The organism is Siminovitchia fordii DSM 16014 = CIP 108821 (assembly GCF_000374565.1).
GTDB classification, from domain to species: Bacteria; Bacillota; Bacilli; order Bacillales; family Bacillaceae_C; genus Siminovitchia; species Siminovitchia fordii.
Genome location: NZ_KB894702.1, coordinates 1 through 57,671 on the forward strand (window position 1 = coordinate 1; position 57,671 = coordinate 57,671).

The following is a 57,671-nucleotide window of genomic DNA, read 5'->3' on the forward strand; positions in this document are numbered from 1 at the left end:
AATCGAGCGTAAAAGTGCCCAATTTCACAGAAGTTCGCTGATAGGTCACCATGAATCTGTTTGCCATTAAGCCCTATTCACAACCAAGAATACTATTGGTTAATCCGATACACGGGACGATGACAACTGCCAACAACAAAATAAGTCAAAGAATTTGTACTAAAGAGAGGCGTACTCCTAGTTCAGACGGCTATTGGATTTAAAATTCTATGAAATATGGAGAATAGGTAAATATTCAAGGGATTGAAGGAGGATGATAGGGTATGAGTATTTTTCAAATGTGGGAAATGAAGACGAATGTGCTGCCTGAAAAATATCGCAATATGCCAACGGAGGAGTTGGAGGGGAGGGTGCGTGCTGTAAAGGCAGCGCTTGGAAGCAAGCTTTTTATTCCAGGTCACCACTATCAAAAGGACGAGATTATCCAGTTCGCCGATGCAACTGGCGATTCGCTCCAGCTTGCACAGCTTTGTGAAAAGAATAAGGAGGCAGAGCGTATCGTGTTTTGCGGGGTTCATTTTATGGCGGAAACCGCAGACATCCTGACCAGGAAAGAGCAAAAAGTATATCTGCCGGACATGCGGGCGGGTTGTTCAATGGCGGACATGGCTGATATTTATCAGACCGAACGGGCGTGGAAAAAGCTGACTGACAAATTCGGAGATACAATTTTGCCGCTCACTTACGTCAATTCGACCGCTGCCATCAAGTCGTTCGTCGGTGAAAATGGCGGTGCAACTGTCACATCATCCAACGCTGAAGAAATGGTTCGGTGGGCGTTCGAGCAAAAAGAAAGAATTTTGTTTTTGCCAGACCAGCATCTCGGGCGAAACACTGCGCATAACTTGGGCGTTGGCCTGGATGAAATGGCTGTCTGGAACCCGATCACGGATGAACTGGAGTTCGACGGGCCGGCTGAGAAAGTGAAAGTTCTGCTCTGGAAAGGACATTGCTCTGTACATGAAAATTTTACAGTGAAGAATATCGAGGACGTTCGGAGCAAGTATCCTGAAATGAAAATACTTGTCCACCCAGAATGTTCACGTGAAGTCGTGGCACTTTCGGATATGAATGGGTCGACAAGCTATATAATCAAAGTGATTGAAAATGCGGAACCGAGATCAGCCTGGGCAATTGGAACGGAGATGAATCTCGTGAATCGATTGGTTCAAAATCATCCTGACAAACACATAATTTCGTTAAACCCTCATATGTGCCCGTGTTTGACGATGAACCGGATCGACTTGCCGCATCTTGTTTGGTGTCTCGAAACGATCGCAGAAGGTGAGGAGCACAACGTAATCGAAGTAGATGATAAAACGGCAAAATTTGCAAAGCTGGCGCTGGGGCGTATGTTGGAACTTTCATAAGGTTAATTGAAAAAGCGCCGGGAGGCGTTTTTTATTAAGGGACGGCCCTTTCGGAATTAAGCAACTTGAGCCATGTATTTTTACTTTATGCGGCCATGCTGGAAATACGGAAGAAAGCAATTGGGGAAAGCCGTCTTAACGTTTGCTATCACAAGAATAATCGAACATATTTCGGTCATGATAATACCGGATGCTGTAAAACTAAAGTGACATCGGAGGTAATAATATGGTGAAAGACTCAGAAGCACACAGAGAACCAAGAAACGGAAACGGCAAGCGACCGGATGAACAGAAAAAAAAGAAAGGCAGATCAACCGCTCGCAGAACTAACAATTAAAAACGCAGATGGAAAAGCAAACCAGGTTTTCATCCAAAGGGCAGACGGAAATGCAAACTAGGTTTTTCATCCAAAGGGCAGCCGGAAAAGCAAACCAGGTTTTCATCCAAAGGGCAGCCGGAAAGGGAAACCAGGTTTTCATCCAAAGTGTAGATGGAAATGCAAACTAGGTTTTTCATCCAAAGGGCAGCCGGAAAAGCAAACCAGGTTTTCATCCAAAGGGCAGCCGAAGTGCAAACCAGGGTTTTATTTAAAACCCAAAATGAGGCAGGAATGCGAGTTCAAAAAGTTGCCAAATTAGAAGCAAAAAGGCAGTTCAATGTATGCTTTTAAAGAAACAAGCCATTGAAGAGATTCGCGCTTATCGATTGGTGACTTTTTGAACACCCTTTCTACATTCCAGCTGTATTACAATCTTGCCTTTAAAATCACAGATTTTACCATAAGGCGTCACACAATAGCTGGACCTAACCAGATTTATCCCTACTCACTCACCAACTCTCGAATCGCCTTCCCTTTCACAAAACTCGGCTGCTTGACGCCGATCAGTTCGTACAGCGTTGGAGCGATATCCAGTGTGGAAACGGGAGTTTCGATAGTACCTTCAGAAATTCCATTACCAGCCGCGATAAAAATCGGAAACAATTCCGGTCTCGATGGGTCGCCGCCATGGTTTCCAAGCTCATCAGGCTGCATGACTTCAGCCTCATCATTCTGGGTCATATAGTATCCTTTTTTTGCCACCAACAGGATATCTCCGGCGTTTTCGTGGTCGGCTTTATTTGTTCGTCTGCGGCCGGTAACGAGCACATCCTCATAGGGCTTGATCTTTTTCTCAGTGGCTAAGCGGAATGCCTCTTTAACAGCGCTGACTGCACCGGAAATATTTCCTTTTTCATGAACAAGCTTGTCCCACCATCTGGCGAATCCATAGTATGCATAATCCTGGCGGGGGAAATGCTTTTTGTTGACTTCCGCTTCTTCAAAAATCTTGACGATATCCCGCCGGACTGCTTCATATTCATCTTTTCTGACGATCCCATTTTTTTCCCGACCTCGCAGGTTGATATACACATGCGCAATGGAGCCGCTCGCAACGGCAAAAGCTTTTGATTTTTTTTCGTCAACTTTCCCGTTTTTTCCCAGTACGAGGAGGCCTGCCTTCTCTAACTCCTCATTGGGGGACAGCTTCGAATGTACTGGCTCCATACCGTGGTCGGAAATGAGGAAAATGCGATCTTTCGCCCCCAGCCTCGGAAGAACCTTTCCAAGCATGTTGTCGGCCAAATGGTATGACCAGCGGATATATTGCAGATATTCTTTCGATCGTTCCTCTGAATAGCCTGGCTGACGCGGATCTGTAAGCAAGTACTTGTGCGATTCATGATCGACTTGCGGATAGTAAAAAAAGAGTAAATCCGGCTTGTATTTCTTTTTGATATATAATGATACATCTGTTGTCCACTGTGCGAATCGCTCGCTGATTTCCTCGTATTCCTCGCGTGTGATCCAATTTTTAGCAAGCGCAATATCATCATCCTGCATTGGAAAAAAACCGAACTTTTCATTGATCTCTTTCTTAAAACCGGGAGGGCCGGCAATTTCGGCTGTTGTTACAGCTGTATGATAAAGCTTAACATCGGACAAATCCGTTTTAGAAGATGTCAGTTTAAAAGAAAAACCCGCCAAATCCCCGTCATCGCTAAGAAAGGAGAGAGATCCCCATTCATTCAAGCTAACCTCTTCCGCTTCCTTCATCTCCGGGTCAAGTGATAAATTAAAAGTGTTGGCACCGGCCGCCCGAATATAGACTTTTTGATTTTTGAATATAGTAAATTCTGCTTTATTATCAATTAAACGAAGTGGAACTAAATTGCTTTCCGCGAATGTTTTACCATAATAGACAGCGTAATCAGCCTGATGTCCGTACATGGGATTTGAGCCTGGAAAAAGAATGGTGGCCGTCGTCTTTCCATCTTTGCGTATTTCTGACCAGATCGGCTCTGAATCAAGCGCTGAATAGAACGCGTTGTCCCGAAACCATAATTTTTTGCCTCGCTTGTGGATTTCATTGCTGACCATGCCAGTTTCAGAAGGAGGTACTCCGGTTGCAATCGCTGCATGGGAGGAAGAAGTCAAAGAGGGAAAAACCGTTTCTATATTTTCGGCATACATTCCTTTCTCAGCCACTTTTTTAAAGTGAGGCATGAAGCCTTGTTTCATAAAATCTTCTAAAAAGTCATGACGCATTCCGTCAAAAGACACAACCACCTGAGTCTCGGCTGATGTAATGGAAGGAAAGATCATCATACATAAAATAAATATAAAAAGTGCCCGTTTGTTCATTTCATTCACCTGGCTCTCAGTTGCTTTTACAGTGTTATTCCCCTTTCAAATTCACATAAAACTAACAGAGAACTTTGACAAATACCTTTGTGTGTATTAAGATAGCGTATTATTTGTATCAATATTTTTCCAACAGTCATTTTTTGAAAAATTCATATAAGAGAGGAAGAAGACGGTGGGCAACCCTTTAATACTTCAATCGGATTTTGGCTTGGGTGACGGGGCGGTCAGTGCCATGTGCGGCGTGGCGAATTGCGTGGACCAGGATCTGAAAATTTATAATTTGACACATGAAATCCCCCCGTTTGATATATGGGAAGGTTCCTACCGGCTGCTGCAGACAATTGCCTATTGGCCGCAGAATTCGGTCTTTGTCTCTGTCGTTGATCCGGGAGTTGGCACCGACCGCCGCAGCGTTGTCGCTCGTACTGCGTCCAATCATTTCATCGTCACACCTGATAATGGGACGCTTACGCATGTAAATAAAGAAATCGGGATCACAGAGATGAGGCTGATCGATGAAACCGTCAACCGCCTGCCAAACTCAGGCGCCTCCCATACGTTTCATGGCCGCGATATTTATGCCTATACAGGCGCTCGCCTGGCAGCGGGACTTATCAATTTTGAACAGGTGGGACCGCTTCTTGATGTAGATCAGCTCATCAAGCTTCCTTCAATGGACGCTTTTATGGAGGATGATGTGTTGCATGGAATCATCGATGTGCTCGATGTGCGCTATGGAAATGTTTGGACTAACATCAGCCGCTTGCAGCTCGCTGATTTGCAGGTTCAGTATGGTAATTTAGTAAAAGTCACCATCAAACACGAATCCGCTATCGTGTTCGAGCAGGAGATGGTTTACGGGAGGTCATTCGCAGCCACTGAAAAAGGAGAGTCGCTTATTTATATCAACTCGCTAGACAACATCGCAGTTGCCATCAACCAGCAATCCTTCGCGAAAAAATATAAAATCGGCACAGGTGTCGATTGGAAAGTTTTTATTAAAAAATCTTAAAAAATCGCGGGGTCTGAGCCACAGCACATTCATTAAAGCAGTAACACATTAACGCAGTGGGGGTCAGACCCCTAAAAGAGGGCAGCCCTCCGGGGCTGCCCTCTTTCCTTGCTTATTTCTCAAATACCTTTTTCACTCTATCCACCGCCGGCTTCGAGCCGCCACGGCCCAGTACGTCCTCAACCATCATGGCCACGAGCATATCCGGTTTATCCTTATCGTATGCGACGAAAAAGCCATTCTCTTTTCCTTTTTCACCTTGTTTTACCTTCAGTTCTGCCGTACCGGTCTTTCCGGCAATCCGCCTGCCCTCTATCCGGGCTTCCCGTGCTGTTCCTTTTGGATCCTCCACCACTTTTAACAAAGCATTCTGGATGTCGGCAGCCGTTTTTTCGCTCATGACGCTTTCTTTCCAGACGGCACTGTCCTTATCATCCTTTACCAGAAAAGGCTTGATCATATTTCCTTTATTAACAAGCGGCGTATACGCAGTCGCCAAATGGAGGATGTTCATTTCAATCTGTCCCTGCCCGTAAGCCGAGTCCGCCAGCGCAATATCCGAATCAATGTCACCGATCTTTGATTTTTCCAGCGGGTAAGCATAATCTGGGATATCCTCTTCGAATCCGAACGCCTTCAATCCTGCTACGAACTTATCCTTCCCAAGGTCCAATGCTGCTCTAGCAAAGTAAATATTGTCCGAAAGCACAAGCGCCTTTTCCAGATCGACAGGTCCATTTGTATCGCTGACCCTTGTCACGGAATAGCCACCCCAAGAGGAATCCTTCTGCCAGGATAACCCCTTTATATCGTAGGTCTTCTTCCAATCCACCGCGCCCGCTTCCAGTGCAATCGCCGTCGTGATCGGCTTCATTACAGAACCTGGGGCATAGCCATTTTTGAATCTTGTCAGAAGTGGCTTCTTCTTGTCTTTATCGAGCCTTTCCCAATCTTTCGCCGTCGCACCTAAAGACAGGACGTTCGGATCAAAGCTTGGGCTGCTCACCAATGCGAGTGTTTCGCCGCTTACCGGATTAAGCGCAGCAGCTGTGCCCGCTTCACCTTTTAATTCGTTAAAAATTTCAATCTGAACAGCAGCGTCAATCGTCAACTTGACAACTTCCCCGTCTTTGACTTCTTTTTCTGCCAATACCTCTTCCGTACCATCTTTTTTATTGATGACAATTTTGACGCCATTTTCACCTTTTAATTTCTTTTCAAAAACCTGTTCCAATCCTCTTTTGCCAATCACATCCGAGGCTTGGTAGCCGCCACCCGCTTTTTTCAGTTCTTCAGCTGTAATCGGACCTACATATCCGATCAAATGGGCAGCCGCTTCACCGAGAGGGTATACTCTTGCTTCGACTGAGCGGTTGTTGACAGAGGGGATGGCTGTCGCTTTTTCCAATATTTTATTGTCATCACCCGGGATTTTCTTGAGCGGTACAAAATGTTCCGGCTGAACCCAAGATGCAGACAATTCATTTTTAATTTTCTCCTCGCTCAATTCGAGCAGGTCGGAAACCTTCTTAATAATTTCCTCCTCATCGTCGCCCATCTCTCCGGGGATAATGCCGATTTCGGTCACTTTCCCAGTCACAGCAAGCTCTGCTCCATTTTTATCCACGATATCGCCACGTTTGGCAGGAGTAGTAGGGAGGCTGATTTTATCGCCTTCTTCCAGCTCTGGAAAAATAAAGGTCGTATCCCAATTCACGAACCAGTTTTTAGTGTCGTCCCGTTCTTCTTTTTTCAGTACAGCGGTATGGTCAAATGCGATTTCACCCGCAAGGCTGTCCATTTTTACGTGGAATGGAAATTCGACCACGCCATCTTTTTCTTTGACTTCTTCAGGAGCTTTAAAATCGACTTTTACATCCTTGAGCTCCAGGTCGCTATAAATTTTTTCATATCTATCTGTGAAATCTTTCTTTGAAACTTTTTTCTGTGCCTCTTCCGAAAGATAATCGTACATCTTGTCAAAGTTCTGTTCGTTCCACTCTTTTACATAGCCAGTGAAACGATCTTCCGGCTTCGGCTCCTTGTTGCAGCCGGCAACCAACAATGCAATAAGCAGAAAAAACAAAATTCCAATCCATTTTTTCATATGTATGTCCTCCTCACTTTGTCATTTTACCACTAAGATACCTCGATATGTTAAAATAGTTATCATAAAAAACCATCAGAAAACAAGGAGTAGAGTCATGGAAAAAATTCTCATTTTTGGCCATAAAAATCCTGATACAGATTCCATTTGTTCAGCGCTTGTCTATGCTGATTTAAAAACTAAATTGGGTGAAAACGTGGAAGCGGTCCGTCTTGGAGAGATCAATGGCGAAACGGAATACGCACTCAAACACTTTAACGTGGCAGCTCCGCGTGAGGTGAGCACAGTGTCGAATGAAGTGGACAAAGTCATCCTGGTCGACCACAACGAACGCCAGCAGAGCGCGGATGATATTGAGAAAGTCCAAGTTATGGAAGTTATCGACCATCACCGGATCGCTAATTTCGAAACAAGCGACCCGCTCTACTTCCGTGCGGAGCCGGTCGGATGCACGGCAACCATTTTAAAAAGAATGTATGAAGAAAACGGCGTGGAAATTGAAAAAGACATTGCGGGACTTGCATTGTCTGCCATTATTTCAGACTCGCTTCTTTTCAAGTCTCCGACATGCACAGAACGTGACGTTCAGGCTGCCCGCGAGCTTGCTGAAATTGCCGGCGTAAATCCTGAAGAATATGGAATGGACATGCTGAAAGCGGGAGCAGACATCAGCGATAAAACTGCGGAGGAACTGCTGTCCTTGGATGCAAAGCCATTCCAAATGGGACAGGCAAAAGTGGAAATCGCCCAGGTGAATGCCATTGGAGTCGAAGACGTCCTTGCACGAAAAGCCGAAATCGAAGAAGCATTGGAGCGTGCAGTTGAAGATAGAGGATTGGACTTGTTCCTGTTCGTTGTCACTGATATTCTAACAAACGACTCAACGGCAATCGCCCACGGAAGAGCGGCAAAAAGCGTCGAGCAGGCATTCAATGTCTCATTGGATCAAAACCAATGCGTACTGAAAGGTGTCGTCTCCCGCAAGAAACAGATCGTCCCAACATTGACAGAAGCACTAAGCAAATAAGGAAAAGCGGAAAGTTCCGGCTGCATGCCGGAACTTCTTTCGGATAGGGAAGGTTTTATTTGATATGGGGCGGGAAATGCGAGCCCAATTCAGAAGGTTACAATCTCAATCACGGGGTATGAGTTCGGTTTGGTAGACTCATAGACTTAAGCTCAGTGGGGGATGATCCGGATTCATTGTGATAAGTTCTGAACTCACTGTGGGATACGATGTTTGGTGAGGATAGGAACCAACACGTGTGGAATCCGATCTGAGTTCGGATAGTAAGTGGAGATATGATCCACAAGAATAAGAATAAATCTGGACCTGGACCGAATGATCTGATCTCTATAATCCGACTTTTTCAAATTCAAACGATGACTTTTATAAAAGGCACAAGGAATAAATTTTGTAATTAAAGGAGCATATATTTTGAAAGTTGCGTATTTAGGTCCAAAGGGGACTTTTTCAGAGGAAGCCGCATTACGTTTTTTTCCGCCGAATGGTACTGAGCTAGTGATGTACGATGGGATTGTCGATGTGCTTGAAGCGGTGGCAGAACGTGAAGTCAATAAGGGGATTGTACCCATCGAAAATGCGATCGAAGGCACGATCACGATGACAACGGACGGATTGGTCAATTATGATGTATGGATCGAAGGGGAGGCGATTTTGCCGATTGCCCTTCATTTGCTGACAGTCGAAGGGGCGGATGTAGACGATATCCGTGAAATCTGGTCGATAGGCCCTGCTCTTGCACAATGCAGAGACTTTACAAGGAAGCTGCAGGCGAAGACAAAACATTTCAGTAGTACGGCGAACGCAGCGGAATCGCTCGTTAAAGCCAATGATAAAAACGTTGGTGCCATCGCATCGGAACTGGCAGCAAAAACATTTGGACTTGAAATGGCAAAAAGGAATATCCAGGATTTTGAGGGGAATTCAACAAGATTTCTCATCGTGACGAATGAAAAGCCCGAGATTCCGGAGGCGTCCAAATCGATGCTGCTCATTACACCCGGAGAAGATAGGCCTGGTTTGCTCGCGATCATTTTGAATGTCTTTTCATCACTCGATATCAACTTGTCATGGATTGAATCACGTCCGACCAAGAAAAAACTTGGAACATACCGCTTTTTTATTGAAGCGCGGATGGGTGTGCAAGAAGTCCACATGCAGAAGGCCATCACCATTTTAAGAACATATGGCCATGATGTACGCATACTTGGAAGCTTTGACGCGAAGAAATTGTAATTTTTTCAATTCGGATTTCATGTCAAAAGGGGTATTCTTTGGGGCATCCGGGCTTTCATGTCCGCCAAAGCAAAAAGATTGTGGCCCCGGTTTATTTGGTATAACCTTTTTGTAAGTTCCGCCAAGGAAATTTTATAAAATGGGGTGCTCGACATGAAAATTGAAGTTTGGTCGGATTATGTTTGTCCGTTTTGCTATATTGGGAAGCGACGTTTAGAGATGGCTTTGGAAAAGTTCGCACACAAAGATGAGGTGGAGGTTCTTTTTAATAGTTATGAATTGGATCCAAACACACCGCGCGATATTGGCCAAAGCATTCATGAAATCATTGCAGGTAAGTATGGAGTAAGCGTGGACGAGGCTAAAAGAATGAATGAGGGGATTCGTCAGCAGGCAGCGGAAGTTGGTCTTACATTCAATTTTGATACGATGATCCCGACAAACACATTTGATGCCCACCGCCTGACCCATTTTGCCAAAACACAAAACAAGGACAAAGAGTTGACCGAAAAACTGCTGCAAGCCTATTTTACGGAGTCAAAGCATCTTGGCGACCATAGGATTCTTGCCGATATAGCCGCGGAAGCAGGAATCGACCGTAACGAAGCATTGGCTTTTTTAGCCGATGAGGAAGCCTTGGCCGATGAAGTTCGCAGAGATGAACAGGCCGCTCAGCAAATGGGCGTGCGCGGCGTCCCTTTTTTCGTTATTAATCAAAAATATGGTATTTCCGGTGCCCAGCCGACCGAAACTTTTCTGAGCGCGCTTGAAAAAGTGTGGCAGGAGGAGCAGTCAGGAACCGTGCTTCAGGATCTTTCCGGAGATAATCCGCAAGGCGGTGCTTGCGCAGATGGGAGTTGCGACCTCCCTGATCAAAAATAAAATTTTTCTTTAAAAACATGTTGACATTATGGCAGAATTTTTATAATATCAAATACAATCAAAATGAACTTTCGTAAATCGAGCGTTGACGAAGAAGAGTACCCTCCGTGAAACCTTAGAGAACTGGTGGTTGGTGCAAACCAGTGTGGAGCGTCAGGGGAATGGGCTTCCGAGCTTTCAAACCGAACCTGATCAGACAGCAGTAGGCTTTGACGAACATCCCATCGTTAAAAGGGAACATGCATAGAAGTCTTGTGCGTGAAGAGAGAGCTTTTTAAAAGCTAAAAAAGGTGGCACCGCGGTCCCTCGTCCTTTCGGATGAGGGGCCTTTTTGTCTTTTGCAGTAAAAACATCATATAGCAATCGCGTTGAGCAAGAGGAGTATGGCCGAAATTTTTTGCAATCAGAGAGCCGGTGGTGGTGTGAATCCGGTGGCAAAGGTCGGCCAGAATGGGCTTGCGAGCTGTTTTCTGAATGACAGTAGGGAAACACGGAATTCCACCGTTATATGGATAGGACATCGGAAAAGTATGGGCAAATTTCCCGTGTCTGAATAAGATGGAGAGAATTCATTCTCCAATACGAGGTGGCACCGCGGTTATCATCGCCCTCGAGCAAGCAAACTTTGCTTGTTCGGGGGCTTTTTTCATTGGGGGGGTCTGTCCCCTCAATGCAGTAACGCGTTAATACACTGGGGGTCAGACCCCAAGTGAAATTAAAAAGAAAGGAAAGTGGATTATGACCTCAACTGTAAAAAATGTAAATATGAAAATGATAAAGTTAAATGCAGATGTGTTAACGCCGATCACCGTCTTTTTACGTCTGGAGGGGAAAAAGAAGTTTTTATTGGAAAGCTCGCTTAAACATAATGAGCAGGGGCGTTATTCGTTCATTGGGGTGAATCCGATTAAGGAAATCACGGGTGAAGGTGCAGTTGCGAAGGTCGTTACTGCAGACGGCAAGGTGTTGCTGGAAGAGAAGGGGCTGCCGCTCAAAACAATACAGAACGTCATGCCCAAAATAGAAACTGATCTGCCGTTTCCTTTTTATGGAGGAGCCGTCGGCTATGTTGGGTATGATGCCATCCGGCAATATGCTGACATTGGAGTAATTCTAGAAGATGAAATCGGGATGCCAGACATTCATTTTCTAATCTACGAAGATGTCATTGTGTTCGACCACTTGGCCCAGACCATCTACATCCTGGCCATCGACTTGGATGGAAAACGGAAGGAAGAGCAGCTTGAAAAACGTGTAACGGAAATCGAGGGGCAGATCTTTCAAGGGAAAGTGGATGAAACCTTGTCTGCGTGCGAAATCAAGTTTCAACCGCAGCTTGAAAAAAATGAATTTATGGCCAGAATCCAAAAAGCGAAGGATCACGTCGTGTCCGGCGAAGTAGAGCAAGTGGTTCTATCGCAGCGGATGAGCGGAGAAGTGAAGGCCGATCCGTTTCATTTTTATCGGGTACTCAGAAATTCCAACCCGTCGCCATATATGTTCTTTGTCGATTTTGGCGAATACGTTGTGTTAGGGGCATCGCCAGAAAGCTTCATCAAATCGAAAGGACAGCAGATGAGCACCAACCCGATTGCGGGGACACGCCGAAGGGGGCGGACGAAAGAAGAGGATAAGGCTCTTGCCGAGGAACTTTTATCCGATGAAAAAGAACTGTCCGAACACCGAATGCTTATCGATTTGAGCCGCGAGGACATGGAGAAAATCTGCGATCCTGAAACAATCCAGGTGACAAAGGAAATGAAAATCGAATACTATCGTCATGTGATGCACATTGTCTCCGAATTGGAAGGAAGCTTGGCTGAAGGAAAAACCGGTCTCGACGCATTGATCGCATGTCTTCCGGCAGGAACCGTGTCCGGTTCGCCAAAAGTGCGCGCCATGCAAATCATCAACGAACTGGAAGACGTGAAGCGCGGTGTCTACTCCGGTGCACTCGGGTACGTTAACGCAAATGGAGATGTCGATTTCGCTCTCGCCATCCGCTCGCTTGTAATCAAAAATAGCCGTGCATATTTGCAGGCCGGTGCTGGAATTGTCCATGATTCAAAAGTGGAACTCGAATATAAAGAAACGATCAACAAGGCGAATGGAGTCCTCAAGGTGAGGCAGTTGTAATAGGAGGGAGCGGTGGGAACCGCTCCTTTCCATTTTGGTGGGAAGGAGTATGCGGACTATTACATGATACTTTTTGGATTTTGGGAATATACTCTTCACTTTTACCGGGATACTCTTAGGAAATCGGAAATACTCTTAACTTTTACTAGGATACTCTTCGGAATTTAGAAATACTCTTCACTTTTACCGGGATACTCTTAGGAATTTAGAAATACTCTTCACTTTGTCGGGATACTCTTAGGAATTTAGAAATACTCTTCACTTTGTCGGGATACTCTTCGGAATTTAGAAATACTCTTCACTTTGTCAGGATACTCTTCGGAAATCGGAAATACTCTTCACTTTGTCAGGATACTCTTCAGAAAACAGAAATACTCTTCACTTTGTCAGGATACTCTTCAGAAAACAGAAATACTCTTAACTTTGTTCGGATACTCTTCAGAAAACAGAAATACTCTTAACTTTGTTCGGATACTCTTCAAAATTCAAAAATACTCTTCACTTTGTCGGGATACTCTTTGGAATTTAGAAATACTCTTCACTTTTACCGGGATACTCTTCAGAAATCGGAAATACTCTTCACTTTGTCAGGAAACTCTTCGGAATTTAGAAATACTCTTCACTTTTACCGGGATACTCTTCAAAAATCAGAAATACTCTTCACTTTGTCGGGATACTCTTCGGAATTTAGAAATACTCTTCACTTTGTCAGGATACTCTTCGGAAATCGGAAATACTCTTCACTTTGTCAGAAAACTCTTCGGAATTTAGAAATACTCTTATTTTTGTTCAGATACTCTTCAGAAATCGAAAATACTTTTCACTTTGTCGGGATACTCTTTGGAATTTAGAAATACTCTTCACTTTTACCGGGATACTATTCAGAAATCAGAAATACTCTTCACATTGTCAGGAAACTCTTCAAAAATCAAAAATACTCTTCACTTTGTCAGGATACTCTTCAAAAATCAAAAATACTCTTCACTTTGTCAGGAAACTCTTCAAAAATCAAAAATACTCTTCACTTTTACCGGGATACTCTTCAAAATTCAAAAATACTCTTCACTTTGTCAGGATACTCTTCAAAAATCAAAAATACTCTTCACTTTGTCAGGAAACTCTTCAAAATTCAAAAATACTCTTCACTTTTGCCGGGATACTCTTCAAAATTCAAAAATACTCTTCACTTTGTCAGGATACTCTTCAAAATTGCGAAAAATATTAAAGGGTTCAGCCCCGCTGAACCCTCTCCTTACACCATTACAAACGCCAACACTGACAATACAACCGACGCCACGCCCATGGCGATCAATGGCTTTAATGCTTTTTTCCGGACATCCCGCAAGTTGACATTCAAACCAAGCCCGACCATCGCAGCAGTCAGCAGCCACGTAGTCATGCTTCCGATAAACTCCATTACACCGTCGGGAACAACCACAACAGAGCCGATTACATATGTGCCGATCAAGCTCATCGCAATGAAACCAAGCAGAAACATGGGGAATCCTACTTTTGTTCCATCCGCTTCACCCGCTCCAGATTTCCGTTTCATCCAATACATTAAAACGAAGCAGAGGGGAACCAATAAGAAGACGCGTCCTAACTTTGCCAACAGCGCGACTCCAAGTGCTTCCTGTCCCCCGGGTGCTCCTGCAAGTACCACATGTGCGATTTCATGGAGGCTCATTCCTGTCCAAGCGCCGTACTCAGCAGGTGTCAATGGCAAAATTGGCCGTAGAATCGTATACGCTATTCCAAAAATGGTTCCCATCAAAGCGATGATTCCGACACTGATTGCTGTATCGTCGTCTTCCGCCTTGATTATAGGTGCCACAGCCGCGATGGCTGCCGCTCCACATACACCAGTTCCAACCCCAAGCAGCATTGAAATAGTCGGGTTTGCCTTTAATTTTTTTGCAAGCCATACAGTTAATAAAATCGCAACGATTATAATTCCGATATCACGGACGAGCAGCCCAATCCCGTCTTCCAACACTGTGTGGATATTCAATTTCAATCCGTATAAAACGATCGCAGCCCGAAGCAATATCTTGGACGAAAAATTGATTCCGGCTTTTAATGGTTCGGGATATCCGAACAACTGTCTGTATATGACCGCAATAATAATGGCTGATGCCATCTGTCCTACCAGACTGAAGCCTGGAACTTTCGCCAACAAAAAGCCCAGAAAGGCAATAAAAAAGGTAAAGGCTATTCCGCCGATCCACAATCCGGTTGAATGATTTTTAGGTGATGGAGCTGCCTTTTTCTCATACACTGCTGCCTGATCATCCCTTTTTTCTCTTAATATGCCCAAATGACTCACCCTTCCATTCTTCTCTTAATGTTAGAATAAGTGATTTGCATGTATAAGGAAAATAAATCATTATAATAGTAATGATAAGTAAAACACATAAAGGGGTCAGACCCCATAAGAGATGACCCATAAAAGAAGATCCCATAAGGGAGTGATTGAGGCATGGATCAGCAGCTGGAAGTGTTTATTGCGGTGGCAGAAAAGAAAAATTTCTCACGGGCTGCGCAAGAACTCCATATGACACAGCCTGCAGTAAGCCAGTACATTCAGGCGTTGGAACGGGAAGTAGGGACGCGGCTCCTGGAACGGACGAATAAATATGTCAAACTGAACAAGGCGGGGGAGATCGTTTACGATCATGCAAAAGAGATTCTCGGTCTTTACACCAAAATGCAACGGCTTGTCGACGACCTGACGAATAAGACGAGCGGTCCGCTTGCGATTGGAGCAAGTTATACCTTCGGGGAATACATCCTGCCTCACATCCTTGCGAACATGCTTGAGGAATATCCGTTGGTTAATCCCACAATTTCCATAGGAAACACTCGCGACATTGCTGAATTTGTTTTGAAGCATCAAATGGACGTCGGGATCGTGGAAGGGGATTTCCAGCATGATAAGCTGGTGATCGAGCCGCTCGCCGAAGACAAGATGTTTATAGTCGCATCTCCCGATCATCAACTCGTCAAAAAGAAAAAAGCAACACCGCAAGACCTTGTAAAAGAAAAATGGATTGTCCGGGAAATCGGGTCCGGGACAAGAAAAGCAGCGGACAATATGTTCAAATCCTTGAAAATTTCACCCCAGAACATGATGGAATTCGGAAGCATTCAGCTTATTAAAGAATCAGTCGAGGCAGGGCTTGGTATCAGCCTCTTGTCACAATGGGCCATAAGAAAAGAACTTGCCATGGGCACGTTAAAAATTATCGAGGTCGACGGGCTTCCTTTCATTAGGCTATTTTCTATCGTTACATCCAGTCCGTATCGTACAAAAGCATTGGATACCTTTTTGGAGTTTGTCCGCGAAGTCTCTTCAAATGGTGGATCATTATCTCAGTGATTGGGTATCACACCCTCTCATCACATTGAGAAGAACAGTATGAGTAGTTTTCGAAAAATCAGTGCAGAATGTAGTGGGAAGATGGTTCACGAATATTTCACAGGACCGAACATCCACGGAGATGGTGTTATCAAGGGTTCCGAACAATTTTACGGAGATGATGTCAACAAGGGACTCTAATATCTTTACGGAGATGATGTCAACAAGGGACTCTAATATCTTTACGGAGATGATGTCATCAAGGGCCCCGAACAACTTTTTGCCATCAAGTGACCAATACATCTTTACAAAGATAATGTCATCATCAAGGGATCCCAAATTTTCATGGTGGACATGCACCGAAGTGTTTGCTCTTCAAAACGACAAAAACATCCAAAAAATGAAACTAATCAAACGTTTGATTAGCCTAATGGCGGGCGCCTAGCGGCTGAAAAAGAATTGAAATAATATTTTAACCTTCATAATTGACTACCGTGGTATAATAAATGTTGATCTTATAGAAAATATCAACAAATTATTTGCAAAATCTGATATAATGAATCATCAGTCCAGATGATTTTCATAATGGAGCAAACAATGTCAAAAAAAGTGGACGTACTCGGCATCGAGTTTGATCATACAACCAAAAAGGAAACAATCCATACGTTAGAAAAACGGATAATGGAAAACAAAAAAACGTTTATTGTCACGGCAAACCCTGAAATCGTAATGCATGCTCAGCGGGATCCGCAGTATAAAAAGACTCTTCAGTCTGCAGATTACATAATACCTGACGGCATTGGTGTCATTATGGGAGCCAAACTATTAAAAAATCCGCTTCCAGAAAGAATTCCAGGCTTTGATTTGATGAAAGACCTCCTTCATTTAGCGAATAAGGAATCCTTGAGGGTTTTCTTTCTAGGTGCCAGGGAAGAGGTATTGAATAAAGCAATTGACAATGTAAAGCGTGATTATCCCGGCATTCAAGTTGCCGGCTGTCATCATGGCTTTTTTGAAGAAAATGATTTAGAAGTCGTTTCTATGGTTAAAGAATCGTCTCCCGATATGGTATTTGTCGCCTTGGGATTCCCAAGACAGGAAAGATGGATTCACAACAACTATCATCTGTTTCAAAAAGGAATTTTTATGGGAGTGGGGGGCAGTTTCGATGTACTGTCCGGCACAATTAAGCGTGCACCTGAACTTTGGCGAAAGCTGAACATCGAATGGTTGTATCGATTGATCAAACAGCCGCAAAGGTGGAAAAGGATGGCGTTCCTTCCATTATTTATTTTAAAAATATTGCGGACAAGAAATTAGATTCCAAACTTAGTTGAAAACTGGATAAGATAGAGATATGATGTATTTTAAATATAGCAAACTAGCAAATCCTTATTTTGGATGTTTTCCATGAATATGGACTGGATAGAACGGATGGTTTTTAGCAATCCTGTATAGTAAGGAGGGGTACAAAGTTGGGATTTTTATATTTAATACTTTGTTTTTTAGCCTCAGTGCTCATTACCCCTTTTGTAAAAAAACTTGCGCTCAAATATAAAATAACGGATCAGCCGAATTACAGGAAGGTGCATACAACCTTGATGCCCAGACTGGGCGGCTTGGCCATATATATCAGTTTCCTGATCGGGCTCCTGATATTCAGACCCCAGGACCCTCATATGTTTTATCTGGTCATCGGCAGTTTGATTATTATTGCCACTGGAGTACTTGATGATATATATGACATCTCCCCGAAATATAAGCTGCTTGGCCAAATCGTTGCTGCAATGGTTGCGATTAGCGGTGGATTTGATTTGGAATTTATCAACCTTCCCTTCGGAGGAGAACTGCAATTCGGCTATTTAAGCATCCCTATTACAATCCTTTGGATTGTCGGAATCACCAATGCGATCAATTTGATTGATGGTCTGGATGGCCTAGCTGCAGGTGTATCCTCCATTGCGCTCATAACGGTCAGCTTTATGGCCTTTTTACAAGGGGACCTATTTGTATTAACCATCGCCATGATGATTTTAGGAAGTACACTGGGCTTCTTGGTCCATAACTTCTATCCGGCAAAAATATTCATGGGCGATACAGGAGCCTTATTCCTTGGTTATATGATTGCTTTGCTATCACTACTCGGTTTTAAAAATATCACCTTTTTCTCATTGGTTATTCCAGTCATTATTCTGGGAGTCCCTATTTCGGACACCTTCTTTGCAATTATAAGAAGGTTGATCAATAAGAAACCTTTGCTGGCGCCAGATCAATACCATCTGCACCACCGCCTGCTGAATTCCGGATTTTCGCACCGGCAGACAGTGCTGCTCATCTATGGAATCGCAGTGATGTTCAGTCTTGCCGCGGTTATTTTCTCAATGTCGACCGTGTGGGGGTCACTGCTCCTGCTTGTAGTATTGATCCTCGGTATCGAAATATTTGTAGAAATTGTTGGACTCGTCAGCAAAGATTATAAACCGCTCCTTCGCTTTATGGCAGGGAAACAGTCGGAACGCATAGAACGCAGAAAAAGAGCTTGAGAACGGATGTGGAATTTCATCCGAACTCGTGCTCTTTTTGTTATGACTTACATATTTGAAAAAAGCGCTGGGCAAATAGCATTCACTATTAGCCCAACCAATTTCAAAATAGCCTCATTTTATCGTTTTAAATATTTTCCACTTACATATCCGACTTTACCTTTAAGATTGATACGGTACCAACCGTTTGAAGTTTTTCCTGTTACATTGATTTTGGCATTCTTTTTCAAATAACCGATGGACTTATAATTTGTGTTATTGCCCAAGCGAACGTATAACTTACTTGCTGTAACTTTATATTTTCCATTGGCTTTGGTAACTTTGATAGCATTTGATTTAGCCGCAGCCGTCTTGAGTTTCAAATAGGCCCCGCTGACATAGCCAGTTTTCCCTTTAAAGGTAATTCGGTACCAGTTGTTAGAGGTTTTACCAGTGACCTTCACCTGACTGTTCTTTTTAAGAGCACCCAAGGAGGTGTACTTAGACCCGTTTCCTGCACGTACATTCAAAGAGTTGGCCGTTACAACATATGTCCCGCTCGCTTTAGTGACCTTATTTGAATTGTTTTTTGGTTTGGAGACAGGCTTAGGAGCAGGTTTGGCCGCAGCCGTCTTAGGTTTCAAATAAGCCCCACTGACATAGCCGGTTTTCCCTTTAAAGCTGATTCTGTACCAATTGTTAGAAGTTTTACCAGTGACCTTCACTTGATTGTTCTTTTTAAGAGCACCCAGGGAAGCGTACTTAGAGCCGTTTCCTGCACGTACATTCAAAGAGTTGGCTGTTACAATATATGTCCCGCTCGCTTTAGTGACCTTATTTGAATCGTTTTTTGGTTTGGAGACAGGCTTAGGAGCAGGTTTGGCCGCAGCCGTCTTGAGTTTCAAATAAGCCCCACTGACATAGCCGGTTTTGCCTTTAAAGCTGATTCTGTACCAATTGTTAGAAGTTTTACCGGTTATCTTCACCTGACTGTTCTTTTTAAGAGCACCCAGGGATGCGTACTGAGATCCGTTCCCTACACGTACATTCAAAGAGTTGGCCGTTACCACATATGTCCCGCTCGCTTTTGAAACCTTAATGGGCTCGTTTTCTGGTTTAGTCTCTGCAGGTTTCACTTTCAAATAGGCACCGCTGACATATGCCGGCTTTCCTTTAAAGGTGAACTGGTACCATCCTTTAGAGGTTTTCCCTGTTACTTTCACTTGGGTGTTCTTTTTTAAAGAACCCACTGATGGATAGTTCGTACCGTCACCTGCTCGAACATTAAGAGAATCTGCGATTACAATGTATGTTCCACTCGCTTTGGAAACAGCAATTTTATCTTTGGCTGGAGTATCGGCAGAGGAATTTCCATCTGCACTACTTCCCTTTGTTGGCAAAGCCATTGCATTCGCCACACCTGTAGAGATCGCTTCAGCTACATCCTCTAGAAATCTTTCGTTTTTTAATAAATCCGCATCTGATTTATTGTCAATGAAAAGGATCTCCAGTAATATGGAAGTCATCTTTGATTCTCTCAAGACGTGAAAGTTTGCCTGTTTTTGTCCACGGTTTTTCTTTTTATAACTCTCCAGAACTTTGTTGATTTCTTTGTTTATCGCAGCCTGGACCTTTTTATCTTCTGCTGTTGCATTTTTATTATGAGTATAATCTTCATAGCCCGTTCCACCACCAGCATTGATATGAATGGAAAGAAACAGATTGGCTCCCCAGGCATTTGCAAGATCTGTCCGTTGTTTCAATGATATGTAAACATCGGAATTACGAGTCATTTTCGTATGAACATCATAGTGGTTGAGTAGATTTTGGTTGACTTTTTGGGAAATATTTAAGGTGAGATCCTTTTCGCGCAGCCCGTATCCGATTGCTCCTGAATCCGATCCTCCATGTCCTGGGTCGATGACGACTTTCTTAAACGATTGTGCACTGGCTGATTGGACAAGCGGAACGAAAATTAAACTCATTGCCATCAAAATCACTAATAATTTCCTTTTCATTGATACTCTCCTTCAGTTTAGTCATCTATGAAAAAAGCTGAACCGGAGTTCGTCGCATCTTACATACTCTTGCCTCGTAAGACGGCAAAACGTCCCTTCAAACCTGACTTGTTACTTTAATACTAATAAAATCTTTCACTCTTTTATTATCGGAAATTAGTATGGTGTTTTTATGCTTTTTTACCCATCTTGCATATTTTCAAAGTTCAAAATTTGTAAACCTGTTGTAAAATTTGATTAATATGATTGAACTTGTTCGAAGGAGGGATCAAGAAGGGGGCTATTAACCTGTTTTAGGGCGAATAGTATTGTACTGGCGGGGGTTGCTAGATCTAAAAAAATTAAAATGAGGAAGGGGTTATGGAATGAAAAAAAACATATGGATAAAAGTGCTTTTCATAGCGATGTTATTTGTTCCAATTGTATTGGGAAATAAGGCATATGCTGCAAATTTGAGTTCGTTAGGCGATGGTACATACACAGTTGGAGAAGACATTTCCGAAGGGTTGAATAAGTTCAGTATTTCAAAGGGAGAAGCTGATATTACAATAAGCAGGGGAAATATCGAGTTGGTTTCTGAAACTCTCGATAGTGACCAAAATAATTCTCCTGATCAATTGACAGCCAATTTAAATGATGGAGATACAATTGAGGTCATCCTGCATACTGAAGCTGAGAATATGAACGTTCAAGAAATGTCAAAGTTGGATTTAACAAAGATTTCAGCTGGATATTATGAGGTTGGAACAGATATTCCGGAACGTACTCAATAGAAAGTAATAAGGCCTCAATTAATATTTTTGATAACAATTATAATGAAAAGGCTCATATTGATGTAAATCCTGATGAGTCGGTTGAACAGCAGCTTTTAGAAGGAGATAAGGTTTATATTCATGGTTTAACAGGTACAGTTAATCTTAAAGAAGAAATAATGGTACCTCAAAGTATTACTGTAAATAAGTCCAGCTTATCCCTAATGGTAAACCGGACTGCTCAATTAACCGCGCTACTGTTCTCCCAGACACTGCACTTAATAAAAGCGTAAGCTGGTCAAGCAGTAATCCGGAAATCGCAACTGTGGATCAAAAAGGTAATGTCAAAGCACTGAAAGCCGGAAAGGCTACAATTACCGTTACAGCAAAAGGTGCTGACTCAGTTAAGACAAACATTCCAGTTACTGTGACAAAGGTCATCCCTTCTGGAATAAAGTTAAGTAAAACGAACCTAAATATCGCAACAAAACAAACATATAAGGTAAATGCAACCGTAACACCGTCGGATGCGACAAATAAGACGGTCCATTGGAAAAGTTCAAATACAAAAGTGGCAACCGTTGATTCAAAAGGGAATATCAAAGGAATTGCCAGCGGAACCGCGACTATTACGGCAACTGCCAAAGATAATCCCAAAATTTCGAAAAAGGTAACCGTAAAGGTTTCGCCTAAAACAGTGAAATTAAACAAGTCCAGTTTATCTTTAACGGCAGGTAAGACAGCCACACTGAAGGCGACCGTTTCACCATCTGACAGTACCGATAAATCGGTAACATGGAAATCATCCAATCCGAAAATTGCAACAGTGACCAGTAAAGGAAAAGTAACAGCAAAATCAAAGGGTTCGACTACGATTACAGCAACTGTCAAAGGCGCAAAATCCGTAAAAGCAAAAGTCACTGTCAAATCGCCGATTGCAGCAAAATCAATCAAACTAAACAAAAAGTCTGCTACTTTAAGTAAAGGAAAAAGCTTAACTTTAACTGCTACCATAAGTCCAAAAAAATACCACAGATAAAACAGTCAAGTGGAGATCATCCAATACAAAAGTAGCGACTGTCAACAGTAAAGGAAAAGTAACGGCAAAAGGAGCAGGAACTGCCAAGATTACGGCCAGAACGACCAATGGCAAAACAGCTACTGCAACGATTACAGTCCCTTACATAAAAACGTTAAGTGCAGGGACTTGGAAAGCAGGAAAAGATTTACCGGCTGGGCGTTATTTGATTACAACGAAATCCGGCAGCGGGAATTTAGTGATTACCATGAAATCGTATGACCGTTTTGTTAATGAAATATTATCGAGTAAAGACGATGGATTTGGTGTCACTCGTGTAACGACTGATATAAAGGCCGGGGACAAAATAGAAATAATGGGGTTAAACAGTGTCCAGTTTACCCGTGTAAAAAATGTAAAAGCCAATACATTGCATTCCGGCTACTGGACAGTTGGCAAAGATATAGCTCCTGGAAAATATAAGATAACAACACCGAAAGGATCTGGAAATTTAATTATGTTCAGGGGAAAAAGCTTGCTTGTAAATGAAATCCTTTCAAGTAAGTCTGATAAGTACTCTGTTAAAAGTGTAACAACTACACTTAAGTCAGGGGATAGGATCCAGATAGCCGGCTTAAATAAGGTGAATTTTACAAGAAAGTGATACGAGAGCATCTGCTCTTTTACTTAGCTTTGGGCGCCTTGAGACAGGCGCCTTTTAGTTTGTTCATGTTGAGCGATAATAAAGTTGTTTAATTTACCTCTAGTAAAATATAAAATGCTTCCAGGGCAAGACCACTCGGCAGTTATGATGGCCCCGAACGTATTGGCCAATGCAGTGGTGAAATTTAATCATCAAAATCAAAATTGAGTATCGATATAATATTATTGTCTTGATAAACTTCCAAAAATCGGCTCCTATCATTGAATAGAACTTAGATTTTTAAACGACTTTATTGTTACTATTTAAGTTCGGTAAAACATTAATTTAAATGTAGTGTTTTCAAAATAAACCATAATGATTAAACATAGAAAAAATCCCTGATATCAATCAAAAAGCAGGGATTTTTGGCATTTTAATGGACTTAGGTAAATGAATAAACTATTGTTGCTTATTTAAGAAAAGCCCCTGTTAGCTTAATAAGTTTTTAATTTGTTGAACAAATTTTCCTAAACATTAATATATCCTTCTAAATAAGATACAGCTTCTCCAGACATTTTTACCGTTTCACCTAAATCAGTACAATAAAGCTTTCCGCCTCTTTCTGATAATTGCAATGCGACAAATTCATTTTTATTCAATATATTCTTCCAATACGGAACTAACGTACAATGAGCAGAACCAGTAACTGGGTCTTCATCTACTCCTGCCTTTGGTGCAAAAAATCTTGATACGAAATCTACTTCTTTTCCTTTAGCTGTCACTATTACACCAAAACCATCCAGTTTTTTTAGTTCATCCATATTTAATTCAAGACCTAAAATATCTTGTTCTGTATCAAATACCGCCATATAGTCTCTTGACTTATAGACCTCTTTAGGTACTTTACCTAAACCTTTAATAAGTTCCTCTGGAGGATCGCATTTTTCTCCTTCTCTAGAAGGAAAACTCATTGTAAATAGACCGCCATCCTTGGATACTTCTAAAAGTCCACTTTTTGTATTAAACTTTATATTCTTTAAATTCTCATCTAAATAAGTGCATATTACATAAGCAGACGCTAATGTTGCATGTCCACATAAGTCTATTTCCCCTTTTGGGGTGAACCATCTCAATTCATATTCATCCTCTTTTTTTACAAAAAAAGCTGTTTCAGATAAATTATTTTCTGCTGCAATCTTTTGCATTAAATCATCTTTTATCCATTCATTTAATGGACATATTGCTGCTGAATTTCCTCTAAATTGTTCATTTGTAAACGCATCAATCTGATAAATTGGTATTCTCATTTCCATAATCTCCTTATTAAATTACTTTGATTAACACTATAATTTTGATTAGGTAAATTATACATTATTAAAGATGAAGTATTTAACTATTCGGCCAGTTAGTTCAATAACACAGGCTCTTGTTTTTCTTCTAATTCATATACTTCATTCCACTCTATTCCACAAGCCGCCGCTTGTATTTTAGGATCGTATTTCTGGCCACTTTTTAAAATTGTATAGATTAAATTTGCTATTTTACCACAAGGTGACCAATTGTCTTTTTCTTTATCATTCCTTCTTCCACTTTACGATCATAGTAGGCTTTCTTTTCCCATTTGCTAACATCATCATAGACATCTGAAAAAGTACCCGACGTGCTTCTCGAACACCACTATATGTCTGTTTTGCTGACCGTACTGAAGTGCCAGATTGAGAATTTTCAGCCGATACACCTAACTATTTCTTAAATTCTTTGTATGTCTTAAATCGATCTATATCGCCAAAAACACCGATTAGAGTACAAGTAATATTTTCACTTACAAAAGGAAAAGAAAGAAGTAATTCCGTATATGGATGTGGTTCAATTCCTTTTTCGGGGTCTCCTCTAAGAAGAGAATGGATTTCTACATCGATCAGTTGAATGCTTTCCTCAAGCCTCAAGGCTACTTCAATTACCCATTTCTGCCTTCCTACTAGATGTTCTACGGGTACAGCCACAGTTGTGGCATAATTTTAGATAATGCTTTAGCTGCCTTTTTCTCTACATTCTTAGCGCCTGCTTTAGAGATTGCCTTATACAGTTCATCTACCGATGAATTCTTCATGTGAAGGTCCGTAGGGTATTCTAATACTAGTTTCATGACCGAAGAAGTACCCAATTTTTTAAATGCTTTATTTAAGTATACCAACATAGAACTGATAGAACTTACGAGTATCTTGAGATTTATCATTCGAATGATTCCCATAATTAAAAGGCAAGAATTTAATCAATATCCACCGTTTTCCCACATTTTTACGAATAACACATAATCCTCATATTATGGTAAATTTTTTCCCATTTTAATATAGAAATTCACTAAACATGTTACAATTAGACTATATTTTTCCATAAGTTTCTTAGCGCTTGGGAGGGTGAGGAACTTGCTAGAATGAGATGGATTACATATAACACACTTTTTAGGGGGAGCAAATGAAAAAAATATCCATTATTATTGTAATAATCCTAATTATCTTTTTACATCCAAATCAATTACATGCTGAGGAAGTCCCAAAAGACCAACTTGAGAATATATCTCCAGATACAATGCAGCCAGAGGACAAAGAAGAGAACATGGAAGAGAACATGGAAGCCACTGATCAGAGGACAGATACCCCTGTACAAGTGATTCAGGATAGTCAAGATACAGCAGTGGAGAAAAAAGAGGCTGCATCTGAACCTGCGTCTGAGAAAACAAGAGTTGACGAGCCTTTAAAGCCGACAGCACCAAAAATTCAAAAACAAAAACTGCAAGTAAAATCAGTAAAATCAACCCAATCTGTGGAGGAGAAAAAAGTAAGCAGACTTGGGCATATAAGCAACTCTAAAGTGAAAATCTATTCTAATCAAAAATTGAATTCTTCTAAAGCAGCCGGATCGACATATACAAACCAAGTCTATTACATTAAAAGACAAGCAACTATAAAAGGAGAGACCTATTATTTAATTAGCAGACAACCAAGCGATCAAAAAGGTGTAATTGGCTGGGTAAAAGCTAAAGATATGTCAACCCGGAAACATACAGTAGTAGACAAACAGAAAAAAGTGTTTTATGTAAAGGGAACCGGTAGTGCTTATAGTAAAGCGTGGGGCGGTAAAAAAGATTTTACATATTCCAGCCTGTCAAAGTATAAGAATCTAACTTTTCAAGTTCATCTGACGGAAAAAGTCGGAAATAACGTCTGGTATCGAGGAAAGCTTGGCGGAAAAACGGTTTGGATTATGAGCAGCAATGTTGTTCAGGCTAAAGAAAGCAAGACAAGCAGACTCGGTCATATCAAAAATTCAAAGGTTAGAATCTATAAAACACTGGGTTCTCCATCCTCCATAGCAGCAGGTTCAGGACATACAAATTCAGTTTACTATATAAAGAAGCAGTCCATTATTAATGGGCAGACCTATTATTTAGTCAGTAAGCAGCCAAGCAGCACAAAAGGTGTTATCGGTTGGGTAAAATCGACAGATATGTCTTCATACCGCCATATAGGTATTGATAAAATCGTTAAGAAATTTTATATAAAAGGGACCGGCCGCGCCTACAGTAAGGCTTGGGGAGGAAAAAAGGACTTGGTGTATTCTGACCTAAAGAAATACACCAACAAAACATTTGATGTAAATCTTACCGAAAAGGTCGGTAACAATGTTTGGTATCGAGGAACCTTGGACGGTAAAACGGCATGGGTTCATTCTTCTTATGTAAAAGAAACGAAAGACAATTATATCCAGCATAATTTGACCCTTAAAGAAGCAGTCGAAATTCAGATGAGGAATAAGCCGCAAACAGATAAATACCGTGATAAAAATGCATTTGTTCAAAGTAATAATATTAATATTGTAAAAACAGGAGAAGTGAAAGGAAGTAAAGTAGGATTGCGGACTTCGCCAAAAATTGGCGATAATGTGCATACAACAGTTAAAAATAAAACCAAGGTGACCATTTTGGGTACTGTGACCGGAGACCAATCTGAAGGAACCAACAAATGGTATAAGATAAAACATAACAACAAGGAACTTTACGTAGAGTCCTCAATGGTTGATCTAAAGGGAACAACAGCCACTACCAAATCCAATGTTAATGTTTTGGAATCAGCAAATTCCCAGAGCCATGTATATGCAACACTTTCGAAGGGGACAAAAGTCACTATTGTAAAAGAAGGGAAAACCTGGCATGAAATTAAATATGGGACTTGGAGAAATGCAAAGGCCAGTGATGTCAAACAACATGTAAATCCTGATAATAACAGCCGTTATCAGCATTTAGTATTAAGTTCAAGCGCTGGCGTTTCCGCGTCAGAATTGAATAAAGTATTAGCCGGTAAGGGTACTTTGGAAGGGATTGGAAAGGCGTTTATAGAAGGCGGAAAAAAATATAAGGTAAATGAAATATATTTAATTTCCCATGCATTTTTGGAGACAGGGCAAGGAACATCCCAATTGGCTACAGGAATTGAAGTAGGAAAAGATAAAAAAGGCGAACCTGTCCTAGTGACGTCCAGTAATCGGAAAAACTTAAAAGGTATTAAAAAAGTATATAATATGTTTGGAATCAAAGCGCTTGATTCCTGTCCAAACACGTGTGGCGCCGTACACGCCTATGAACAAGGATGGGATACACCGTCAAAAGCCGTAATCGGCGGAGCAGAGTTCATTGGACAACAATATATCCATAACCAATACAAGCAAAATACCGTCTATAAAATGAGGTGGAACTTTGTCAATCCGTCAAAGCAGTATGCAACAGATATTGGCTGGGCAGTAAAACAGACGGCAAGAATCGAGTCGCTCTACAAGCAGTTGGAAAATCCGGATATGGAGTTTGAAATTCCCAAGTTCAAATAAGTTCTTATAGAAAAGGCATCTAAGGTCGATGGAAAATGACCTTAGATGCTTTTATATTCAACGGTAGCCAAAATCAGATCTCGCTGACTTTATGGGCAGCCCCATTTCTACATTCAATTTTCCTCATGATCAGCCGGTTTAGCCATCTCTGTATTATCATAAGTGGCAATGTCCAGATGCTCTTTGAGCTTCCCTTTTACTTCAGCCAGGTTATCTTCATCAAGCTGCCAGTAATAAATATTTTGCCCTTGGCTGTTCATGATCCGAGTATCCTGGCCTTCCAATGTGTAAGCTTCTATATTTAAATCGCCGGCAACAGCATAGTCAATAAATGCTTTGATTTCATCGAATGTCATATCCGTCCGCATGTTTTCTCCGATTGCATCAATTACTTTTCCATATTTGGATATGGAAGCTCCACTTGCTGCTTTTTTAGCAATGGCCTTCATGATTTCCTGCTGGCGTTTACCGCGCTCTATATCATTGTCAAGCTTTCTTGTCCTTGCAAGGGCCAAAGCTTCTTCACCGTCAAGTGTTTGCCAGCCTTCCTCCAACGAAATGGCATTTGCTTTATCTTTCGAGTTCTGTTCGGAAAAAGCATATGGAACATCAATGTCTATTCCGCCTAAAGCATCGACCACCGCCATGAACGCTTCGAAATCGAGGCGTACATAATAGTCAACCGGAATTTCCAACAAATCTTCAACAGTCTCAATGGTAGCACGAGGGCCACCGTATTTGTGAGCATGGTTAATCTTTGTATTATAACCAACCTCTTTGATATAGACATAAGAATCACGAGGAATGGTCAACAGCTTAACTGATTTTTCTTTTTCATTCAGAGTGGCGAGCATAAGGGCGTCGGAGCGTGCATTGTCAGAGAATCCGCGCTTTTTACTCTCGTCAATTCCGATAAACAAAATGGAAACATTATCAATATGAGGATCCACCTTTTTCTCGCGAAGATCGGATTTGCCACGATCATCAAAGAAGGAACCGCTCATCATATTTTCAGCTTTTTTATATAAATAGGTACCGTAGGAAGCGCTGACTGCAGCAACCAACAGTAATGGAAAGATGGCGAACCAAAATATGCGCCTTCTGCGCTTTTGTTTTTTAGTTACTGTAGAATTATGTCGTCCCATATGGGTTGAACTCCTTTTCAATTATAGATGCGCTACTCTCTATAATACTATCATTTCGCTCAACCGTACATACCCTTACCTAGAAATTTATCCACTATTTGTACCTTCGACTGTTTTTGTTTCAGCGTATATCGCTTGAATTAGCCGGCGGCTTGCGGATCCTGTCGAATATTCATTCCACTCATTTGCAAAAGTTTCAATTTCGTTACATTTTAACTCATTTGTTTGAATGGCATCTACAAGTTCAGTTGTATTTTTGACAATCGGACCTGGAACAAGCTGATCGTAAGGCTCCCAAAATCCCCGGGATTTAGAATATTCCTCCAGGTCATATGCAAAAAATATCATCGGTCTCCTTAAAAGCGAAAATTCAAAGGGGATAGAGGAGTAATCGGAAATTAAAAGGTCAGTTACGACCAGTATGTGATTGACATCCGGATAATCGGATACATCATATACAAAGTCTGGATATTGATTGGCAAAATCAAAGCGGACAGCAGGGTGAAGCCGCAACAATAATGTATATTCATCTTTTAATTCCTGATACATATAATCGATATCCAGTGGAAGCGACGTAATTTTGAAATCATCTTCACGATAAGTTGGAGCATATAAAATGACTTTTTTATCACGAATGCCTGAGTATTTCTTTTTTAAAGTATCGGCAATTACCTGCATTTCATGCTCGTCAAAAAAGAAGTCCGTCCGAGGAATTCCTGTTCTAAGAATATTCTCTTCTCCAATTCCAAAACTTTGACGATAGATGTCCGCCATTTTTTCCCCGCCTACAACTACGTAATCAAATTGGATATATACCTTTTTAAAACGTTCAATCGCATGAGGGGAGCGAGATTCATTGGAAGGATCCCTTAGTCCGAACTGCTTGATTGCGCCAGCAGCATGCCAAAGCTGGATGCATTTTACATTTGCTTTAAACTTGACCGCTGCCAAAAAGCCGAAATAATTATCGATGAAAATATTTTGTGAAGTCGCCAAGTGGTAGATAGAGCGAATCCAATCAGGAAAATGTCTTGGTTCAAAATTCAATACCTTTCCATCAAAGTCTACCCGGCAAGAAGCAGTCTTCAAGATAACAATTTGATCTTCCGTCCGTTTTTGCAGTTCTTTCATCACAAACAAAGCATTGTCCCCAAAGGAAGCAACGAAAGTTGTTTTCTTCTTTTGGGGACAAATGCTGAATAGATTAAAGAAAAAGCGAAAAACAAACAGATAGAACTGGATGGCGATCTCTCTAACCATTGTTCGCTTTATTCAAGTCTTTTTTTATTTTTGTCGTTGAGATCCCGACTGTTCTCGGAAGATAAACGACCTCACAATATTCTTTCAAGAAGTCAAACTTCCCTTCCCAGTCATCACCCATTACAAAGACATCGACATCATGCTTTTGAACATCTTCCACTTTCTGCTCCCAAGTATGCTCAGGTATAACTTCATCCACATACCGGACCGCTTCCAAGATCGCTTTTCGCTGCTCAAAAGTGTAATAAGCCTTCTTTCCTTTCAGGGCATTAAACTCGTCAGATGAAATGGCCACAATTAAATAATCACCGTACTCTTTTGCACGACGCAAAATATTAATATGTCCTGTATGGAGTAAGTCGAATGTTCCATACGTGATTACTTTTTTCATTATAGACCCTCCGTTAATAAGTAGGTACTATATCAATCGATAAAAGTCCGTCTAAAAACCTCATCATCCATTATACTTGATTTATTTAAAAATAAAAACCACACTTTTTAAAACAAAAGGCCATTTACTGAAAGTTGTATGACTTTAAGGCATTTCGGTCTGGAACGCGGTACCTTTAATATGGAAATGTGGATATCTGTAAATGGTATCCCTCAAAATCTTTTCTTGGGTAATGGCCAGCCAAACCTTTTGATGTTTCTCGACATGGGTTTCGCTTGATTATAAAGTCAGCTTTCAACGTACAGACCTTCAAACTTTGGAGCTGTCACAAATTGGCATCATACAAATGCTTGCCGATAATACTTTATTAGCTGTAATTTGTTTGCTAGTAGGTTTTGCATAATATCGCCCACCAGGTGAGGTTGAAATTCACCTGGTGTGTTTTATACTTGGTTAACCGGATTTGGATGAATGTTGGATGCGATTCAAGTTATTCCTTGTCAAAAGTGAAAAACCGATCAGGTAACCAATTTGCTCCAAATAATGCATCATAAACAATGCTCCTGTAATCATCAACCAACTCAAAAATATCGTCTTCTAAGTCTTCATCTTTGACTTTGCCTTGGTCTGTTACGACGAAATTATTTCCTATCCTTTTTACACCCTGATTCAATAACTCATCCATCAATCCTTGAAAAGGTGTCACATAATAGTTCCCTTCTCTTAATAAAACAGTCGTAAAGAATATTGGAGAAATACCATCCAATTTTAAACCTCCATCACTTCGGCCATGGTTCATATAAATAAACCATGGTGTTTCATGGAGTTGGTCATTCGGAAACTGATCTTCAAAACCTCTAAACAAACTTGGAAAATGATCCCCGTAGAGTACCAGGTTAATTTCTTTATCGGAAGAAGCAAACTCCTTTACAAGCTGATCTATAGCTTCATCCGATGCTCTTAAACCTTGAAGATAATTTACTAATCCTTTCGATTCTTTTTCAGGATAAACCTGAAAATTAATCTCCGGTCGATAGTCCATATCGGGAATTTCTCCTGTATATGGAGAATGATTTTGCATTGATAAAACATGAATTAAGCCAGTCTCATCATTACTCGCAACTCTTAATATATCTTTGTTTAACGCTTCGTCAGATACCCTCTTATGAGTCCCGAGTTTTTCGGTATGCCTAATTCCATTATCTAAAAATAGGAAGTCGTCAAAGCCAATGGCTTTGTAAACAGAACGCCGTTTATATAAATGAGCTGTATAAGGATGAATTGCCACTTTATCCTTTTGATAAAAATCCAAAATAGTATGGTGGTTCTTCGACTGGACATAGAAGTCAGAATAAGGTGTAACCGACAAGGGTTCATTAAATACTTCTAGACTAAAAGAAGTTAAAACTGACCATTCTATATTTGCAGTCCCTCCGCCAATATACTGACTGTACATCTTTCCACCGATATGATCTTCTATCATTTTAGAAATATTTGGAGTTGGCGTTTCGTTTTTTATTAATCCAGGCAATCCAATCGGATCAATTAATGTTTCGCTTAAATAAAAAATGGTTTGGGAATCTTTCAATAAATTATCTCTATTTTTATTAATTTTTCCTGCTATTTTAGTATATTTATCGTTGATTCTATGCATGTTTTTCTTATGATAATGAGCTGGTTTATTCATATAATCAGGTTTAACTGTTTGAATAAAACTCGGAATAAACCCATTCTGCTGAGCCCGTAAAACAGGGTTCCAATTATGGACGTGTACCTCTTCATATTTCAACATGTATTTATTATAAATGCCTGGCTCTGTGAAAATGATGAATAACGGGATAAGAGCAATTAAAAGAATCCCAACCCTAGTCCTAATCCCTATTTTAAAATTCATTTTTTTGGATATTCCTTTACTGATGAAATGAAGAATAGCAAGTAATGAAATAACCGATATAACAATGAGTAAAGCTATTCCAATTGGCACATCAATAAAAGATAATAGTTCCTTAGGCGAGCCAATTGTCTGCAATTCCTTAAATGTAATAAATTCATTTCTCTCTTTTACTTTAATTTGATTTGCAAAGACAAGGGCACCGAATAGTAAATTTGTCATTAATATACTAACAATAAAAGTGCCGAAGATTGCATACATAATTAAGAAAATTAAAAATACAAATGAAACCCCATTGTAAAACGAGTCATTTACACGAAAATTTGTATCCATAGAAAAATCTATGAATAAACTTTTATTAAGCCACTCAACTATCACGGTAGAATTAAGCCCCATAACTACACAAATCAACAAAAAATATGATCCTAAAATAATTTCCTTTTTCCACTTAGACATCTATCTTTCACTCTCTCGAAACATAATTATAAAATTTAGTTGGGATAAACAAGATATTTGATATAGAAACATACACTAAAAATAGTTTAAATATTAATTAAGATGGGTATTGTATCTCCTACTTTTATTGGAATAGTTTTTAACCTATTACAAAAAAGTCTGTTTCATATTTTGATAATTTTTTGAATGGCGACCAGTTCCTTTTATGATTGATAGGTCGGCTAAGGGTTCAATTGATTAATGAAGCTATTTCATAAACACCTTCATTTGACTGAAGTAATTTTTTATAAAGTTGATTCCCTGTATAGTCGAAGCCTAAGAGTGTTCAACAAAGGAAGTGATCTTCTAGCCTTTATTTTGTGCCTGAGTCTATGCTCAATATTAAGTAATTGCTGATTCAATTGATCTTAATCTCTTACCTTTTTCATGTATATACCTGCAAATTATATCATTAAACATTATAGATGCTAATGAATATTTATGTATAAGTCAATTGGTAGATATTTTTTCTCGGATAAGTCTTTTTTTAAGCATCCCAGGTTTTCTATAGGGTCTGCTCATTAAAAAAGAAATCCGTTCGGGGATTCCGGTTCGAAGAATTTTTCTTCTCTAACGATCTGTCTTTCAACTCTTTTAACGTAAACAAAGCATTACCCCCAAAGGAAAAACCTCCATTAAATTGTTGAAGCCCTTAAAATAAATAGTTGGAGGAAAACATATTTTTTGAAGTGACCCAAACGTTCAGTATAGAGAAAAAAATACTGTTTAGAAAATAAGTTTTCACTTATTTTCTAAACAGTCCCATGTAAAAGTCAACGTTCTATCATTCTTAAATGATATTTTCGTCTTTTAAAAAATTTACAATCCTCTCGGTATTTTTTCTATCATTAAATTCATTGATTTTTAGATATTTTTCTTGGTATTCTTTTTCTAAGAAATAATTTTGATCTATTGCTTTCTGTACTAAATTCATTAATTCCTTCGAACTATAAGCTATTGGTCCAGGTGCATTTCCATCATTAACAGGGGGGATTGCCTTATAATTTTGGATTAGATAGTCCTTTTCTTCCCAATAAAAAATAGGATAGGCACCCCTAAAAATTCCATCATATATGGCTGAAGAATAATCAGTTATAAAAATCCTACCTTTTTTTAGGGCATCAGTAGGGTTTTTACTAATAATATGTTTGTATTTGGGCATATTTTCATAGATGAATTCAGAAAATTTATTATGAGGTACGATTAATAGCCTATCAATTAAACCTCTTTCCTCGAACGAATCCACTATTTTCATTATCGATTTATAGTATGAAGTTTTTTCAATATTGTTATTGTATACTAAGCTTTCTTCCCAGTAGCGATACGTAGGCATGTAAACAATTTTATCCGCATCTTTATCTAAGTATGCATAATCTAATGTTGCCAATCCAGTTAAGATCAAATCTCTGTCATCGTAGCCCATTTTATAAAACTCATTTGCCTCTAATTGTGAACTAATGACTGATTTGTACATATTATATAGGTTTTTTCCTTTATGAAACCCAAAAGCCATGGGATTATCTACAGGTTTAGCAAACATTATACCATGTTGAAGAAAAATAAGAGGCACAGACATTATTTTACTACGAATACTATCTATATATAATCGGTCATTTAGTAAATGGTTTGATAGTTCACTAGAAATAAAATAATTTGCACGGAAAATATTTAGGTAATGTTTAAAACTATATTTTTTTATTATTCTATTTCCGTATTTTTCTTTTAAAGGTACATATTTATCAGAGTTTTTGTTAATTATATAAAAGTTCTCGGAAGAACGGGGGTTATGAGACATTACTTTTTCAAAGACCCTAAACCCTGATTCATCTGCTCTCTCACTTTTCTTTTCAAAATAAAGGTTAGTGTTTCTTCCCCTCTTAGGAAAAATTTTTGCAAAGAGCTTTGCAAAATTAATTTTTATTCTATTGGTTAAAGTATATTCTTCGCTAAAAGGCACTAAAGTCACCGTCAAATTTCCATTAAGGTTCGTTCTGAGGACCAGTAATTGTTTTCCCCATTTTTTAAAAGCAAGGGTTTTTGCTTTTTTATCCTTGTGTTTTCTTCTAAGGTTATGGATTATAGTTTCGTTGTCGCCCACATATAAATTATTATGAATTTTATCGTTAATAATAAGGGATTCAATTGGCACTTTAAAATAACCAAACCTTTGAAGGAACTTTATAGATTTAAACGGTCTTACGAAGTTTCCTAGTTTGTGATTGTTAGAGTGTAAATATAAGCTTTCATATACACCTTTTGCTTGGTGAGCGTAATGAGTATACCTCCCTGCAAGGATCACATGTTTCTTTGTTAAAAATACCTTTAAATTAGGGTGATGACCAGTAACTTTATAAGGTGATCCTCTCATAATAAAGATATAATTTGTACTAGTATAAATATAGTACTTTACTTTATTTATATAAAGGATGCACAAGATATTTTGTTTTTTTGCTCCATGTACAGCCTCTATATTAAATAACTTGTGTTTTTTACCTCTTATCAATTTTTTAAAATTAATTTCAATGCTCTCAAATTTATTACGTATTTCTATACTGTTATTATCAATCAAGTTAATATCTATTTCGTCATGCTTTCTCTCTATAGTTAATAGCACTTTTTGTATTTGAAATTCTTTTCTAAATAGGTCATAGATTATTACTATGTTATATATATCATAATTGGCTGTGGCTATAACAGTATACCGGAAATCAATTGTAGTAAATCCCGCATCATAATGTATTCCATAACGGTTAACAGCCTCAGTTAAAAAATCTTCAATAAAAAAAATAGCTTCTCCATCTGTGTTTTTTAGAACGAGTCTAGAAGAGCCATATTGAACAAGTTGCACTTTTTCATCATAAAAGTTATTAATTTTATAGTTGAATCCATCATTACTTCTAAAATTGTTTTTAATCTCAACATTCTCCAACACTGCGTATGCCATGTTGTTTTTAACATACATAAAGAAAATGTTTTGAGGATTTGGTTGGTACATTAACAAGAGCTTATCTGCTGTCTCATAGGGGTGAACAGCCTTGGGCATGTCAATATTGTTTAAGGATAATTCTGTTGTAATTAATTTGTTGTCTTGTTGAAAAAAGACTTCAATATATTGATCATTATATTCAAATACTTCCAAGGAAGTATCAAAGACCTTAATTAAGGAAACCTCATCGTTTAAAGTCTCCAAATAAGTATCAAGAGTATTCATATAGACACCTCGTCTCCTAGAAAGCAAAGTTAACAAAAAACTTCTATGAAAATATGTCATTAATATTGTTTGTAACCTACTTTGATAAGTATACAAGTTGAACATAAAAAAAACAACGCGAGTAGCTCTTTATGCCTATTAACAAAAAAGAATAAGTATATTTCAACTGATTTTATCCAAATGATCTGTATATTTTAGTTGAGTCCTATAGGAAAACTTAATAATGTTAATAGGTCTGATATTTGTTGATCATTTTGAAAAAAGTATTAGCATGTTATATGATAACGATAGTAAAGTTACAGGTAAAGGATGATAAAATATGCCTACAAAAATAAAAGTAATGACAATTTTCGGGACAAGACCTGAAGCAATTAAAATGGCTCCGCTTGTACTTGAATTACAAAAGCAATCCGAACATTTTGAGTCTATTGTTGCTGTAACAGCTCAACATCGGCAAATGCTGGATCAGGTACTCAAAATATTTAAGATTCAACCTGATTTTGATTTAAATATCATGAAAGATCGCCAAACACTGGTAGATGTGACGAAGGCCGCACTAGAAGGACTCGATCGTGTGATGAAGGAAATTAAACCGGATATTGTTCTGGTTCATGGCGATACATCTACTACCTTTGTGGCTAGCCTAGCTGCCTTTTATAACCAACTCACTGTTGGTCATGTTGAAGCAGGCTTAAGAACGTGGAATAAATATTCTCCATATCCTGAGGAGATGAACCGACAACTAACCGGAGTTATAGCTGATCTTCATTTCTCTCCTACTCGGCAGGCGGCTAATAACTTGATCAATGAAGGAAAAGACAAAACAAATATATTTATCACGGGAAATACTGCAATAGATGCTCTTAAAACAACAGTAAAAGAAAAGTATGATCATAAAGTCTTAGAAAGGATAGGATCTGATCGGCTTATTCTTCTAACTGCTCATCGTCGAGAGAATCTTGGGGAACCAATGAGGAATATATTTCGTGCTATAAAGAGACTGGTTGAAGAATTTTTGGACATTCAAGTAGTGTACCCGGTTCATCTTAACCCGACCGTTAGGGAGTTGGCAAAGGAAATTCTTGATAACAACCCAAGAATTCACTTAATAGAACCATTAGATGTCATAGATTTCCATAATTTTGCAAGTAGATCATTTTTAATATTAAGTGATTCTGGAGGTGTTCAAGAGGAAGCACCTTCTCTTGGGGTTCCGGTTTTAGTGCTTAGAGATACAACGGAACGACCTGAAGGAATCGACGCAGGCACCTTGAAATTAGCTGGTATTGAAGAAGAAAACATATACCAATTAACCAAGGAACTATTAACTAATAAAAACTCTTATGAAAAAATGGCTAACGCTGCAAACCCTTATGGTGATGGGGAAGCATCTAGAAGAATTTTAGAAGCTATTAGGTATTACTTTAAAGAAACCTCGGATAGACCAGCTCCTTTTATTTAAAAATCTAAATAGGGAGTGTGAACGAGTTAAATAAGTGCTGGTTCATCTTCACCTTCAAATAAAAAAATAACGTTGGATAAAACGCCAAATAAGAGGCCAGATCCGGCGCTCTAGGTTCATCACTAGGAATTGTAAGGTTATGAATCAACAATAATTTTCCATGATAGCTTCCAGCACTTCCACAGAGGCAATGCTCCTTGGTTTCCTAATAGCTATGATCTAGAGTTTGATACTTCGAGATTTATATAAAAGTAGAGACGCCACGATTCTTTTGAAAGAAACAGGGCGTCTCTACTTATGTAACGGACAAAATGCACTTGTAATCATCATTTAATACTTATAGCAAAGTTGTCCCCTATGGTAGTATAGAAATCAATTTTTCTCTTATCATGATTAACAATTCTTCTTGTGTCCATTTTGATGAAGAGCTTCCTATATAAAGCATACTTGATAAACGTTGCATAGCTTGATGAAGACAGCTCCACTAATTGTTCATATGGAATTTTGACTTCGTAAGTATGATCCTGTATGTGTCGAATAGGTAACTCTATCTCGTTTAATTCATTGTCTCTTTGGCGAATAGTAAACGAGTTAATTTCATTAATCTGATCACCGTAGATGTTAAATCGCAAAACTAAATGCTCTTTTTCCTTCAATGAGGTAGTATGGTAAGCAAGCATATTGATTCTGGCAAATTGATATTGATCATTGAATGGGAGGCGATAATACGGCAATCCATTTTTAATTATTGTTTCTTTCGTATTGTCTTTGAGGCTCCAGTTTATTAAGGTGACTATATCCTCATATCGACCTTCCTTAAATAAGCTTACGAGTACTTTATGCCAAGGCTCGAAAAAATTGTCAGTGAAGTCATAACGTAATTCTTCTGCCGTTCTTAAGACCTCGGAAAACTTCTTGAAATAATTATCCTTTTTGTCGGATCTTAAAAAATGGTGCCTATTAAATAACCGTGTTATACAATCAAATTCGTACAGTCTGTTTAACACCATTTTTTCAACGTTTTCCGGAAGTTGTTTTTCAATTACATATTTAATTACTTTAATATTTGAATCCGTCTTTTCAAAAATAGAAGTTGTAGTTGTAAGGCTTTTGTTATCTTTTAATCGGTTTGCATAATAAATTACTTCTTTTGAAGTTGAAATTGAAGAGCAATTCGTAAGTACATCAATAAAAAACTGCTTATCCTCAGCAAATTTCATATTTGGGAATCTAAAATTCTTTTCTTTTATAAAGCTTGTTCTCATCATTCTTGCCGTAGGACCTAAATGATGAAATAAATGAGGGATAGTGAAGGGATCTATTGAATCTCTTGTTGCACAGTTATTATATTCGCCAGTAACCTCCATTTTTTTTTCCTCGACTTTTATCGTTTTTCCAATAGCATAATTATCTCCAGTTCGCTCAAGAATTTCATAGAGTATTTTCAGACCATTCTTACTGAACCAGTCGTCTGAATCAATAAAGGTGATATATTTGCCAGTAGCTAATTCTATACCAATATTTCTTGGAGTGGCTGGGGATCCAGTATTATCTTTCAGGAAAACCGGAATAATATTTTGATACTGTTCGCTGTACTCTACAATAATACTGCGGGAACTGTCAGTTGATTGATCATCCACAATAATCAACTGAATATTTTCAAAGCCAATAGTTTGGTTGATGACCGAATCAATAGCATTCTTCATTGTATCCTCGGCATTATAAACTGGCATAACAACAGTAACCTTATAGTTTCCATCCAGATTTGAAGAGTGAATATAATATCCTTTTTCATTATACTGATAATTTAATTTGTTATCTCGATCTTCTTTAATGGCTTCTCTCTCTTTTCTAACAGGTGAAAATAGCCGATTTAAAAAGCTCATACTTTTCTTCCCCCTAACACCCATCGTCAATTTAGTATACTGTTTTGATTCTGTTGAAAGCAAGGTAACTCATTAATAAATTATATCCATAAAACGGGTTAAGTAAACTTATAAACTTGACCACTCATTGCTTACAATGCACCGTTTAGTATATAATTTTTGCTGTAGGTTTTTTGAGAGGAGCCGATTCTCATAATGTCTAAAGATAGATTAAGAAATAATGAATTGATAAATTTAAACTTAAATGATAACTCATATAACATGGAATTGTCTATTAGAAAAAGCTACATTGAGGACTGGGATAAATATTTCTTTACATTGAAACAGCGAGGTGGAGTCGGAGAGATAGAAGTACCTTCTGCTGTTAAGGGGGAGGTCTCTGAAGAGTTTTTAATTCTTAATCTTACTCTTCCGCTCGAAAAGCATCCAGATCTGTTAATTGGCAAAAAAATCTGGGATTTGTACTTTAATAGAGAAAAAGAGGAGGATATATTACAGTCAAGGGTCCGCAGCGAGAATGACTACCTCCGATTTTATTCACTTATACTACCAGAACAGGAAAAAATGTTTTATCCATTTACAACAAAAAACAGGAGGCTTTCCTTTTACTGTAACGACTACTGCCTATTCGCAAATGTGGAAGAAGCAATTAATACGGGTAACGAAATTGCTTTTTCCGGTCACTTGAATTACCCCCCGATGTTTAATGAAGAAGGTTATGAAATTAAAAAAATTCAAATGGTGCTGACGAATAATCTGGATGAAGAGATAAATGTGATTCCACTAGAAGAAGTAAATAGGCCTGATCTCTATGAAAAATATAGTGGTAACGAATTATTGTCCAAGGCAGGATTTAAAGGTACCGTCAAGATAAAAAAAGAGACTAATATAGAAAGAAAACTATTTTATAAATTTTTTCTTGTACTGACATATGAGAAGGATGGACAGGAAAAGAATATACGAAGTAACAGGGTACGGTGGCTGAAGAACAATATTGAAGTTCAAAAGAAAGTGATACGAACCACGAATGGTAAACTTAAGGTGCAAATAAAGCCGACAAAGAAATCAAAGTTTCTATCGTTGCAAATATCAAATTATAAATTCAAAGAAGAGATTATTAATGAAGCTAAGAGAAAGTGGGTAAAATTTAGAAGAGGAAAGTTTGTACAAAAAATATATAAGAATGCCTTTCAACTCTTGGGGAAATTGCCTGTTAAGAAGAATTTAATCATCTTTGAAAGTTTCCATGGCAAACAATATAGTGATAGTCCAAGAGCGATTTATGAGTATATGAAAAGTAAAAATATGGATTATGATATGTATTGGAGCGCAGATAGAAGGCATGTTTCATATTTTAATAACTTGGATGGGGTTAAATCGGTCCGCCGCTTTTCTATAAAATGGCTGTTATTAATGGCTAGAGCCAAATACTGGGTTACAAATGCCAGGCTACCCCTTTGGTTGCCTAAACCTAAAGGGACAATCTACCTCCAAACTTGGCATGGTACTCCACTCAAAAGACTTGCAGCGGATATGGAAGAGGTACACATGCCGGGAACAAATACTGAGAAGTATAAAGCAAACTTTTTGTTTGAAGCAAGTAAATGGGACTATCTGGTTTCCCCAAATGCTTATTCAACCAAAATCTTTAAACGTGCTTTCGGTTTTCAAAAAACAATGATAGAATCAGGCTACCCTAGGAATGACTTTTTAATTAATAGTAATAATGAGGTTGCAATCAGGAAAGTAAAGGAATCATGCCAACTCCCAACTGATAAAAAAATTATATTGTACGCACCAACCTGGCGGGATAATCAATTTTATTCCAAAGGTAAGTACAAGTTTGATTTGCAATTGGATTTAAAACTCTTGAAAGAGGAATTTGGCAACGATTATATAATAGTATTAAGACTTCATTATCTGGTGGCAGAAAACTTAGATTTAACAGGTTATGAAGATTTTGTATTTGACTTATCTATGCATGATGATATTAGAGAACTTTACTTGATCTCTGATATAATGATTACCGACTATTCCTCAGTCTTTTTTGACTATGCCAACTTAAAAAGACCAATGATTTTCTTTGTTTATGATATAGACGATTATCGGGACAATCTTCGAGGGTTTTATTTCGATTTTGAAGCAAAGGCACCGGGACCGTTGGTGAAAACGACAGAAGAACTCATCGTCGAAGTGAAAAAATTAAATGAGTTCGGGTTCGTTCCATCTAAAAATAATGAGGAGTTTTATAACAAATTCTGTTATTTGGAAGATGGTCGCGCAAGTGAGAGAGTTGTAAAGGAAGTGTTTAAAAGTTAATGATTTAGAGGCGGTTGTTGTATAGTCAGCAGCTGCCTCTAATCTTTAATTGTCTTTTGCTCTTCCTACTTGTATAATTTATAAGGATATTGAGGTTTGCTTGTACTTGAAAACTAATGATCTTTTTTAGGGAGGATCAAGAGAAGATCAGGCTTTTGAAAGGACACATTTAATGAAATCTGCATTTCTAGTAATAAAAGAACAAATAGAGCATTTCTATTTAATTAGAAGATTATCCGTGTATGAATTAAAAAGTAAAAATAAAAGTAATTATTTGGGAATGGCCTGGGAGATTATTAATCCAGTCATCCAGATCATGATTTATTGGTTTGTATTCGGAAGTATTCGGCAGAGAGCAGATATTGAAGTAGTGCCGGGTTTTGAAGTCCCTTTTATTCATTGGCTTCTTGGAGGATTTGTCCTATGGACTTTTTTTTACCAATCAACAATCCAAGGGTCAAAGTCTATCTATACAAGACTTCGTATGTTATCAAGAATGAACTTTCCTATGAGTGTGATTCCTAACATTGCTATATTTTCACAGTTTTACACTCATCTGGTTTTATTAGGGGTTACCTTTATAATTTTTCAGATCTCGGGTTACTATGTAAGTGTGTATTTTCTTCAAATTATTTATTTTGTTTTTGCAACATTTTGTTTGGTATTTGCTATTTCCTTAATAACCTCTACTTTATCAACCATTATCAGGGATGTTCATATGTTTTTGAATGCAACTCTCAGGATGTTACTATACCTATCTCCAGTCCTTTGGCAGCTTACTATATTGGATGAGCCTCTGTCGACGATCATGAAAGTGAATCCTCTGTATTATATTATAGAAGGATATCGAGCGGCATTCTTTGGTACCGAGTGGTATTTTATTAACCATTGGCAGTACTCTTTATATTTCTGGGGGCTTGTTGTCGTTTTGCTATTGTTGGGATCGAAAATTCATGTGAAATTTAGAAGGCATTTCATTGATTACTTATAGATGGTTGGGATCAGAATGGAAAAAGCCATTATCGTTAAAAATATCGTAAAAAAGTATAAATTATACAGCGGTGATAAGGAACGGATTTTGGACCTTCTTTTACCCAAAAGTTATGGGGAAGATTTTTATGCACTGGCGGGTGTTAGTTTTGAAGCTGAAAAAGGAGACGTCATCGGGTTTGTCGGAATGAACGGATCAGGGAAGTCAACCCTATCAAATATTATTGCAGGTATTGTTCCCGAAACATCAGGCTCTGTCCAAGTGAATGGACAAGCGGCATTAATTGCTGTAGCAGCCGGTCTAAAGGCAGATTTATCCGGAAGAGATAATATTGAGCTGAAGCTGTTGATGTTAGGATTTTCGAAAGAGGAAATCAAAGAGCTGGAGTCCGAAATCATTGAGTTCTCTGAGCTTGGCAAATTCATTGACCAGCCTGTTAAATCTTATTCGAGCGGCATGAGATCGCGTTTAGGGTTTGCTATTTCAGTAAATGTAGATCCAGACATTTTAATTATTGATGAGGCACTATCAGTAGGAGATAAAGCATTCGCTGAGAAAAGTCTGGATAAGATGAAGGAGTTCAAAAAACAAGGAAAAACGATGATTTTCGTCAGCCACTCTATAGGACAAATGAAGCGGTTTTGCGATAAGATCCTTTGGCTGGAATATGGAATGGTAAAAGATTTCGGTCCGGTAAATGAAATTATTCCAAAATATGAGGCCTTCCTAAATCGTTTCAAAAAGCTCTCAGGAGCAGAAAAAAATAAGTATAAAGAAGAAGCAATGAAAAGGCAGCAAGATGCATTATTAGAAAAAGTCTAATTAAGTAAACCGCCCGCATGTAAATACATACGGGCGGTTTACTTCTGATTGTAAAGCATGTTTCAGATCATATTCGGTAGCACTCGAATTTGCTTCGATATGGATGATAAAATGCCGAAAATACTTACGCTATACCCCTATCAGCTTTCTTGTTTCCACCATGTCCCCACTACTTCACAGTCACCCCAAAGTTATCTCCGATTGTTGTATAAAAATCAATTTTCTTCCCACTATACTCGAAAATCCGCCGCGTGTTCATTTTGATATGCAGCTTCCTGTAATCGTAATATCTGAAAAACATCGTATGGCTTGCGACATTCAACTGTGCCAATAGATCCAGGGGCATTTCGATTTCAAACAGGTTCTCCCCAATACGATGAATAGGCAGCACGTGTTCATTCATTTCGTTGTCCCTCTGGCGAATCACAAAGCAGTTGATCTTATCCAGGTAGTCACCGTAGATGTTGACACGTAAAATGTATTGATCCTCTGTTTTGATATGCTCCTTGTAAACCGCCAACATGTTGATTCTTGCCCACTCATAGGGCTCCTCTAGCGGAAGCCGGTAATACGGCAGGCCATCTTCCCGGATCACCATTTCTTTTGTCGTATCTTTCAAGCTCCATTCAATCAATTTAACGATACTGTCATAGCGCTCCTGTTTGAATAGGTCGACAAGCACCCTATGCCATGGCTCAAAGAAATTCTCTGTAAAGTCGTAGCGCAGTCCCTCGGTCGTCTCGAGCACCTCTGCAAATTTTGAATAATACTTTCCTTTTTGGAGCGATCTTAGAAAATGGTGTCTGTTAAACAACCGCGTAATGCAATCAAACTCATACAGCCGGTTCAAAGCCATCCGCTCTACTTCTTCAGGGAGCCCCTTCTGGATGACATGTCTGATAACGGCCAGATTCGTATCGGTTTTTTCGAAAATGTTTGTTTTTCCCACAAGGCTCTTATTATCTTTAAAGCGGTTGACGTAATAGATCACGTCCTTGGTTGTTGAAATGCTGGGGCAACTCGTTATGACGTCAATGAAAAATTGTTTGTCTTCCGCAAATTTCATATCTGGAAAACGGCAATTGTGGTCTTTTAGAAATTGGGTCCTCATCATCCTGGCTGTCGGTCCAAGATGCTGGAAAATATGCGGAATCGAGCAGGGATTAATCGATTCCCGGTATTCGCAGCTGTTGTATTCGCCGGTGATGACATGCTTATTGTCCTCAACTTTTATGGTCCGACCGATTGCATAAGGATCTCCCGTTTTCTCCAACAAGTCATAAAGGGCTTTGATCCCCCCAGGACTTAGCCAGTCATCAGAGTCAATGAACATTGTATATTTACCATGTGCAAGCTCAATTCCGGTATTTCTAGGTTTCGCTGGTGAGCCGTTGTTATTTTTGAAAAAAACGGGAACGATGTTCGGGTAGGCACTAGCATAATCCAAAATGATCGAGCGGGAAGCGTCCCTTGATTTGTCATCAATGATAATGAATTCGATCTCGTCAAAACCGATTGTTTGATCAATTACAGAATCAATTGTTTTCCGCAGTGTTTTTTCTGCATTAAATACAGGCATGATCAAGGAGACTTTAGGATTAGTTGGCCTGTTTGTCGGATGAATATAATAACCTTCTTCATTATATTTAAATGAAATATCGGCTGGTTCAGCCGGTTGTTTAGAAAAGATACGGTTTAAAAAGGTAAGCATCTTAGACCTCCATATAATAATAAACACTATCATTATTTTCATTGAACGATTTTTATAAACATCAAAGGTTTATGTACTTATTCATTGGACATACTTTGGGTATGTGTGGTGATCATAAATGAAAAAGAAGTTGAAAAAACGTCTGAAAAAAATATACAAAAAGCTGTTCAAATTAATGAGCATTTATTTGCCAAAAAATCGACGGCTCATTATTTTTGAGAGTTTTTCAGGCAAGCAGTACAGTGATAATCCAAGAGCGATTTATGAATATATTCAGAATCATTACTCGGATTATAGCATGTACTGGAGTGTGGATAAAAGAAAAATTGATGATCTTAAAGATCATAACATTAAAATTGTCCGCCGTTTCTCCCTCAAATGGCTTTTTTTAATGACGAGGGCAAAATATTGGGTAACGAATTGCCGGCTGCCGCTTTGGGTCAGCAAATCCCCCCAGACCGTATATGTCCAGACATGGCATGGCACTCCCCTGAAACGTCTTGGTTTGGACATTGAGCAGGTCCATATGCCGGGAACAAATACGAAGAAATATAAACGGAATTTTACGAGGGAAGCAGCAAAATGGGATTATTTGATTTCCCCAAATGGCTATTCCACTGAAATATTCAGGCAGGCATTTGATTTTAAGAAAAAAGTGATTGAGTCCGGGTATCCGAGAAACGATTTTTTAATCCAATCCAATAATGCCGTGGCGTCCGCTAAGATCAAGAACGCTTGCGGGCTTCCTATTGATAAAAAGGTGATATTGTACGCTCCGACATGGAGGGATAATCAGTTTTATGCCAAGGGTAGATATAAATTTGACCTCCAGCTTGATTTGGATGCGATGAAAAAAGAGCTTGGAGATGAATATATCATTTTGCTCAGGCTCCACTATCTCGTTTCGGAGAATCTTGATTTGTCAGGGATGGAGGGCTTCGTGTTCGATGTTTCATCTTACGGAGACATCCGGGATTTATATCTCATTTCCGATCTATTGATAACTGATTATTCATCCGTATTTTTTGATTATGCCAATCTGAAGCGGCCGATGATCTTTTTCGTCCACGATATCGAAGAGTATCGGGATCAACTGCGCGGGTTCTATTTTGATTTCGAAAAAGAAGCACCTGGACCGCTTGTCCGAACGACGGAAGATGTAATTAAGGAAATCAGGGCAATTGATCAACATAGCTTTACGCCTTCTGAAGACTTTTATAAAAAATTTTGCCATCTGGAAAACGGGAGGGCCAGTGAACAGGTCGTGAAAGAAATATTCCAATTGTAAAGAGGCGGGATTTTTGTGAAATCTGCCGTTACCGTTATTAAAGAACTCATTGAAAATTTTTATCTAGTCAGAAGACTGTCAATGTATGAATTGAAAAGCAAAAATAAAAGCAATTATTTGGGAATGACCTGGGAATTCTTGAATCCTCTCATCCAAATATTGATCTATTGGTTTGTATTTGGAAGCATACGTCAGCGGGCCGGAATTGAGGTGGTTCCCGGATATGAGGTTCCTTTTATTTATTGGCTGTTGGGCGGCTTTATTTTATGGACGTTCTTTTATCAGTCGACAATTCAAGGGTCAAAATCCATCTATACAAGATTGCGTATGCTATCAAGAATGAATTTCCCGATGAGTGTCATTCCCGCCATCGCGATTTTTTCACAGTTTTATACACATGTTGTACTGCTTGGAGCCACATTTTTGATTTTCCAGCTCGGCGGCTTTTATGTCAGTGTATATTTTCTTCAAGTGATCTATTTCATCGTTGCTTCTTTCAGTTTGGTATTCGCCATTTCTCTTATTACATCCACTTTGTCAACAATCATCAGGGATGTGCATATGTTTTTGAATGCGACGCTTCGAATGCTGCTCTATCTGTCGCCGGTCCTTTGGCAATTTTCCATTTTGGAAGAACCTCTGCCTACCATCTTGAAAGTGAACCCTTTGTATTATTTGATCGAGGGCTACCGCTCGGCATTGTTTGGCACAGGATGGTATTTCTTGGAGCATTGGCAATACTCCCTTTATTTCTGGGGAGTCGTCATCATCTTATTTTTACTCGGAGCGAAAATTCACGTGAAATTCCGCAGGCACTTTATTGATTATTTATAGGGTGTGAAGAAGATGGAGAAAGCAATCATCGCAAGAAATATCACAAAAAAATATAAGCTCTACAGCAATGATAAGGAACGCATATTTGATCTTATTTTTCCAAAAAGCTATGGAGAGGATTTTTATGCGTTGGCAGATGTAAGCTTTCAAGCGGAAAAAGGCGAATCGGTCGGCTTCGTCGGTATGAACGGGTCAGGGAAATCGACCTTGGCGAATATCATTGCCGGCATTGTCCCCGAAACATCCGGAAGCGTGGAGGTGTACGGACAGGCCTCTCTCATTGCAGTGGCTGCCGGGTTGAACGGCGATTTAACGGGCAGGGACAATATCGAGCTGAAGCTGTTGATGCTCGGTTTTTCCAAAAAGGAAATTGTTGAGCTGGAGCCGGAAATCATTGATTTCTCAGAGCTTGGAAAGTTCATTGACCAGCCGGTGAAATCCTATTCGAGCGGAATGCGGTCGCGGCTCGGATTTTCCATTTCAGTCAACGTCAATCCGGATATATTGATCATCGATGAAGCTCTTTCTGTCGGGGACAAAGCGTTTGCCGAAAAAAGCCTGGATAAAATGAAGGAATTCAAAAGTGAAGGGAAGACGATGATTTTTGTCAGCCATTCCTTAGGGCAGATGAAAAGGTTCTGTGATAGAATTTTATGGCTTGAATATGGGATGATCAGAAAGTATGGAACTGTTGAGGAAGTGCTTCCCCAATATGAAGAATTCCTCAATGAATTTAAGAGGCTGTCAGGGAAAGAAAAGGAAGCATATAAGGAAGAAGCGATGGTTAAGCAACGGGAAATGTTAAAAAATCCAGTTTTGTAAAAAATATTTATAAATTGTATGTCTCACCGTCTAGTATTTAGATTATAATCCTCATAAGACAGTCATAATTTTCCAATGGAAGGTCGAGAGGATGAGACATATTAAAAGAGCTCTTATTTGTTTATTAATCATATTGTTTGGTATGCCTGCTTTAGCGTCTGCGGAGACTGAAATAGAGGTGGATTCAAATCCGAGTATGCAGGTAAGCCCGGAAACAGGGGAACCGGCCACTACCGTTTCAAATCAACCTGCCAAAAACTATATGTTGATCAGTAATGAATCGGTGAATCCTAACAGCAAACAATTTACAGGAACACCTGTCATTAACAATGAAAAATATCGTTTGGAGAAAAATCTAAGTCCGGAAGCCTTTAAGATGGATGTAAATCTTCCGTTTGATACCGAGAAATTCGAAGACCGGAAGATGGAGAGTAAGTCCTTGATGTATAAAACGCTCAATAAAGTAGGATCAAATCGCTATTTTAATGTTTTTGATTTTGACAAATTCATAGAATATAAGATTCAGGCCCAGCTTCTTTATACAGGAGAGAAGGTGAATGTGTGGGGGTATGGTAAAAGTTTTACAAAAGAACATGCGCAGATGCTAGGCAGTGAATTTGATAACAAAATCTACAGCGCGGTTACTAATAATTTTGGCAATGAATCGGATGTGGACGGCGACGGTAAGATCAATATTCTCTGTTATGATATAAAAGATGGATTCAAGTATAGCGGAGGATATATAGCGGGTTATTTTTACTCGAGAGATCTGTATGATGCACCAGGATCGAACCGATCAGAGATTTTTTATATCGACACCTACCCGACAATGGGCCTGGATTCAAAAAAAGATGTCACGGCGGCATACAGTACTTTGGCCCATGAATTCCAGCATATGGTGAACTTTAACCAAAATGTCTTGGTTGAAGGCGGCAAGGAGATGGACCCATGGCTGGATGAAGGTCTGGCAATGGCTGCAGAGCAAATTTATACAGGCAGTGTGTTAAAAGACCGGATTGATTATTATAACTCATCCTATTCCGTTACAAACGGTCACTCCCTTTTATATTGGGATGATTATGGGGATGTACTTGCCAATTATTCTCTATCCTATCTTTTTGCTCAGTATGTGAAGGTACAATCCAAACAGGGTGACGCCATTTTTAAAGAAATCATCAGAGATTCGAATAACAACTACAAAGCTGTTGAAAAAGCAGCGAAGAAGTACATGGATCCTAAACTTACATTTGGAAAGTTAATGACGAATTTCCGTGCCGCCCTTCTTTTAAAAGAAAAAAGCGGTAAGTACGGTTTTAATAGCGAACCGGGCTTCAACACTATAAGACCTCGCATTTACAAGGGATCAAGTGCCAATTTAAGAGGCGGAGGTGCGGTGGTCAAAGAAGCAACGGGCTATGAAACGATCCCGACCTCTAAAGGAAAGAATATTGACTACACATTTTTTGGGCCCGGCGAACCGAGAGACCACACGGCCCCAGCAAGGCCGGCCGTACAAAAAGTGAGTGACCGGGATATTGTTGTAAAAGGGAGTGCAGAAGCGGGAGCGACGATTTATGTAAATACGGGCTCTACGACTTTAGGAAAAGCCGTTTCTACTAGTAAAAAATCGTTCTCGGTTACGATAAAAAAACAAAAAGCAGGGGCCAAGCTGCAAGTATATGCTGTCGACAAAGCTGGAAACAAAAGTGATCCTGCTACTCTGACAGTGATCGACAAAACGCCTCCAGCCAGGCCAACCGTTTCCAAAGTCAGTAATCGGGACCTGAAAGTGACTGGGAAGGCGGAGGCAGGCTCTAATGTTACGCTTAAGGCCGGCGGCAAGGTCATTGGGTCAGGCACGGCCGATAAAGCCGGCAAATTTGTGGTGAACTTGAAAGCAGCCCGTAAAGCGGGAACTGCAATATATGTGACTGCTACTGACAAGGCCGGCAATGTCAGTAAAGAGCGTAAAGTCATTGTAGTGGATAAAATCCCTCCCAAAGTACCTACAGTAAATAAAGTAACAATAAAAACAACAACCGTAAAGGGAAAAACGGAGAAAGGAGCTACTGTCTCTGTAAAAGCCGGAAAAAAGGTACTTGGTACATCCAAGGCTAATAACAAGGGTAGTTTCACTGTCAAAATAAAAAAACAAAAAGCCGGAACGGTGCTGAAAATATATGCAAAAGATCAAGCCGGAAACACGAGCAAGCCGGCAAAGATCACAGTTAAAAAATCTTAGCAGGGAATAAAGCTGTCCTCATAGGACGGCTTTTTCTTATGGGTATTCCTCCATTTTTTAATCCCAACATATGATTTTGCCTCTTTGTTAAAAATATTCAAGCTTATAAATATGTCACATTATAAAAATTCAAAACCCGAAGGATGCAAAATGTGACAAATCCCTCTAGTATTTTGCATAACAAATGTATAGCTTTTTCCTAAGTAAAGCACTATAATAAATGAAACGTTCTTTTTTAAGAACAAAAAATTAGAAACTATTAACACACTACCAATGTGTCCTTTTTAATCACTTTTTGTTCTTTATAAAGAACCACATAAAGGGAATCTACTCCCTCTAAAAAATCCAATAAGAAAGGCGTGAAACCCAATGGATTGGAAATCAAACATGACTCATTGGCTGAAGCACCTGCCCCTTGAAGATCCTTTAAGAATAGTATTACAGAATGAGCCTAACCCTGAAGATTGCTTTTGCAAAAATTTGGAGTTCGGTACCGCCGGAATCCGCGGCCGTATGGGCCCTGGAACAAACCGCATGAACATTTACACCGTACGAAAAGTAACGGCAGGCTTGGCGAAATATATGATGGAACAAGGGCAAGACGCGATAAAACGAGGCGTGGTGATTGCTCACGACTGCAGGCACCTGTCCCAAGAATTTGCTATGGAATCGGCGAAAATTTTCGGGATGTATGGAATACGCTCTTTCCTTTTTAAGGATCTCCGTCCCACGCCAGTGCTGTCATTCGCTGTTCGCTATCTGAGCGCATATTCCGGCATCATGATCACGGCCAGCCATAATCCGCCAGATTATAATGGGTTAAAAATGTATGGGCCGGACGGAGCACAGCTTCCACTGAGAGCAGCAGACAGATTAGCGGATATAATTCAAACGGTTGAATCTGAATGCTTACTGGAACCACCACATGAAAAGGAACTTCAACAGCAGGGGTTTATTACATATATCGGTAAGCAAATCGACAATGCCTACCTCGATTCTCTCGCTGCAATTCGGTTGAATAAAAAGGTACAGAAGGATTTACGGATAGTGTTCACCCCTTTGCATGGAACAGCTATGCATCATGTGCGAAAAGGTTTAAACGCAGCCGGATTTTACAATGTAACTTTAGTGAAAGAGCAGATGTACGCCGATCCTGATTTTCCTACAGTTGAATCACCTAATCCCGAGGACCATGCTACGTTTGAGCTTGCCATCCAGTATGGAGAGGAATCTGATGCAGATATCTTATTGGCGACGGATCCAGACGCCGACCGTCTCGGAGTCGCGGTAAAAAATTCATCTGGTGAATATGTCGTCTTAACCGGAAATCAGTTGGGAGCGCTTATGCTGCACTATTTACTCAAGCAAAAGAGCTTGCCACGCAACGGTGCCATCATCAAAACAATCGTCACTTCGGAGTTGGGAAAAGCCATCACATCTGATTTTTCAGTTAGAACTCTAGATACACTGACAGGATTCAAGTTTATTGCGGAAAAAATAGACGAATTTGAAAGAACGGAAGAATTTAAGTTTCTTTTTGGGTATGAAGAGAGTTGTGGTTATCTAATAGGAGATTTCGTTCGCGAAAAGGACGCGATCCAGTCTGTAGTTTTCGTTGCAGAAATGGCAGCTTATTATAAAAAACAAGGGAAGTCCCTATACGATGTGTTGTTGGACCTCTTTGAACAATACGGGTACTTCCAAGAATCGGTGCAATCTTTAAAATTGGAACGAAAGAAAGGCCTTGATCAAATCGGGCGCATAATGAACGCTTTTCGAACGGAGCCTCCAAGCCGAACCTTGGTGCTAGAAGATTATCTTGCCCGTGAATCCATACATGTCCCAAGCGGAACCAAGACTCCTATTGATTTGCCTAAAGCAAATGTGCTGAAATTCAAGTTTGCCAATGACTCGTGGTTATGCATCCGTCCCTCAGGAACCGAATCGAAATGCAAATTTTATTTTGGGGTAAAAGGGAAGTCCATAGCGGATAGCAGGGGAAAACTCTTAAAGCTGGAAAAAGAAGTGATGGATAAAGTTGAATCGTTAAGAGATTATATGGGCACTGGAAAATAGTCATCCAGGGCTTTTTTTATGTTAAATCTCCTGTTATCAAAAATAGATAGAAATCCGCCCGGATTAAATGAATATAGCCCGAAAAAGGCGGTATATGATCTGTACGATGTAAAGGATGATCCGACAGTGCCAAATATGATCGGAGACCATAACATCAAGAAAAGGGTTCAGCGGAGCTGAACCCAGTCTAATCTACATACTCTTTTATGGCCTCTTTCCAGAGAATGTAACCTATTCCCGTCAAATGGATTCCATCCACCGTATATTTTTCTGGAAGCTGATCATTCTCTGCAAAAATGGAGTAAAGATCGATATATTGAACTCCGGCATTTTTCGCCAAAGACCGCAGCTCTGTGTTCATTTTCTTGATTTTATCATTTGATAATATTTTCCCGTATTTCTTATTGTTAATAGGAAGCAAACTCTGTATAAAAATTTCCGTTCGTGGCGACTCTGATTGAATCCAGTTTACGATTTTTGAGTAGTTTTGGATCGTTGAAGAAACACTATGGTACTTCAAATCATTTACACCAATCAAAAGGAAAACTTGTTTTGGTTGAGCGGCAACCACGTTGTCCAGTCGCTCAAGGACCCCTGCTGTTGTATCACTGCCAATGCCTCGGTTGATCACATTTTTTCCAGGAAAAAGCTCACTCCATTCGGTGCGGAAGGTCAGGCTGTCTCCTAAAAATACAATGGAACCCTGCGGTATTGGGAGTTCGTTAAATAAAGTTGTTCTTTCGAAATAATGGAAGCCCGTTCTCTTTGCTGCAATCGACTTTTTTCCCCCGGCATCAACTTTATCGAATTTGATAAAAGTAAGACCGATGATAAGAATAAAGAGTAAGTTTAATCCAATAGAAATGAAAAGAACGCGTTTTAGTTTTCCGTACATGTTGCACCTCTAGATAGTTGGTAGTACAAGAGTACCATAAAAAAGCTTGAAGTTTTACATGTATGTTATGTTTTTTGCAAAATTATTGACTTCGCTCTCCGCACTCCTTCGGGGTATATGACCAAAACCACAGAAAAGGCCCAGCCCCAGGCTGAACCTCTCCTTACTTTGCTATAAAATAATCTCTCAAGAACTCGAACCATACCTCGTGACCTTTCTCATTAGGAGCACTTTGCTGATCCTGTAAATAGGTACGAAGCTCTTCATTGCTCTGATCAGGCCATTCGGACCAATGATCCAAGTAATCAAGCCCTTCCGCATTGGCGAAGGCTTTCAACTGGTCAACTTGCCCAGGGTAGAAAGTAGCACCATGAATCGGATGAGGCGGCTGCAGCACAACAACGGCATCTTTTACATCGGAAATAAATGTTTTGATATTTTCATGGTTGTCTTCGACTTCTATATTTCCGTTGTCATTCAAAGTGAACGGCTCAAACAATACAAAATCCGGTTTGAACTTTGCCACTTCTTCAGCGTGTCCATTGGTGATAAACTCGTCGGATTGTTCATCATATTCGAAGATACCGACCTCTACAGCGTTGCCATATGCCTCACTCAGTGCATCTTTTAACATGACAGACCATCCGCCATCCTCCTTGCCGATGGACTCCGAACCGACAAATGCGATTTTATAAGGTCGTCCCTCCGAAGTAGCCTTCTTGAAAGCATCTTGAGCTTCCTTTGGCCAGTTTGCTGACACAGTCAACAAATCTTCATCCACTGAAACAGGCTTCTTGGTTTTAGCTTTTTCTTTTGCCTCGACTGGTTCCTTTTTCTCCACCGGAGTATGAGCGCTTGTCTTTTCTTTCCAGTAAAAATGACCGGCAACCAGAAAAAGGAACGTTGCGATGACAGCCAATAAAGTAATAAACTTACGCATATGAATCCTCCATAAATTGTAAATATGTAAAGCAATTGTAATAAACGTTATAAATGTGAAATAGAAATGGTATAGCTTTTTTCAATTATACGACATATAATCGTATTTAGCGGTTTATTTTTACAAAAAAATCTATGATTAACATGCCACAAATTTAAAGGTTTGTCTAGGAGGATAACATGGAAGAAACAATCAGCCTCAGAGAGCTTATGGAGACCATCCGAAAGCGTCTCAACTTAATCGTGCTCATTACCATGGCTGCCGTCCTGATCAGCGGGATTGTCAGTTATTTCGTTATTACACCGATCTACCAATCTTCTACTCAATTATTGGTGAATCAGGCGAAAAGTGACCAACCAATCGTGAATCCAGGGGAAATTCAAACGAACCTGCAGCTGATCAATACATATAACGTCATTATTAAAAGTCCTGCCATCTTAGATCAGGTCAATGAAGACTTGGACTTGGGTATGACCGTAAGTCAGTTGAATGAAAAAATCATAGTGCAAAGTGAAAAAGATTCACAGGTTGTCAATGTAACGGTACAGGATCCCGATCCTAACAAAGCGGCTGAAATTGCCAACCAAATTTCAACGGTTTTTCAAAAAGAAATTGTAGATATTATGAACGTCGATAATGTCAGCATCCTGGCAAAAGCGGAAGTAGGGGGAAATCCGTCACCGGTCAAACCCAAGCCGCTTCTTAACATTGCGATCGCCTTCATTGTAGGACTTATGGCAGGAATTGGAGTTGCTTTCCTATTGGAGTATCTTGACAATACTGTGAAAACAGAGCAAGACGTTGAGAAATTACTGGAACTTCCTGTACTTGGTGCGATTGCCACTTTTGAGGATCAGGATATGCAAAAAATGTCTCGTACAGAAAGAAGTCCAAGACTGAGGGGTGAGACAGTTGGTTCGAAGTAGTAAAAGTAAGAAAGGTATGCAGTCCACGAGGCGAAAGCTTATAACAAAGCTGAATCCAAAATCCCCAATTTCGGAACAATATCGGACAATACGGACGAATATTGAGTTCTCCTCTATAGATGATGAGATTCGCAGCATTATGGTCACATCTTCAGGGCCAGGTGAAGGAAAGTCGACTACAACGGCAAACCTGGCAGTCGTATTCGCTCAGCAAGGAAAACGCGTGCTGCTCATTGATGCAGACCTAAGAAAACCGACTGTGCATTACACATTCGGCATCACGAATACATTCGGTTTAACAAATGTATTGACTCGACAAATGGAAATACAAGATGCTATCAAAACGACGAATGAAGAACTTCTGCATGTGTTGCCTTCAGGGCCGATTCCGCCAAATCCGGCTGAATTATTAAGTTCAAGAGGGATGAAGGAGTTTTTTGAAGAAGCGAAAGGTGCATATGACATGCTCATTTTCGACACGCCTCCAGTTTTGGCAGTGACAGATGCCCAAATTCTCTCGAATCAATGTGACGGGACTGTCCTGGTCATTTCGAGCGGAAGAACAGAAATAGAAGCCGCGACGAAAACAAGAGAGTTGTTGGAAGCCGCCAACGGCAAAATTCTGGGCGTTGTTTTGAACAATAAAAAGATGAACAAAAACAGCAATTATTACTATTATTATGGGACAAACTGATCGTTTGACAAGTTTTACTATTTACTGATAAGGAAATTCCAGTAAAATGGTAATATATGAATATAGTATCTATTTATAAGGAGGAAACCGCATTGATAGATATACATTGTCATATATTACCCGGTATTGATGACGGCGCTGCTGATTTTACTGAGAGCCTGCTCATGGCTCAAAAGGCTCAAGAAGAAGGCATTAAGAAGATCATTGCAACGCCGCATCATCAAAATGGAAAATATAACAACTTCAAAGAGGATATTATTCAAAAGGCAAGTGAGTTGAATGACTACCTCAAAAGTGAACAGGTCAAGTTAGAAATTCTACCAGGGCAGGAAACCCGGATTTACGGGGAAATGGTCGAGGATTTCGACAAAGGCGAGATCTTAACGTTAGCCAATATTTCATCTTATGTATTCATCGAACTGCCGTCCGGTCATGTGCCGCGTTACACGGAGCAGCTTTTGTTCGATCTCCAGATGAAGGGACTCACTCCTGTTATTGTGCATCCTGAGAGGAATTCCGAGCTGATCGAGCAGCCGGATAAATTGTACAAAATGGTAAAGAACGGCGCGGCTACACAAATTACTGCTGCAAGTTTCGTCGGTTATTTCGGGAAAAAGATCCAGAAATTCACCGCTGATCTAATCGAAGCCAACCTTACGCATTTTTTGGCATCAGACGCACATAATACGACCAATCGGACGTTTAAGATGGAAGAAGCTTTAGAGACAGTTAAGCAGCAATATGGAACTGATTTGTTATTTATGCTTTTGGATAATGCAGAAGCCATTGTGGAAGGACAAGATATCTTTAGAGAAATCCCTGAACGAGTTAAAAAGAAGAAATTCTTTGGCCTCTTTTAATACCAAAGAGTTGGAAGTTTTCGGTTATGCCTCCTTTCCGTTATCAATGGAGACACTCGGCCATGCCGTGGGTGGGACAGATATCCTAGCCTTAGACGCCTGTCGTCAATGGTGTGGTGTGAGGATGGGTTGGATGCCCCCTATTTTACTTTATTATTAGCTTAAAGGTGCTAAATGTCTAATGAAAGTGCATAAGCTTGTGCGTTTTCATTAGACATTTATTTTGTAGGTTTCTTTATTCTGCTATTTAGGAAAAAAGACTTGTGAAATTATGAGCAGGCAAAGTTCTCTTAATATCCTCTGTTAAAATTTTAAAGAAAAGAAGGGATCCACGTTGACCTATCAAAAGCGTGTACCGCTGTTGATGCTGCTAGATTCCGTCATCGTTCTGTTTTCAATCTATGTCGGTTATTTTATTTTGCATCCATATTTAAATTTTTATAATTCGAAATTATTATTAGTAAGTTCGCTTATTTTGCTGATCAGCCACCATATATTTGCTTTCCGCTACCGCTTGTACCACAAGGCATGGGAGTATGCAAGCGTTGGAGAACTAGTTACAATCACAAAGGCCGTGACTTTTTCCATCTTGACAGCGGCAGTCGCTCAACTAGTTGGTGCTGGCCATGTACATGTCCGTGTTTTATTCCTGACTTGGATGTTACATATGCTTTTAATCGGCGGATCACGGTTTTCTTGGAGAATGTACCGTGACCGATACATCAAGCCGATAAATAAAAAAGCAAGAACACTCATTGTCGGTGCCGGAGCTGGTGGAACAACTGTTGCTAGACAACTATTACATAACAACGATGTAGAGTTGGATCCTATTGCATTTGTGGATGATGACCCGAGGAAATACATG

The 57,671-nt window shown here is 39.6% G+C and carries 42 protein-coding genes, 3 pseudogenes and 2 other annotated features (1 of these 47 running past the window's edge); of the genes and pseudogenes, 29 read left to right on the plus strand and 16 right to left on the minus strand.

Annotation, left to right across the window (positions count from 1 at the left end; genetic code table 11):
- Positions 1-263: 263 nt before the first annotated feature.
- Positions 264-1,370: a quinolinate synthase NadA gene (gene nadA / locus C509_RS0117940; protein WP_018708316.1), complete on the plus strand. Its 1,107-nt coding sequence runs from the start codon at positions 264-266 to the stop codon at positions 1,368-1,370.
- Positions 1,371-2,190: 820 nt separating this feature from the next.
- Here nadA and C509_RS0117960 read toward each other — a convergent pair.
- Positions 2,191-4,053, minus strand: coding sequence for an alkaline phosphatase family protein (locus C509_RS0117960; RefSeq protein ID WP_018708320.1), 1,863 nt, complete (start codon positions 4,051-4,053; stop codon positions 2,191-2,193).
- Positions 4,054-4,228: 175 nt separating this feature from the next.
- Between C509_RS0117960 and C509_RS0117965 the strand changes: the two genes are divergently transcribed.
- Positions 4,229-5,068: an SAM hydrolase/SAM-dependent halogenase family protein gene (locus tag C509_RS0117965; protein ID WP_018708321.1), complete on the plus strand. Its 840-nt coding sequence runs from the start codon at positions 4,229-4,231 to the stop codon at positions 5,066-5,068.
- Between the two features lie 112 nt (positions 5,069-5,180).
- Here C509_RS0117965 and C509_RS0117970 read toward each other — a convergent pair whose 3' ends face one another.
- Positions 5,181-7,175: a penicillin-binding transpeptidase domain-containing protein gene (locus tag C509_RS0117970; RefSeq protein ID WP_018708322.1), complete on the minus strand. Its 1,995-nt coding sequence runs from the start codon at positions 7,173-7,175 to the stop codon at positions 5,181-5,183.
- Between the two features lie 97 nt (positions 7,176-7,272).
- Between C509_RS0117970 and C509_RS0117975 the strand changes: the two genes are divergently transcribed.
- The 5 genes from C509_RS0117975 (at position 7,273) to C509_RS26610 (ending at position 13,678) form a co-directional block, all read left to right on the plus strand.
- Positions 7,273-8,202, plus strand: coding sequence for a manganese-dependent inorganic pyrophosphatase (locus C509_RS0117975; protein ID WP_018708323.1), 930 nt, complete (start codon positions 7,273-7,275; stop codon positions 8,200-8,202).
- A 411-nt stretch (positions 8,203-8,613) separates the two neighbouring features.
- Entirely contained in the window at positions 8,614-9,435 is an 822-nt protein-coding gene (gene pheA, locus C509_RS0117980) for a prephenate dehydratase (RefSeq protein WP_018708324.1), read from the plus strand.
- 153 nt (positions 9,436-9,588) lie between these two features.
- Complete coding sequence (locus tag C509_RS0117985; RefSeq protein ID WP_018708325.1) at positions 9,589-10,317, plus strand: DsbA family oxidoreductase; 729 nt, start codon at positions 9,589-9,591, stop codon at positions 10,315-10,317.
- A 76-nt stretch (positions 10,318-10,393) separates the two neighbouring features.
- Positions 10,394-10,634, plus strand: a binding site (T-box leader).
- Positions 10,635-10,676: 42 nt separating this feature from the next.
- Positions 10,677-10,932, plus strand: a binding site (T-box leader).
- Between the two features lie 150 nt (positions 10,933-11,082).
- Complete coding sequence (gene trpE / locus C509_RS0118000) at positions 11,083-12,453, plus strand: anthranilate synthase component I (protein ID WP_026319951.1); 1,371 nt, start codon at positions 11,083-11,085, stop codon at positions 12,451-12,453.
- A gap of 745 nt (positions 12,454-13,198) precedes the next feature.
- On the plus strand, positions 13,199-13,678 hold the full coding sequence (locus C509_RS26610; RefSeq protein ID WP_169509256.1) for a hypothetical protein: 480 nt from the start codon (positions 13,199-13,201) through the stop codon (positions 13,676-13,678).
- 27 nt (positions 13,679-13,705) lie between these two features.
- Here C509_RS26610 and C509_RS0118010 read toward each other — a convergent pair whose 3' ends face one another.
- Complete coding sequence (locus C509_RS0118010) at positions 13,706-14,770, minus strand: YeiH family protein (protein WP_018708330.1); 1,065 nt, start codon at positions 14,768-14,770, stop codon at positions 13,706-13,708.
- A gap of 162 nt (positions 14,771-14,932) precedes the next feature.
- On the opposite strand from C509_RS0118010, the gene C509_RS0118015 reads away from it, so the two are divergent.
- Positions 14,933-15,832 carry a LysR family transcriptional regulator gene (locus C509_RS0118015; RefSeq protein WP_018708331.1) on the plus strand — a complete coding sequence of 300 codons (900 nt, stop codon included), beginning with the start codon at positions 14,933-14,935 and terminating at the stop codon, positions 15,830-15,832.
- On the opposite strand, the gene C509_RS26775 is transcribed toward C509_RS0118015, so the two are convergent.
- The gene (locus C509_RS26775) at positions 15,821-16,114 is read right to left on the minus strand and encodes a hypothetical protein (RefSeq protein ID WP_211214292.1); all 294 of its coding nucleotides are present in this window, start codon (positions 16,112-16,114) and stop codon (positions 15,821-15,823) included. The two genes, C509_RS0118015 and C509_RS26775, sit on opposite strands and share 12 nt — an antisense overlap.
- 294 nt (positions 16,115-16,408) lie before the next feature.
- On the opposite strand from C509_RS26775, the gene C509_RS0118025 reads away from it, so the two are divergent.
- Both C509_RS0118025 and C509_RS0118030 read left to right on the plus strand, forming a co-directional pair.
- On the plus strand, positions 16,409-17,131 hold the full coding sequence (locus C509_RS0118025) for a WecB/TagA/CpsF family glycosyltransferase (RefSeq protein ID WP_018708333.1): 723 nt from the start codon (positions 16,409-16,411) through the stop codon (positions 17,129-17,131).
- Positions 17,132-17,286: 155 nt separating this feature from the next.
- The gene (locus C509_RS0118030; RefSeq protein WP_018708334.1) at positions 17,287-18,354 is read left to right on the plus strand and encodes a glycosyltransferase family 4 protein; all 1,068 of its coding nucleotides are present in this window, start codon (positions 17,287-17,289) and stop codon (positions 18,352-18,354) included.
- Positions 18,355-18,473: 119 nt separating this feature from the next.
- Here the strand turns inward: C509_RS0118030 and C509_RS25210 are convergent, their stop codons facing one another.
- On the minus strand, positions 18,474-20,351 hold the full coding sequence (locus C509_RS25210) for an N-acetylmuramoyl-L-alanine amidase (RefSeq protein ID WP_018708335.1): 1,878 nt from the start codon (positions 20,349-20,351) through the stop codon (positions 18,474-18,476).
- Between the two features lie 365 nt (positions 20,352-20,716).
- On the opposite strand from C509_RS25210, the gene C509_RS0118040 reads away from it, so the two are divergent.
- The 4 genes and pseudogenes from C509_RS0118040 to C509_RS25730 all read left to right on the plus strand — a co-directional run bounded on the left by C509_RS0118040 (position 20,717) and on the right by C509_RS25730 (position 22,785).
- A complete protein-coding gene (locus C509_RS0118040; protein WP_018708336.1) occupies positions 20,717-21,124 on the plus strand; it encodes a hypothetical protein in 408 nt (135 codons plus the stop codon).
- A gap of 223 nt (positions 21,125-21,347) precedes the next feature.
- A complete protein-coding gene (locus C509_RS26780; RefSeq protein WP_245542506.1) occupies positions 21,348-22,142 on the plus strand; it encodes an Ig-like domain-containing protein in 795 nt (264 codons plus the stop codon).
- Positions 22,143-22,158: 16 nt separating this feature from the next.
- A pseudogene (locus C509_RS27635) lies at positions 22,159-22,269 on the plus strand (Ig-like domain-containing protein); the annotation flags it as partial.
- A gap of 78 nt (positions 22,270-22,347) precedes the next feature.
- Positions 22,348-22,785, plus strand: coding sequence for a hypothetical protein (locus C509_RS25730; RefSeq protein WP_018708337.1), 438 nt, complete (start codon positions 22,348-22,350; stop codon positions 22,783-22,785).
- 506 nt (positions 22,786-23,291) lie between these two features.
- On the opposite strand, the gene C509_RS0118055 is transcribed toward C509_RS25730, so the two are convergent.
- On the minus strand, positions 23,292-24,071 hold the full coding sequence (locus C509_RS0118055) for a PhzF family phenazine biosynthesis protein (protein WP_018708338.1): 780 nt from the start codon (positions 24,069-24,071) through the stop codon (positions 23,292-23,294).
- 98 nt (positions 24,072-24,169) lie between these two features.
- Positions 24,170-24,949, minus strand: a pseudogene (locus C509_RS27555) (transposase); the annotation flags it as partial.
- 290 nt (positions 24,950-25,239) lie between these two features.
- Between C509_RS27555 and C509_RS24255 the strand changes: the two are divergent.
- Positions 25,240-27,645, plus strand: a complete 2,406-nt coding sequence (locus tag C509_RS24255) for an SH3 domain-containing protein (protein ID WP_018708339.1) — start codon at positions 25,240-25,242, stop codon at positions 27,643-27,645.
- 113 nt (positions 27,646-27,758) lie between these two features.
- Here C509_RS24255 and C509_RS0118075 read toward each other — a convergent pair whose 3' ends face one another.
- From C509_RS0118075 to C509_RS0118095, 5 genes are all read right to left on the minus strand, one after another.
- Complete coding sequence (locus tag C509_RS0118075; RefSeq protein ID WP_018708340.1) at positions 27,759-28,790, minus strand: LCP family protein; 1,032 nt, start codon at positions 28,788-28,790, stop codon at positions 27,759-27,761.
- An 87-nt stretch (positions 28,791-28,877) separates the two neighbouring features.
- On the minus strand, positions 28,878-30,050 hold the full coding sequence (locus C509_RS0118080; protein ID WP_026319955.1) for a CDP-glycerol glycerophosphotransferase family protein: 1,173 nt from the start codon (positions 30,048-30,050) through the stop codon (positions 28,878-28,880).
- Complete coding sequence (gene tagD / locus C509_RS0118085) at positions 30,043-30,441, minus strand: glycerol-3-phosphate cytidylyltransferase (protein ID WP_018708342.1); 399 nt, start codon at positions 30,439-30,441, stop codon at positions 30,043-30,045. Before tagD ends, C509_RS0118080 begins: the two co-directional genes overlap by 8 nt.
- A gap of 490 nt (positions 30,442-30,931) precedes the next feature.
- Positions 30,932-32,788, minus strand: coding sequence for an LTA synthase family protein (locus C509_RS0118090; RefSeq protein WP_018708343.1), 1,857 nt, complete (start codon positions 32,786-32,788; stop codon positions 30,932-30,934).
- An 829-nt stretch (positions 32,789-33,617) separates the two neighbouring features.
- Positions 33,618-36,038, minus strand: coding sequence for a CDP-glycerol glycerophosphotransferase family protein (locus tag C509_RS0118095; protein ID WP_018708344.1), 2,421 nt, complete (start codon positions 36,036-36,038; stop codon positions 33,618-33,620).
- A 319-nt stretch (positions 36,039-36,357) separates the two neighbouring features.
- Between C509_RS0118095 and wecB the strand changes: the two genes are divergently transcribed.
- Positions 36,358-37,500, plus strand: coding sequence for a non-hydrolyzing UDP-N-acetylglucosamine 2-epimerase (gene wecB / locus C509_RS0118100; protein WP_018708345.1), 1,143 nt, complete (start codon positions 36,358-36,360; stop codon positions 37,498-37,500).
- Between the two features lie 326 nt (positions 37,501-37,826).
- Here wecB and C509_RS0118105 read toward each other — a convergent pair whose 3' ends face one another.
- Entirely contained in the window at positions 37,827-39,386 is a 1,560-nt protein-coding gene (locus C509_RS0118105; protein ID WP_018708346.1) for a glycosyltransferase family 2 protein, read from the minus strand.
- Positions 39,387-39,581: 195 nt separating this feature from the next.
- Between C509_RS0118105 and C509_RS0118110 the strand changes: the two genes are divergently transcribed.
- From C509_RS0118110 to tagH (C509_RS0118120), 3 genes are all read left to right on the plus strand, one after another.
- A complete protein-coding gene (locus C509_RS0118110; protein ID WP_018708347.1) occupies positions 39,582-41,705 on the plus strand; it encodes a CDP-glycerol glycerophosphotransferase family protein in 2,124 nt (707 codons plus the stop codon).
- Between the two features lie 172 nt (positions 41,706-41,877).
- Positions 41,878-42,696: an ABC transporter permease gene (locus C509_RS0118115; RefSeq protein WP_026319957.1), complete on the plus strand. Its 819-nt coding sequence runs from the start codon at positions 41,878-41,880 to the stop codon at positions 42,694-42,696.
- 15 nt (positions 42,697-42,711) lie between these two features.
- On the plus strand, positions 42,712-43,518 hold the full coding sequence (tagH, locus tag C509_RS0118120; protein WP_033370357.1) for a teichoic acids export ABC transporter ATP-binding subunit TagH: 807 nt from the start codon (positions 42,712-42,714) through the stop codon (positions 43,516-43,518).
- Between the two features lie 169 nt (positions 43,519-43,687).
- On the opposite strand, the gene C509_RS0118125 is transcribed toward tagH (C509_RS0118120), so the two are convergent.
- The gene (locus tag C509_RS0118125; protein ID WP_018708350.1) at positions 43,688-45,229 is read right to left on the minus strand and encodes a glycosyltransferase family 2 protein; all 1,542 of its coding nucleotides are present in this window, start codon (positions 45,227-45,229) and stop codon (positions 43,688-43,690) included.
- A gap of 124 nt (positions 45,230-45,353) precedes the next feature.
- Here C509_RS0118125 and C509_RS0118130 point away from each other — a divergent pair.
- The 6 genes and pseudogenes from C509_RS0118130 to C509_RS26615 form a co-directional block, all read left to right on the plus strand.
- Positions 45,354-46,517 (plus strand): annotated as a pseudogene (locus tag C509_RS0118130) (CDP-glycerol glycerophosphotransferase family protein); the annotation flags it as partial.
- 15 nt (positions 46,518-46,532) lie between these two features.
- Positions 46,533-47,351, plus strand: a complete 819-nt coding sequence (locus tag C509_RS0118135) for an ABC transporter permease (protein ID WP_018708352.1) — start codon at positions 46,533-46,535, stop codon at positions 47,349-47,351.
- Between the two features lie 12 nt (positions 47,352-47,363).
- Positions 47,364-48,173: a teichoic acids export ABC transporter ATP-binding subunit TagH gene (gene tagH, locus C509_RS0118140; protein WP_018708353.1), complete on the plus strand. Its 810-nt coding sequence runs from the start codon at positions 47,364-47,366 to the stop codon at positions 48,171-48,173.
- Between the two features lie 91 nt (positions 48,174-48,264).
- Complete coding sequence (locus tag C509_RS25220; RefSeq protein WP_018708354.1) at positions 48,265-50,415, plus strand: Ig-like domain-containing protein; 2,151 nt, start codon at positions 48,265-48,267, stop codon at positions 50,413-50,415.
- 369 nt (positions 50,416-50,784) lie between these two features.
- A complete protein-coding gene (locus C509_RS0118155; RefSeq protein ID WP_018708355.1) occupies positions 50,785-52,491 on the plus strand; it encodes a phospho-sugar mutase in 1,707 nt (568 codons plus the stop codon).
- Between the two features lie 18 nt (positions 52,492-52,509).
- Positions 52,510-52,671, plus strand: a complete 162-nt coding sequence (locus C509_RS26615) for a hypothetical protein (protein WP_018708356.1) — start codon at positions 52,510-52,512, stop codon at positions 52,669-52,671.
- Between the two features lie 7 nt (positions 52,672-52,678).
- On the opposite strand, the gene C509_RS0118165 is transcribed toward C509_RS26615, so the two are convergent.
- On the minus strand, positions 52,679-53,386 hold the full coding sequence (locus tag C509_RS0118165) for a GDSL-type esterase/lipase family protein (RefSeq protein WP_018708357.1): 708 nt from the start codon (positions 53,384-53,386) through the stop codon (positions 52,679-52,681).
- Positions 53,387-53,549: 163 nt separating this feature from the next.
- On the minus strand, positions 53,550-54,326 hold the full coding sequence (locus tag C509_RS0118170; RefSeq protein WP_018708358.1) for an SGNH/GDSL hydrolase family protein: 777 nt from the start codon (positions 54,324-54,326) through the stop codon (positions 53,550-53,552).
- A 179-nt stretch (positions 54,327-54,505) separates the two neighbouring features.
- Between C509_RS0118170 and C509_RS0118175 the strand changes: the two genes are divergently transcribed.
- The 4 genes from C509_RS0118175 to C509_RS0118190 all read left to right on the plus strand — a co-directional run.
- Entirely contained in the window at positions 54,506-55,252 is a 747-nt protein-coding gene (locus C509_RS0118175) for a YveK family protein (RefSeq protein ID WP_018708359.1), read from the plus strand.
- 16 nt (positions 55,253-55,268) lie between these two features.
- Positions 55,269-55,946 (plus strand): CpsD/CapB family tyrosine-protein kinase, encoded by a 678-nt coding sequence (locus tag C509_RS0118180; protein WP_033370359.1) that lies wholly within the window; start codon positions 55,269-55,271, stop codon positions 55,944-55,946.
- 92 nt (positions 55,947-56,038) lie between these two features.
- Positions 56,039-56,806 carry a tyrosine-protein phosphatase gene (locus C509_RS0118185; RefSeq protein ID WP_018708361.1) on the plus strand — a complete coding sequence of 256 codons (768 nt, stop codon included), beginning with the start codon at positions 56,039-56,041 and terminating at the stop codon, positions 56,804-56,806.
- 334 nt (positions 56,807-57,140) lie between these two features.
- On the plus strand, positions 57,141-57,671 hold the 5' portion of the coding sequence (locus C509_RS0118190; RefSeq protein ID WP_018708362.1) for a polysaccharide biosynthesis protein. The gene runs 1,290 nt beyond the window's last position; 531 of the gene's 1,821 nt are visible here — the first part of the coding sequence; it begins with the start codon at positions 57,141-57,143; its stop codon lies beyond the right edge, outside the window.

Bases quoted from the DNA above. Each gene is read 5' to 3' on its own strand.
- nadA (WP_018708316.1), top strand. From the start codon at position 264: ATGAGTATTTTTCAAATGTGGGAAATGAAGACGAATGTGCTGCCTGAA.
- C509_RS0117960 (WP_018708320.1), bottom strand. From the start codon at position 4,053: ATGAACAAACGGGCACTTTTTATATTTATTTTATGTATGATGATCTTT.
- C509_RS0117970 (WP_018708322.1), bottom strand. From the start codon at position 7,175: ATGAAAAAATGGATTGGAATTTTGTTTTTTCTGCTTATTGCATTGTTG.
- C509_RS0117975 (WP_018708323.1), top strand. From the start codon at position 7,273: ATGGAAAAAATTCTCATTTTTGGCCATAAAAATCCTGATACAGATTCC.
- C509_RS0117985 (WP_018708325.1), top strand. From the start codon at position 9,589: ATGAAAATTGAAGTTTGGTCGGATTATGTTTGTCCGTTTTGCTATATT.
- trpE (WP_026319951.1), top strand. From the start codon at position 11,083: ATGAAAATGATAAAGTTAAATGCAGATGTGTTAACGCCGATCACCGTC.
- C509_RS0118015 (WP_018708331.1), top strand. From the start codon at position 14,933: ATGGATCAGCAGCTGGAAGTGTTTATTGCGGTGGCAGAAAAGAAAAAT.
- C509_RS26775 (WP_211214292.1), bottom strand. From the start codon at position 16,114: ATGTATTGGTCACTTGATGGCAAAAAGTTGTTCGGGGCCCTTGATGAC.
- C509_RS0118025 (WP_018708333.1), top strand. From the start codon at position 16,409: ATGTCAAAAAAAGTGGACGTACTCGGCATCGAGTTTGATCATACAACC.
- C509_RS25210 (WP_018708335.1), bottom strand. From the start codon at position 20,351: ATGAAAAGGAAATTATTAGTGATTTTGATGGCAATGAGTTTAATTTTC.
- C509_RS0118040 (WP_018708336.1), top strand. From the start codon at position 20,717: ATGAAAAAAAACATATGGATAAAAGTGCTTTTCATAGCGATGTTATTT.
- C509_RS0118055 (WP_018708338.1), bottom strand. From the start codon at position 24,071: ATGAGAATACCAATTTATCAGATTGATGCGTTTACAAATGAACAATTT.
- C509_RS24255 (WP_018708339.1), top strand. From the start codon at position 25,240: ATGAAAAAAATATCCATTATTATTGTAATAATCCTAATTATCTTTTTA.
- C509_RS0118075 (WP_018708340.1), bottom strand. From the start codon at position 28,790: ATGGGACGACATAATTCTACAGTAACTAAAAAACAAAAGCGCAGAAGG.
- C509_RS0118080 (WP_026319955.1), bottom strand. From the start codon at position 30,050: ATGGTTAGAGAGATCGCCATCCAGTTCTATCTGTTTGTTTTTCGCTTT.
- tagD (WP_018708342.1), bottom strand. From the start codon at position 30,441: ATGAAAAAAGTAATCACGTATGGAACATTCGACTTACTCCATACAGGA.
- C509_RS0118090 (WP_018708343.1), bottom strand. From the start codon at position 32,788: ATGTCTAAGTGGAAAAAGGAAATTATTTTAGGATCATATTTTTTGTTG.
- C509_RS0118095 (WP_018708344.1), bottom strand. From the start codon at position 36,038: ATGAATACTCTTGATACTTATTTGGAGACTTTAAACGATGAGGTTTCC.
- wecB (WP_018708345.1), top strand. From the start codon at position 36,358: ATGCCTACAAAAATAAAAGTAATGACAATTTTCGGGACAAGACCTGAA.
- C509_RS0118105 (WP_018708346.1), bottom strand. From the start codon at position 39,386: ATGAGCTTTTTAAATCGGCTATTTTCACCTGTTAGAAAAGAGAGAGAA.
- C509_RS0118110 (WP_018708347.1), top strand. From the start codon at position 39,582: ATGTCTAAAGATAGATTAAGAAATAATGAATTGATAAATTTAAACTTA.
- C509_RS0118115 (WP_026319957.1), top strand. From the start codon at position 41,878: ATGAAATCTGCATTTCTAGTAATAAAAGAACAAATAGAGCATTTCTAT.
- tagH (WP_033370357.1), top strand. From the start codon at position 42,712: ATGGAAAAAGCCATTATCGTTAAAAATATCGTAAAAAAGTATAAATTA.
- C509_RS0118125 (WP_018708350.1), bottom strand. From the start codon at position 45,229: ATGCTTACCTTTTTAAACCGTATCTTTTCTAAACAACCGGCTGAACCA.
- tagH (WP_018708353.1), top strand. From the start codon at position 47,364: ATGGAGAAAGCAATCATCGCAAGAAATATCACAAAAAAATATAAGCTC.
- C509_RS25220 (WP_018708354.1), top strand. From the start codon at position 48,265: ATGAGACATATTAAAAGAGCTCTTATTTGTTTATTAATCATATTGTTT.
- C509_RS0118155 (WP_018708355.1), top strand. From the start codon at position 50,785: ATGGATTGGAAATCAAACATGACTCATTGGCTGAAGCACCTGCCCCTT.
- C509_RS26615 (WP_018708356.1), top strand. From the start codon at position 52,510: ATGTTAAATCTCCTGTTATCAAAAATAGATAGAAATCCGCCCGGATTA.
- C509_RS0118165 (WP_018708357.1), bottom strand. From the start codon at position 53,386: ATGTACGGAAAACTAAAACGCGTTCTTTTCATTTCTATTGGATTAAAC.
- C509_RS0118170 (WP_018708358.1), bottom strand. From the start codon at position 54,326: ATGCGTAAGTTTATTACTTTATTGGCTGTCATCGCAACGTTCCTTTTT.
- C509_RS0118175 (WP_018708359.1), top strand. From the start codon at position 54,506: ATGGAAGAAACAATCAGCCTCAGAGAGCTTATGGAGACCATCCGAAAG.
- C509_RS0118180 (WP_033370359.1), top strand. From the start codon at position 55,269: ATGCAGTCCACGAGGCGAAAGCTTATAACAAAGCTGAATCCAAAATCC.